At 70.6% G+C, this 41,819-nt stretch carries 40 protein-coding genes and 3 tRNA genes (1 of these 43 running past the window's edge); 32 read left to right on the top strand and 11 right to left on the bottom strand.

Annotated elements, in window-relative coordinates:
* From dnaJ to hrcA, 4 genes are all read right to left on the bottom strand, one after another.
* Window positions 1–273, bottom strand: the 5' portion of a protein-coding gene (gene dnaJ / locus AB7F93_RS06590; RefSeq protein WP_428302094.1) for a molecular chaperone DnaJ. 837 nt of this gene lie to the left of the window's left edge; 273 of the gene's 1,110 nt are visible here — the first part of the coding sequence; its start codon is at window positions 271–273; the stop codon falls past the left edge of the window.
* A 113-nt stretch (window positions 274–386) separates the two neighbouring features.
* Entirely contained in the window at window positions 387–2,300 is a 1,914-nt protein-coding gene (gene dnaK / locus AB7F93_RS06595) for a molecular chaperone DnaK (RefSeq protein ID WP_428302095.1), read from the bottom strand.
* Window positions 2,301–2,369: 69 nt separating this feature from the next.
* Window positions 2,370–2,927, bottom strand: a complete 558-nt coding sequence (gene grpE / locus AB7F93_RS06600) for a nucleotide exchange factor GrpE (RefSeq protein WP_428302096.1) — start codon at window positions 2,925–2,927, stop codon at window positions 2,370–2,372.
* A gap of 62 nt (window positions 2,928–2,989) precedes the next feature.
* On the bottom strand, window positions 2,990–4,066 hold the full coding sequence (gene hrcA, locus AB7F93_RS06605; protein ID WP_428302097.1) for a heat-inducible transcriptional repressor HrcA: 1,077 nt from the start codon (window positions 4,064–4,066) through the stop codon (window positions 2,990–2,992).
* Window positions 4,067–4,140: 74 nt separating this feature from the next.
* On the opposite strand from hrcA, the gene AB7F93_RS06610 reads away from it, so the two are divergent.
* Genes AB7F93_RS06610 through AB7F93_RS06620 form a run of 3 tightly spaced genes read left to right on the top strand, consistent with a single transcriptional unit; the run spans window position 4,141 to window position 7,256 of the window.
* Window positions 4,141–5,076 carry an NAD(+)/NADH kinase gene (locus tag AB7F93_RS06610; RefSeq protein ID WP_428302098.1) on the top strand — a complete coding sequence of 312 codons (936 nt, stop codon included), beginning with the start codon at window positions 4,141–4,143 and terminating at the stop codon, window positions 5,074–5,076.
* A 2-nt stretch (window positions 5,077–5,078) separates the two neighbouring features.
* Window positions 5,079–6,749 (top strand): DNA repair protein RecN, encoded by a 1,671-nt coding sequence (gene recN / locus AB7F93_RS06615; protein WP_428302099.1) that lies wholly within the window; start codon window positions 5,079–5,081, stop codon window positions 6,747–6,749.
* Window positions 6,750–6,752: 3 nt separating this feature from the next.
* Complete coding sequence (locus AB7F93_RS06620; RefSeq protein ID WP_428302100.1) at window positions 6,753–7,256, top strand: N-acetyltransferase; 504 nt, start codon at window positions 6,753–6,755, stop codon at window positions 7,254–7,256.
* 12 nt (window positions 7,257–7,268) lie between these two features.
* Here the strand turns inward: AB7F93_RS06620 and fur are convergent, their stop codons facing one another.
* Window positions 7,269–7,712 (bottom strand): ferric iron uptake transcriptional regulator, encoded by a 444-nt coding sequence (gene fur, locus AB7F93_RS06625; protein ID WP_428302101.1) that lies wholly within the window; start codon window positions 7,710–7,712, stop codon window positions 7,269–7,271.
* A 176-nt stretch (window positions 7,713–7,888) separates the two neighbouring features.
* Here fur and AB7F93_RS06630 point away from each other — a divergent pair, with 176 nt between their 5' ends.
* On the top strand, window positions 7,889–8,518 hold the full coding sequence (locus tag AB7F93_RS06630; RefSeq protein ID WP_428302135.1) for an outer membrane protein assembly factor BamE: 630 nt from the start codon (window positions 7,889–7,891) through the stop codon (window positions 8,516–8,518).
* Window positions 8,519–8,593: 75 nt separating this feature from the next.
* Here the strand turns inward: AB7F93_RS06630 and AB7F93_RS06635 are convergent, their stop codons facing one another.
* On the bottom strand, window positions 8,594–9,373 hold the full coding sequence (locus AB7F93_RS06635; protein WP_428302102.1) for a DNA-3-methyladenine glycosylase I: 780 nt from the start codon (window positions 9,371–9,373) through the stop codon (window positions 8,594–8,596).
* A 174-nt stretch (window positions 9,374–9,547) separates the two neighbouring features.
* Here AB7F93_RS06635 and glyA point away from each other — a divergent pair, with 174 nt between their 5' ends.
* From glyA to thpR, 10 genes are all read left to right on the top strand, one after another.
* Window positions 9,548–10,804, top strand: a complete 1,257-nt coding sequence (glyA, locus tag AB7F93_RS06640; protein ID WP_428302103.1) for a serine hydroxymethyltransferase — start codon at window positions 9,548–9,550, stop codon at window positions 10,802–10,804.
* A 140-nt stretch (window positions 10,805–10,944) separates the two neighbouring features.
* Window positions 10,945–11,415 carry a transcriptional regulator NrdR gene (gene nrdR / locus AB7F93_RS06645; protein ID WP_428302104.1) on the top strand — a complete coding sequence of 157 codons (471 nt, stop codon included), beginning with the start codon at window positions 10,945–10,947 and terminating at the stop codon, window positions 11,413–11,415.
* The gene (gene ribD, locus AB7F93_RS06650; protein WP_428302105.1) at window positions 11,415–12,503 is read left to right on the top strand and encodes a bifunctional diaminohydroxyphosphoribosylaminopyrimidine deaminase/5-amino-6-(5-phosphoribosylamino)uracil reductase RibD; all 1,089 of its coding nucleotides are present in this window, start codon (window positions 11,415–11,417) and stop codon (window positions 12,501–12,503) included. The genes nrdR and ribD overlap by 1 nt, the downstream gene beginning before the upstream one ends.
* A gap of 19 nt (window positions 12,504–12,522) precedes the next feature.
* Window positions 12,523–13,164, top strand: a complete 642-nt coding sequence (locus AB7F93_RS06655) for a riboflavin synthase (RefSeq protein WP_428302106.1) — start codon at window positions 12,523–12,525, stop codon at window positions 13,162–13,164.
* A 23-nt stretch (window positions 13,165–13,187) separates the two neighbouring features.
* Window positions 13,188–14,315, top strand: coding sequence for a bifunctional 3,4-dihydroxy-2-butanone-4-phosphate synthase/GTP cyclohydrolase II (gene ribBA / locus AB7F93_RS06660; RefSeq protein WP_428302107.1), 1,128 nt, complete (start codon window positions 13,188–13,190; stop codon window positions 14,313–14,315).
* Window positions 14,316–14,332: 17 nt separating this feature from the next.
* Window positions 14,333–14,809 carry a 6,7-dimethyl-8-ribityllumazine synthase gene (ribH, locus tag AB7F93_RS06665; protein ID WP_428302108.1) on the top strand — a complete coding sequence of 159 codons (477 nt, stop codon included), beginning with the start codon at window positions 14,333–14,335 and terminating at the stop codon, window positions 14,807–14,809.
* Window positions 14,810–14,825: 16 nt separating this feature from the next.
* Window positions 14,826–15,260: a transcription antitermination factor NusB gene (gene nusB / locus AB7F93_RS06670; RefSeq protein WP_428302109.1), complete on the top strand. Its 435-nt coding sequence runs from the start codon at window positions 14,826–14,828 to the stop codon at window positions 15,258–15,260.
* A 30-nt stretch (window positions 15,261–15,290) separates the two neighbouring features.
* Window positions 15,291–16,244, top strand: coding sequence for a thiamine-phosphate kinase (thiL, locus tag AB7F93_RS06675; protein ID WP_428302110.1), 954 nt, complete (start codon window positions 15,291–15,293; stop codon window positions 16,242–16,244).
* Window positions 16,228–16,734 carry a phosphatidylglycerophosphatase A family protein gene (locus tag AB7F93_RS06680; protein WP_428302111.1) on the top strand — a complete coding sequence of 169 codons (507 nt, stop codon included), beginning with the start codon at window positions 16,228–16,230 and terminating at the stop codon, window positions 16,732–16,734. Before thiL ends, AB7F93_RS06680 begins: the two co-directional genes overlap by 17 nt.
* Window positions 16,734–17,252 carry an RNA 2',3'-cyclic phosphodiesterase gene (gene thpR / locus AB7F93_RS06685; RefSeq protein ID WP_428302112.1) on the top strand — a complete coding sequence of 173 codons (519 nt, stop codon included), beginning with the start codon at window positions 16,734–16,736 and terminating at the stop codon, window positions 17,250–17,252. Before AB7F93_RS06680 ends, thpR begins: the two co-directional genes overlap by 1 nt.
* Here the strand turns inward: thpR and AB7F93_RS06690 are convergent.
* A complete protein-coding gene (locus AB7F93_RS06690) occupies window positions 17,219–19,006 on the bottom strand; it encodes a sigma 54-interacting transcriptional regulator (RefSeq protein ID WP_428302113.1) in 1,788 nt (595 codons plus the stop codon). The genes thpR and AB7F93_RS06690 overlap by 34 nt on opposite strands.
* A gap of 606 nt (window positions 19,007–19,612) precedes the next feature.
* Here AB7F93_RS06690 and recA point away from each other — a divergent pair.
* The 7 genes from recA (at window position 19,613) to AB7F93_RS06725 (ending at window position 25,580) form a co-directional block, all read left to right on the top strand.
* Window positions 19,613–20,635, top strand: coding sequence for a recombinase RecA (gene recA / locus AB7F93_RS06695; RefSeq protein WP_428302114.1), 1,023 nt, complete (start codon window positions 19,613–19,615; stop codon window positions 20,633–20,635).
* A 12-nt stretch (window positions 20,636–20,647) separates the two neighbouring features.
* Window positions 20,648–21,121 carry a regulatory protein RecX gene (locus tag AB7F93_RS06700; protein ID WP_428302115.1) on the top strand — a complete coding sequence of 158 codons (474 nt, stop codon included), beginning with the start codon at window positions 20,648–20,650 and terminating at the stop codon, window positions 21,119–21,121.
* Window positions 21,118–23,733, top strand: coding sequence for an alanine--tRNA ligase (alaS, locus tag AB7F93_RS06705; RefSeq protein WP_428302116.1), 2,616 nt, complete (start codon window positions 21,118–21,120; stop codon window positions 23,731–23,733). Before AB7F93_RS06700 ends, alaS begins: the two co-directional genes overlap by 4 nt.
* A gap of 42 nt (window positions 23,734–23,775) precedes the next feature.
* Window positions 23,776–24,999 (top strand): aspartate kinase, encoded by a 1,224-nt coding sequence (locus AB7F93_RS06710; RefSeq protein ID WP_428302117.1) that lies wholly within the window; start codon window positions 23,776–23,778, stop codon window positions 24,997–24,999.
* 111 nt (window positions 25,000–25,110) lie between these two features.
* Complete coding sequence (gene csrA / locus AB7F93_RS06715; RefSeq protein WP_428302118.1) at window positions 25,111–25,311, top strand: carbon storage regulator CsrA; 201 nt, start codon at window positions 25,111–25,113, stop codon at window positions 25,309–25,311.
* A 46-nt stretch (window positions 25,312–25,357) separates the two neighbouring features.
* A tRNA-Ser gene (locus AB7F93_RS06720) sits at window positions 25,358–25,451 on the top strand.
* A 52-nt stretch (window positions 25,452–25,503) separates the two neighbouring features.
* Window positions 25,504–25,580 (top strand) — tRNA-Arg (locus tag AB7F93_RS06725).
* Window positions 25,581–25,711: 131 nt separating this feature from the next.
* Here the strand turns inward: AB7F93_RS06725 and AB7F93_RS06730 are convergent.
* The gene (locus tag AB7F93_RS06730) at window positions 25,712–26,131 is read right to left on the bottom strand and encodes a c-type cytochrome (RefSeq protein WP_428302119.1); all 420 of its coding nucleotides are present in this window, start codon (window positions 26,129–26,131) and stop codon (window positions 25,712–25,714) included.
* 223 nt (window positions 26,132–26,354) lie between these two features.
* On the opposite strand from AB7F93_RS06730, the gene AB7F93_RS06735 reads away from it, so the two are divergent.
* The 7 genes from AB7F93_RS06735 to AB7F93_RS06765 all read left to right on the top strand — a co-directional run bounded on the left by AB7F93_RS06735 (window position 26,355) and on the right by AB7F93_RS06765 (window position 35,228).
* Window positions 26,355–27,488 carry an acyl-CoA dehydrogenase family protein gene (locus AB7F93_RS06735; protein ID WP_428302136.1) on the top strand — a complete coding sequence of 378 codons (1,134 nt, stop codon included), beginning with the start codon at window positions 26,355–26,357 and terminating at the stop codon, window positions 27,486–27,488.
* Between the two features lie 43 nt (window positions 27,489–27,531).
* Window positions 27,532–28,710 (top strand): acetyl-CoA C-acyltransferase, encoded by a 1,179-nt coding sequence (locus tag AB7F93_RS06740; protein ID WP_428302120.1) that lies wholly within the window; start codon window positions 27,532–27,534, stop codon window positions 28,708–28,710.
* Between the two features lie 83 nt (window positions 28,711–28,793).
* The gene (locus AB7F93_RS06745) at window positions 28,794–29,747 is read left to right on the top strand and encodes an NADP-dependent oxidoreductase (RefSeq protein ID WP_428302121.1); all 954 of its coding nucleotides are present in this window, start codon (window positions 28,794–28,796) and stop codon (window positions 29,745–29,747) included.
* Between the two features lie 169 nt (window positions 29,748–29,916).
* Window positions 29,917–31,524, top strand: a complete 1,608-nt coding sequence (locus AB7F93_RS06750) for a carboxyl transferase domain-containing protein (RefSeq protein ID WP_428302122.1) — start codon at window positions 29,917–29,919, stop codon at window positions 31,522–31,524.
* An 11-nt stretch (window positions 31,525–31,535) separates the two neighbouring features.
* Window positions 31,536–32,327: an enoyl-CoA hydratase/isomerase family protein gene (locus AB7F93_RS06755; RefSeq protein ID WP_428302123.1), complete on the top strand. Its 792-nt coding sequence runs from the start codon at window positions 31,536–31,538 to the stop codon at window positions 32,325–32,327.
* Complete coding sequence (locus AB7F93_RS06760) at window positions 32,327–34,315, top strand: acetyl/propionyl/methylcrotonyl-CoA carboxylase subunit alpha (protein WP_428302124.1); 1,989 nt, start codon at window positions 32,327–32,329, stop codon at window positions 34,313–34,315. Before AB7F93_RS06755 ends, AB7F93_RS06760 begins: the two co-directional genes overlap by 1 nt.
* Before the next feature lies 1 nt (window position 34,316).
* A complete protein-coding gene (locus AB7F93_RS06765; protein WP_428302125.1) occupies window positions 34,317–35,228 on the top strand; it encodes a hydroxymethylglutaryl-CoA lyase in 912 nt (303 codons plus the stop codon).
* A gap of 79 nt (window positions 35,229–35,307) precedes the next feature.
* On the opposite strand, the gene AB7F93_RS06770 is transcribed toward AB7F93_RS06765, so the two are convergent.
* From AB7F93_RS06770 to AB7F93_RS06780, 3 genes are all read right to left on the bottom strand, one after another.
* The gene (locus AB7F93_RS06770; protein ID WP_428302126.1) at window positions 35,308–36,243 is read right to left on the bottom strand and encodes a fatty acid desaturase; all 936 of its coding nucleotides are present in this window, start codon (window positions 36,241–36,243) and stop codon (window positions 35,308–35,310) included.
* A gap of 180 nt (window positions 36,244–36,423) precedes the next feature.
* Window positions 36,424–36,945, bottom strand: coding sequence for a nitroreductase family protein (locus tag AB7F93_RS06775; RefSeq protein ID WP_428302127.1), 522 nt, complete (start codon window positions 36,943–36,945; stop codon window positions 36,424–36,426).
* Window positions 36,946–36,976: 31 nt separating this feature from the next.
* A complete protein-coding gene (locus AB7F93_RS06780) occupies window positions 36,977–37,780 on the bottom strand; it encodes an outer membrane protein assembly factor BamD (protein WP_428302128.1) in 804 nt (267 codons plus the stop codon).
* A gap of 65 nt (window positions 37,781–37,845) precedes the next feature.
* On the opposite strand from AB7F93_RS06780, the gene rluD reads away from it, so the two are divergent.
* The 4 genes from rluD to AB7F93_RS06800 all read left to right on the top strand — a co-directional run bounded on the left by rluD (window position 37,846) and on the right by AB7F93_RS06800 (window position 41,721).
* The gene (gene rluD / locus AB7F93_RS06785; RefSeq protein WP_428302129.1) at window positions 37,846–38,802 is read left to right on the top strand and encodes a 23S rRNA pseudouridine(1911/1915/1917) synthase RluD; all 957 of its coding nucleotides are present in this window, start codon (window positions 37,846–37,848) and stop codon (window positions 38,800–38,802) included.
* Complete coding sequence (gene pgeF / locus AB7F93_RS06790) at window positions 38,795–39,532, top strand: peptidoglycan editing factor PgeF (RefSeq protein ID WP_428302130.1); 738 nt, start codon at window positions 38,795–38,797, stop codon at window positions 39,530–39,532. Before rluD ends, pgeF begins: the two co-directional genes overlap by 8 nt.
* A 12-nt stretch (window positions 39,533–39,544) precedes the next feature.
* On the top strand, window positions 39,545–41,557 hold the full coding sequence (locus AB7F93_RS06795; protein WP_428302131.1) for an AsmA family protein: 2,013 nt from the start codon (window positions 39,545–39,547) through the stop codon (window positions 41,555–41,557).
* A gap of 90 nt (window positions 41,558–41,647) precedes the next feature.
* Window positions 41,648–41,721: transfer RNA gene (locus tag AB7F93_RS06800), tRNA-Gly, on the top strand.
* Window positions 41,722–41,819 lie beyond the last annotated feature (98 nt).

Raw genomic sequence — 41,819 nt, forward strand, 5'->3', positions numbered from 1 at the left:
GATGTCGCCAAAGCCCGCGCCGCCCGGCCCACCCGGCCCGGCCTGCTGATTGAGCCCGGCGTGGCCGTAGCGGTCGTAAATGGCGCGCTTGTCGGCGTCCGACAGCACCTCGTAGGCGGCCTGGACTTCCTTGAAGCGCTCCTCGGCCTCGGCGTCACCCTGGTTGCGGTCCGGGTGGTACTTCATGGCCAGGCGCCGGTAGGCCTTCTTGATTTCGCTCTCGTCGGCCGTCTGTGGCACGCCGAGCACTTCGTACAGATCCTGCTGCGCCATGGTGTGGGTGGTCTGTGGGGCGGTTCAGTACACGAACCCCGGCGCGGTGCGACCCGGCCGGGGTTCGGTTTCCTACCTGCTCTGTGGCCTGTTCTCTGGCCTTCGCCTTGGCCTCAGTGGCCGTCGCGCACTTCCTTGAACTCGGCGTCGACCACGTCGTCACCGCTGCGGCCGCCGGGCGCGGCGTCGGCTGCGGGCTCGGCCTGCTCGCCGCCGCCATACATCTTCTCGGCGAGGCTGGCCGAGGCGGCCGACAGCGCTGCGGTGGCCGCCTCGATGGTGTCCTTGTCATCGCCGCGGGCGGCGTCCTCGGTGGCCTTGATGGCCTCCTCGACGCGGGTCTTCTCGGCGCCATCGAGCTTGTCGCCAAGGTCCGCCACCGTCTTTCGCACCTGGTGCACCAGGTTGTCGGCCTGATTGCGGGCGTGCACCAGCTGCGCCGCCTTGTGGTCTTCCTCGGCGTGCGCCTCGGCGTCGCGCACCATGCGCTGGACTTCCTCATCCGACAGGCCGCTGGAGGCCTTGATGACGATCTTCTGCTCTTTGCCGGTGGCCTTGTCCTTGGCCGACACGTGCAGGATGCCGTTGGCGTCGATGTCGAACGTGACCTCGATCTGCGGCATGCCGCGCGGCGCCGACGGGATGTCGGTCAAGTCGAACTTGCCGAGCGACTTGTTGCCGGCCGCCATCTCGCGCTCGCCCTGCAGCACGTGCACGGTCACCGCGGTCTGGTTGTCGTCGGCGGTGGAGAAGGTCTGCGCGGCGCGGGTCGGGATGGTGGTGTTCTTCTCGATCAGCTTGGTCATCACGCCGCCCAGCGTCTCGATGCCGAGCGACAGCGGCGTCACGTCCAGCAGCAGCACGTCCTTGACGTCGCCGGCCAGCACGGCGCCCTGGATGGCGGCACCGACGGCGACCGCCTCGTCGGGGTTCACGTCCTTGCGCGGCTCCTTGCCGAAGAAGTCCTTGACCGCGTCCTGCACCTTCGGCATGCGCGTCTGGCCGCCGACCAGGATCACCTCGTCGATCTGGCTGCCGGACAGGCCCGCATCCTTGAGCGCGGTGCGGCAGGGCTCCAGCGTGCGGGTGATCAGGTCCTCGACCAGCGATTCGAGCTTGGCGCGCGTCAGCTTGATGTTGAGGTGCTTCGGCCCGCTCGCGTCGGCCGTGATGTACGGCAGGTTGATCTCGGTCTGCTGCGTGGACGAGAGCTCGATCTTGGCCTTCTCGGCGCCTTCCTTCAGGCGCTGCAGCGCCAGCGGATCGTTGCGCAGATCCACGCCGGCGTCCTTCTTGAAGGTGTCGGCGAGGTAATTCATCAGGCGCACGTCGAAGTCTTCGCCACCCAGGAAGGTGTCGCCGTTGGTGGCCAGCACCTCGAACTGGTGCTCGCCGTCGACTTCCGCGATCTCGATGATCGAGATGTCGAACGTGCCGCCGCCGAGGTCGTACACGGCCACCTTCTGGTCGCCGCGCTTCTTGTCGAGGCCGTAGGCCAGCGCGGCCGCGGTCGGCTCGTTGATGATGCGCTTGACCTCGAGCCCGGCGATGCGCCCGGCGTCCTTGGTGGCCTGACGCTGGCTGTCGTTGAAGTAGGCCGGCACCGTGATCACGGCTTCCGTCACCGGCTCGCCGAGGTAGTCCTCGGCGGTCTTCTTCATTTTCTGGAGCACGCGGGCGGAGATTTCCGGCGGCGCCATCTTCTTGCCGTCCACTTCCACCCAGGCGTCGCCGTTGTCGGCCTTGACGATCTTGTACGGGACGATGTCGATGTCCTTCTTGACCACCGAGTCCTCGAAGCGGCGGCCGATCAGGCGCTTGACCGCGTACAGCGTGTTGTGCGGATTGGTCACCGCCTGGCGTTTGGCAGACTGGCCGACCAGCACCTCGCCGTCCTTGCTGAAGGCGACGATGGACGGGGTGGTGCGGTCGCCCTCGGCGTTTTCGATGACGCGCGGCTTGCCGCCTTCCATGATGGCGACGCACGAGTTGGTGGTGCCGAGGTCGATGCCGATGATCTTGGCCATGGGTGTTCTCCGTGAACGGGTGTGGTCTATGCCGCCAACATGGGTGCGGTGGGCGGCCGTTTCAAGCGCTTATTTCGAGACGATGACCATGGCCGGACGCACCAGCCGGTCGTGCAGGCGGTAGCCGGTCTGGACGACCTGCACCACGTGGTTGGCGGGCAGGTCGGCGGAATCCGCCAGCGCCATCGCCTGGTGCAGTTCCGGGTTGAAGGGCTCGCCGTGCGGGTGCACCTCGGTCAGACCCGTCTTGGCGAGCGCCTTGTCGAGGATGCCGAGCGTCATGCGCGTGCCTTCGACGATCTTGTCGAGCGCGGTCGCCGCGTCGAGGCTGTCGACATTGGCGGCGCTGGCGGCCTTCAGCGCCTCCTGCAGGCTGTCCTTGACCGGCAGCAGTTCGGTGACCAGCGCTTCCACGCCGTAGCGGGTGGCGTTCTGCAACTCGCGCTCGTAGCGGCGGCGCAGGTTGTCCATCTCGGCGTGGGCGCGCAGCATCTGGTCGCGCGCCTGCTCGGCGCGGGCCTGCGCCTGCTCCAGCGTCTCGGTGCTGACCGTCTCGGTCGGCGCCGCGTCGGCGGGTGTTTCCGGGGTCGGCTGCCCGTCGGCCGCCGGTTCGGTTTGATCGCTCATGGCTTGCTCTCGCAGAAAGATCGAACGAGCCGGCGCCGCGCGGGCATCCGGTGGTCGCCGGCTCAGGTGGGGTTCGGCAGGCGCCGATTCAAGGCCGCGCCGAGCAGGCGGGCGGTGACGTCCACCACCGACACCACGTGCTGGTATGGCATGCGCTGCGGGCCGATGACGCCGAGCACGCCGACCACCTGGCCGTCGATCTCGTAGGGCGCCGTCACCAGGCTGAAGTCGCCGAGGAACTGGTAGCCCGATTCGGCACCGAGAAAAATCTGCACGCCCTGCCCGTGCAGGCATTCGTCCAGCAGGCGCAGCAGCTCGCGCTTCTCGCCGAAGGCCTGGAACAGCGCCTGCAGCTTGCGAAGATCGGCCGCCGGATCGGCCTGCGCCAGCAGGTTCGACTCGCCGCGGATCAGATAGTCGCCGGGCGCGGTGTCGGGCGGCGGCGGCGCGAGCTGGTTGGCAAGATCGAGCATGGCCTGCATCAGCGCGCCGACTTCGGTCTGGGCGCGCGTGAGCTCGTCGAGCAGCGCGCCGCGCACCTGGGCGAGTGTCTTGCCGGCGTGGTGTTCGGTCAGGTAATTGGCGGCGCGGTTGAGCGCGGCCGGGTCCGCCTTGCTCGGCTGGCGCACCACCCAGTTGTGCACGTCGCCGTCGTCGGTGACCAGGATGACCAGCAGGCGTTCGTCGGACAGCGGCACGAAGTCGACATGCCGCAGTCGCGCCACGTCGCGCCGCGGCAGCAGCACCACGCCAGCCTGTTGGCTCAGGTCCGCCAGCAGGCGGCCGGCGGTTTCGACGAGATGGCCGGGCTCGCTCTGGCCGAGCCGGTCGCGCAGCGCGCCCTCGGCGGCGGCGTCCATGGGCTGCGCGCGCAGCAGGGCGTCCAGAAACACGCGCAGGCCCTTGGCGGTCGGCACGCGGCCGGCCGAGGTGTGCGGCGCGGCGATCAGGCCGAGCTGTTCGAGATCGGCCATCACGTTGCGCAGCGTGGCCGGGCTCACGCCCAGACCGAGATCGCGCGCCAGCGTCTTGCTGCCGACCGGCCGGCCGTCGGCCACGTAATGCTCGACCAGCCCGCGCAGCAGGCGCTGGGCGCGTTCGCCAAGGGCTTCGGGGCTGGAGTTGCGGGACGCGGGCACGGCGTTCGAATGAGGCGTCTTGAAGGGTGCTCTCGCCATACTATAGACAAATGACCGACCGTCCCCGCAGCCCCATGGCAGGTCCTGTCCCCGCGTCCGTGGGCGCGGCGGGCGCGGCTGTGCGCGCGGAAAACGCCGCCGAGACATTGGCTTTCGCGCGCCCCACGCTGATCTCGCAACGCGACGACGCGCTCGTGCGCCAGCTCGCCGCGCGCCTGCAGGACGACTTGCCGCGCCTCGGTTGCGCGGTCGGCGCGCTGCGCATCGACCCCGGCTGGGACGCGGCGCGGGACGACGCCGCGCGCGCGCAGCTCACCGCGGCCGGCACGGATCTGGGCATCGTGCTCGGCGGCGACGGGACGCTGCTGGCGGCGGCGCGTATTGCGGCGCCACTCGACATCCCACTGCTGTGCATCAACCTGGGTCGGCTCGGTTTTCTCGCCGACATTTCGCCGGGCGAGACCTTCGACACGCTGCCGGCCATCCTGCGCGGCGCGTTCCGGGCCGAAGAGCGCTTGCAGCTGCATGTGGAACTACACCGCGCCGGCCGCCTGCTGCACACGGCCAGCGCGCTCAATGAGCTCGTCCTGCACAAGTGGGACAGCCTCAAGATGATCGAATTCGAAACCCGCTCCGGCGGCCGGCTGCTGCACCGCCAGCGCGCCGACGGCGTGATCGTGGCGACGCCGACCGGCTCCACCGCGTACGCGCTGTCGTCCGGCGGGCCGATCGTCTACCCGGACCTGCGCGCCTTGGTGGTGGTGCCGATCTGCCAGCACACGCTCGCCATCCGGCCGATGGTGCTCGGCGCCGACCAGCCGCTCGAAATCGAACTCACCAGCGACAGCTGGTCCAAGGCGCGCGTGGTCTGCGACGGCCAGCAGAGCCTGCCGCTCGAAATCGGCGACCGGGTGCTGATCCGCGCCCGCGAGCGCTCGCTGCGCCTCGTCCACCCGGCGCACTACGATTACTTCGACCTGCTGCGCACCAAGCTGCACTGGGGGAGCTGACGGTGCTGGTGGCGCTGCGCATCGACAACTTCGCCATCGTCGAGACGGCCGAGCTCGAATTCGAGACGGGTCTGACCGCGCTCACCGGCGAGACCGGCGCCGGCAAGTCGCTGGTGGTGGACGCGCTGCTGCTGGCACTCGGTGAGCGGGCCGGGACTGATGCCATCCGCGCCGGTGCCGAGCAGGCGGAGGTGACGGCGGTATTCGACGTCGGCGCCGTGCCGGCGGCGCAGGCCTGGCTTGCCGACAACGAGCTCGATGCCGGCGACGAGTGCATTCTGCGGCGCACCGTGCGCGCGGACGGCCGCTCGCGCAGCTTCGTCAATGGCCGCCCGGTGGCGGCCGGCCTGCTGCGCGAACTCGGCCAGCGGCTGGTGGACATCCACGGCCAGCACGCCTACCAGGCGCTGCTGCGCCCGGCCGCGCAGCGCGCGCTGCTGGACCGCTACGCCGACGCCGGGCCGCTGCTGGCGCAGGTCGCGACCGCCTTCGACGCCTGGCAGGCCGCCGCGCGCGCCATCGAGGACGCCGACCGTAACGCCGCCGGCCGCGTCGAGCGCCTGCACCTGCTGCGTTTTCAGGCCGACGAGTTCGCCACGCTGGCGCTGGCCGCAGACGAGTGGCCGCAGCTCGATGCCGAACTGCGCCGCGCCGGCCATGCGCAGGCGCTGGCCGAGGGCGGCGCGGCGGCGCTGCAGGCGCTCGACGACGACAGCGCCGGCGCCTATCGCCTGCTGACGCAGGCGGCCGGGCAGTTGCAGCGGCTGGTGGGCTACGACGCGCGCCTTACAGAGCCGCTCGCGCTGCTCGACGGCACGCTCGCGCAGGTGGCCGAGGCCGGCTCGGCGCTGCGCCATTACCTCGATGCGCTCGATGTCGACCCCGCGCGCCTGCGGTGGCTGGAGGCGCGCGTGGCGGCGGTGATGGCGCAGGCGCGCAAGCATCAGGTAACGCCCGATGCGCTGGCCGGCGTGCAGGCTGCGGTGGAGGCGGAACTCGCCGCGCTCGACGACGCCGGCCCCGGCCGGGCGGCGCTCGATCAGGCGCTGCGCGCCGCCTGGCAGCGCTACGAGGCCGCCGCCGCGCGGCTGACAGCGGTGCGCGAGGGCGCCGCAACGCGGCTCGCCGAGATCGTCAGCGACACCATCGGCGGGCTCGGCATGCCGGGCGCGCGTTTTGCGGCGGCGCTCACCCCGCTCGCCGCCGGCGAAGCGAGCGCGCAGGGCGCCGAGCGGGTCGAGTTCCTGATCCGGGCCAACACCGGCGACAGTGCCCGGCCACTTGCGCAGGTGGCGTCGGGCGGCGAGCTGTCGCGCGTGAGTCTCGCCATCCAGGCCGCCACGCTGGCGCAGGGCGACATCCCGACCTTGATTTTCGATGAGGTGGACGTCGGCATCGGCGGCGCGGTGGCGGAGACCGTCGGCCGCCTGCTGCGCGGGCTCGGCGGCGAGCGGCAGGTGCTGTGCATCACGCACCTGCCGCAGGTGGCGGCGCAGGCGCACCAGCACCTTCGGGTCAGCAAGCAGTCCGACGCCACGCGCACCACCACGGCGGTGGAGCACCTGCCGGTGGCGGCGCGGGTGGATGAACTCGCGCGCATGCTGGGCGGCGTCAAGATCACCGAGCGCACCCGCGCCCACGCCGCCGAGATGCTGGCGGCAGCGCAGGTCTGAGCCATGGCCGACGCGATCATCACCCTGCGCCCGGCGCGTCTTGCCGACGTACCGGCCATCCACGCCCTGCTGCGCGAGCAGGCGGCGGCCGGCAACCTGCTGCCGCGCACGCAGGAGAATCTCGTGCGTCACGTGCGCGATTTCGTGGTCGCCGAGCGCGATGGCGCGGTGGCGGCGGTCGGCGCGCTCGAAATCATGGGGCCGGATCTGGGCGAAGTGCGCAGTCTCGCGGTGGCGCCGGCGTTTCACCGCCAGGGGCTCGGCGAGCGGCTGACGCGCGCGCTGCTCGACGCGGCGCGCGCGGTGGGTCTCAAGCGTGTGATGGCGCTGACCTACGTGCCGGGCTTTTTCGGTCGGCTGGGCTTCGAGGTGGTCAGCAAGGACGACCTGCCGGAGAAGGTCTGGCAGGTGTGCGTGAAGTGCTACAAGTTCAATCGCTGCGACGAGATCGCGGTGATGCTGCGCCTCGATGGCCCGGAGGCGACCGGCGCGTCTGCCGTCGCCTGACCGGAACCTGACTCAACGACCGCGCTCGGCCATCTCGCCCTGGCACTTGGCGCACACGCCGTGGATGTACAGGCTGTGGTCGGTTACGCGAAAGCCGCGTTCGGCCGCCACGCGCTGCTGGGCCGCCTCGATGGCGTCGTCGCGGAACTCCAGCACCGCCCCGCAGCGCTCGCACACCAGGTGATCGTGGTGGCAGGGCCCGAGCCCGGTGCCGAGCTCGAACACCGACCGTTCGCTCTCGAAGTGGTGCCGCTGCACCATGCCGGCCTGCTCGAACTGGGTGAGCACGCGGTAGATGGTGGCGAGGCCGACTTCCTCGTCCGAACCGAGCAGGGCGCGGTACACGTCCTCGGCGGTCACGTGACGCTGCGAGCTCGTCTCCAGGAACTCCAGGATCCGCAGACGTGGTGTGGTGACCTTCAGGCCGGCCTTGCGCAATACGTTGCCGTTGGCCATGGGCGTTCTCTCGGGGGAGGCAAGCAGCCGCGATGGCGTCGCCACGGGTGCGGCACCCGCGTGCCGGTCGCGCTGCGGGGGCATTGTAGACTAGCGGCCATCTGACTTCCCGGCCACCGGCCGGACTCCTTGCCCGGAACCCCTCGATGCACCGTGTACTGTCGGCTGTGGCCGTCATGCTTCTGCTCGGCGCCTGCGCCGGCCGTCAGCCGGTGGCGGAAGACCGCCCGTTGATTCCGGCGCTCGCCGCGTACCGCATGGACATCCGCCAGGGCAACGTGGTCGACGCCGCCATGCTGGCGCGCCTGCAACTGGGCATGGACCGCGAGCGCGTGCGCACGCTGATCGGCACCCCGCAGCTGATCGACCCGTTTCGGCCGGACCGCTGGGACTACACGTTCACCGAGCGCAAGGGTTACCAGGAGCGCACGCAGCGCAACGTGACGCTGGTGTTCGAGGGCGATGCGCTGGCCAGGGTCGAGGGCGACGTGGTGCCGGTGGCGGGCTCGCGCGAGAAGAACCTGCTGACCGCCAGCACGCGCACCACGGTGGATGTGCCGGCGGAAATCGAGAATCAGAGCCGGCTGGCGCGCCTGCTAGGGGGCGACGACGGCGGCAAGAAGAAGGCCGGTCGGCGCGACCTCACCCGCTTCGTCAAGACCGAAGAAGCGCGCCAGTACGAGACGGTCGAGGGTCCAGACGCCAAGGTGCCGGCTAGCGACGGCGGGACGGGCCAGGCCCAGCCTGCGCCGGACGACGAGGGCCAGGGCATCTTCGACGGCCTGCTCGGGCGCGGCGAGAGCTGATCGGCGGTTGAACAAGGGCTTCCCTGCCCTTGTTCAACTCGGCTCGTCGCGGCGCCGGTCCGCGACGTCCCATCCTCAGCCGCTCGCCGGCATCTGGTTGAAGTAATCGCAGTAATCCCACAGCGGGCACTTCGGGCAGCGCGGTGCGTCCTGACAGATGCCCTCGCGCAGGTGAAAGCCGCTCGCGAAGCGGAACATCTGCGCGCTGATCGCCCAGCGGCTGGCGCCGCTCGCCGCGTGCATGGCCTGCATCACGGCGTTGAAGTCGTCCGGCTTGGCGCGCGCCGGCAGCAGACCCAGGCGCTTCAACAACCGCTGCGCGTGGTCGGTCTTGAAGTAGTACGCAAAGCCCGAGGTCAGCAGGAACCACTCGCCGGCGCTCGGGCCGACGCTCGCAAAGCGGCGGGCGATTTCGGTGTGCAGACGGTGCAGTTCTGCGTCCGGAAAACTGCGCAGCCAGGCGTGGAACGAGCCGTGCTCGGCGGCGATCGCCTGCACCACGCGGGCGTTGCCGATCACCGACTCGATCTTGCGCCGGTTGCGGATCAGCGCCCGGTCGGTGACCAGCGGCGCGATGCGCGCCGCGTCCCAGGTGGCAAGTTCCGCGATGTCGAAGCCGGCAAACGCGGCGTGCGTGGCGGGCCACTTCTGGCGCACCACCTCGCGCGAGAAGCCGGCCGCGAACATGTGAAAGCACAGCTCCTCGAACAGCGACCGGTCGTCGTCGTGCTGCGGCAGGATGGCCCACTCGGCCGGGTCCGGCAGCCGCTCGGCGCCGTCCACGTCGAGCCGCTGGCAGGCGGCGTCGACGCGCGTGTGCAGGTCGGCCAGGTGTTTGGTGTCGATCAACTTCATTGCGGCGCGCGGGCGGTTGACGGCGGCGGCGATGGTAGCAGCGCCCCGTGCCGGCCCGCCGGGGGCAGGTCCGGACCGCCTGGGTCGGACTGATAGACTACGCACCCGCCCAGCCCCCCGTGCCGGCGACGCCACGGCGTCGTCAGCGTGATCTGCCTTTCCGGAGTGAAGCCCGTGTTCAGCCGCGCCCATACCCTCGCCGATTTCGACCCCGAACTGTGGCAGTCCATCGAGGACGAGGCGCGCCGGCAGGAAGAGCACGTCGAGTTGATCGCGTCGGAGAACTACGCGAGCCCCCGCGTGCTGGCGGCGCAGGGCTCGCAGCTCACCAACAAGTACGCCGAGGGCTACCCCGGCCGGCGTTACTACGGCGGCTGCGAGTACGTGGACGTGGCCGAGCGCCTGGCCATCGAGCGGGCGCGGCAACTGTTCGGCGCCGACTACGCCAACGTGCAGCCGCACTCGGGCTCGCAGGCCAACGCGGCGGTGTTCATGGCGCTGATGGAGCCGGGCGACACGCTGCTGGGCATGAGCCTCGCCCACGGCGGGCATCTGACGCACGGCGCGCCGGTCAGCTTCTCGGGCAAGATTTACCGCGGCGTGCAGTACGGCATCGACGTCACGACCGGCCTCATCGATTACGCGCAGGTCGAGCGCCTGGCGCACGAATGCCGGCCGAAGGTCATCGTGGCGGGCTTCAGCGCCTACTCGCGCGCCATGGATTGGCAGCGGTTCCGGGCCATCGCGGATGCCGTCGGCGCGTATCTGGTGGTCGACATGGCGCACGTGGCGGGTCTCGTGGCGGCGGGCTTGTACCCGAACCCGGTGGCGATCGCCGACGTCACCACGTCCACCACCCACAAGACCCTGCGCGGCCCGCGCGGTGGCCTGATCCTGGCGCGCGCCAACCCGGACATTGAAAAGAAACTCAACTCGGCGGTGTTCCCCGGTGGCCAGGGCGGGCCGCTGATGCACGTCATCGCCGCCAAGGCGGTGTCGTTCCTGGAGGCGCTGCAGCCGGGCTTCAAGGACTACCAGCGCGCCGTGATCGACAACGCGCGCGCCATGGCGGACGTGCTGATGCAGCGCGGCTACAAGGTGGTGTCGGGCGGCACCGACAACCACCTGTTCCTGGTGGACCTCATCGACAAGGGCCTGACCGGCAAGGCGGCCGAGGCGGCGCTCGGTGCCGCCAACATCACCGTCAACAAGAACGCCGTGCCCGGCGACCCGCAGAGCCCGTTCGTCACCAGCGGCATCCGCATCGGCACGCCGGCCTCGACCACGCGCGGCTTTGGCGTCGCGGAAGTGCGCGAGCTGGCCGGCTGGATCGGCGACCTGCTCGATGACCTCGACAACACCGCCGTGCAGCAGCGCGTCAAGGCGCAGGTGCTGGCGCTGTGCGAGCGGTTCCCGGTGTATGGCGACTGAGGGATTGCATCGCCGGTGCTGCGCCGCCGCGCCGCAAGCGACGCTGTGGGAGCGGCGCCCTCGCCGCGAATCGTGTGGGGAACATTCGGCCCGGGGACGGGCCTCCCACACCCCGTCCGCACCCGACAGGTAACCCGCCGGTGCGCTGCCCGTTCTGCGCCGCGCTCGACACCCGCGTGGTGGACTCGCGCCTGGCAGAGGAAGGCGACCGGGTGCGTCGGCGGCGCGAGTGCCTGAGCTGCCAGGCGCGTTTCACCACCTTCGAGCAGGCGGAGCTGACCTGGCCGCGCATCGTCAAGCGCGACGGCGGCCGCGTGCCCTTCGACGAGGCCAAGCTGCGCGCCGGCATGGAGCGCGCGCTCGAAAAACGCCCGGTGCGGGCGGACCAGGTGGACGACGTGCTGGCGCGCATCAAACGCAAGCTGCTGAGCCTTGGCGAGCGCGAGTGCAGCTCGCGCCAGCTCGGCGAGTGGATGATGGACGAGCTGCGCGTGCTGGACCCGGTGGCCTACGTGCGCTTCGCGTCCGTGTACCGCAGCTTCAAGGACCTGCGCGAGTTTCGCGACGAGGTGGAGCGCCTCGAACGCGCCACGCGGCCGAAAGGCGGCTGATGGACGACCTCGCCTGGATGCGCCGCGCGCTCGCACTGGCGGAGGGCGGGCGCTACACCGCGGCGCCGAACCCGCTGGTCGGCTGCGTGCTGGTGCGGGACGGTCAACCGGTTGGTCAGGGTTTTCATCGCCGCGCCGGTGAGGGTCACGCCGAAGTGCTGGCGCTCGCCGAGGCCGGCCCGCGCGCGGCGGGCGCGACGGCCTACGTGACGCTCGAACCGTGCGCCCACCACGGCCGCACGCCGCCGTGCGTGGAGGCGCTGATCGGCGCCGGTGTCGCCCGCGTGGTGGCGGCCATGGCGGACCCGAACCCGCGCGTGGCGGGGCAGGGCCTCGCACAACTGCGCGCGGCCGACATCGCAGTCGACTGCGGCGTGCTGGCGGACGAGGCCGCGGCGCTCAACCCCGGGTTCCTCAAGCGCATGGCGACCGGCCGGCCTTACGTGCGCGTCAAGATGGCGCAGAGCCTCGACGGGCACAGCGCGCTTGCCGACGGCGCCTCGCGCTGGATCACCGGCCCCGCGGCGCGCGCCGACGTGCAGCGCTGGCGGGCGCGTTCGCAGGCCATCGTCACCGGCGTCGGCACGGTGCTGGCGGACGACCCGCAGCTCACGGTGCGGGATGTGCCGGACGCGCCGCAGCCGCTGCGCGTGGTGCTGGACAGTCGCTTGTCGGCGCCGCCTGACGCGCGCCTGCTGCGCGAGCCGGGCGCGACGCTGATCGTCACGCGCAGTCCGGATGGCGGGCGTGGCGCCGACCTTGCTGCGGCGGGTGCTGAGATGTTCGCGCTGCCGGGCACCGCGCACGGCGTGGACCTGGGCGCGCTGCTCGACGAACTCGGCCGGCGCGAGTGCAACGAGGTGCTGGTCGAGGCCGGGCCGCGTGTGGCAGGCGCGTTTCTGGCCGCTGGCCTCACCGACGAGCTGATCGTCTACGTCGCCCCGCACCTGCTGGGGCAGGGCGCCCGGCCGGCGTTCGAGCTGCCGGCCGTCGCGCGCATGGCCGACCGGCTCGACCTCACCCCGCTCGACGTTCTATCGTTCGGCCCCGATCTTCGGCTGCGCCTGCGCCCGGCGGCGCGCGCCTGACCTTCCCGGAAGCCTCTGCATGTTCACCGGCATCATCCAGGCAGTCGGCCGCGTGGCCGCCATCGAGCGGCGCGGTGCCGACGCGCGCCTGCACATCGCGGGCCTGCCGCTGCCCGACGGCGCGCTCGGTGAAAGCATTGCCGTCAGTGGCGTGTGCCTGACGGCGGTGGCGTTCAGCGCCGATGGCTTCGCCGCCGACGTGTCCGGCGAGACGCTCGCCTGCACCACGCTCGGCGACTGGACGGTCGGCCAGGCGGTGAACCTCGAACGCGCGCTCGCGGTCGGCGACCGGCTCGGCGGGCACATCATGAGCGGCCACGTGGATGGCGTCGGCGAGGTGGTGTCGCGCCGCCCGGACGGGCGCTCGGAGCGCTTCGCGCTGAGCGCACCGGCGGCGCTGGCGCGCTACATTGCCGCCAAGGGCTCGATCACCGTGGACGGCGTGAGCCTCACGGTCAATACCGTCGCCGGCGCCGAGTTTGGCGTCAACATCGTGCCGCACACGCTCGCCCACACCAGCCTCGACGCGCTGCGCGCCGGCAGCCGAGTGAATCTTGAAGTCGACCTGCTGGCGCGGTATCTGGAGCGCCTGCTCGGCCGCGCCGACGGCGGCGGCATCGACATGAATCTGCTAGCGGAAAATGGCTTCCTGAAACAATGAACGCAATACCCGGGCCCGCCAGGATGCAGCTAAACAGCACCGAAGAGATCATCGCCGACATCAAGGCCGGCCGCATGGTCATCCTGATGGACGACGCCGACCGCGAGAACGAGGGCGACCTCATCCTCGCCGCCGAGTGCGTGACGCCGGAGGCGGTCAACTTCATGGCCCGCTACGGGCGCGGCCTGATTTGTCTGACGCTCACCGAAACGCGCTGTCGGCAGCTGAACCTGCCGCTGATGGTGACCGACAACAACGACAAGAACACCACCAATTTCACCGTCTCCATCGAGGCCGCGCAGGGCGTGACGACCGGCATTTCGGCCGCCGACCGGGCGGTGACGGTGCAGGCGGCGGTGCGGCCCGACGCCCGCCCGGCCGACATCGTGATGCCGGGCCATATCTTCCCGCTGCGCGCCCAGCCGGGCGGCGTGCTGACGCGCGCCGGGCACACCGAGGCCGGCTGCGATCTGGCGCGCCTGGCCGGCTTCGAGCCCGCGTCGGTGATCGTCGAGATCCTGAACGAAGACGGCACCATGGCGCGCTACCCGCAGCTGGCGGAATTCGCCCGCACGCACGGCCTCAAGATCGGCACCATCGCCGACCTTATCCGCTACCGCGTGGAGCAGGAGCGCTCGGTCGAGTGGGTGGCCGAGAGCCGTTTCGAGAGCGAGTTCGGCAGCTTCCGTCTGGTGGCGTTCCACGAGAACGACCACGGCGAGGTGCATCTCGCGCTGGTGATGGGCGACATCCGCCGCGACGAGCCGACTCTGGTGCGCGTGCAGCAGGCGAGCGTGCTGCGCGACATCCTGGGCGCACAGGCGCCCGGCCGCTGGAGCGTGCGCCGCGTGCTGTCGACCATCGCCGATGCCGGCTGCGGCGTGCTGGTGCTGCTGAGCCCGGACGACCTGCCGAAGACCCTGCTCGGCGAGGTGCAGGCGTACAAGCTGCGGCACCTCGGCGTGCCGGTGCCGGGCATCGAGCCGAACCCGGAGCTGCGCATGTACGGCGTCGGCGCGCAGATCCTGTCGCAGCTTGGCGTCGGGCGCATGCGCATCCTGGGCAAGCCGCGTAAACTGCACGGCCTTGCCGGTTTCGGTCTGGAACTGGTTGATTTTGTGCCGCCCGATGCGGGCCGCGAGGCACTTTGAAAGGACTGACCCGCGCCATGACCGCCCCCGTGCATCTTTCCGGCAACCTCGCCGCGCGTGCCGACAGCCGCTACGGCATCGTCGTCGGCCGCTTCAACGACTTCATCAGCGAGCGCCTGCTGGCCGCCGCCATCGACACGCTGTGCCGGCACGGCGTGGCTGAGTCCAACATCACCGTGGCCTGGGTGCCGGGCGCGTTCGAGATTCCGCTCGCTGTCAAGCGCCTGGCGGCGACCGGCCGCGTGGACGCGGTGATCGCGCTCGGCTGCGTCATCCGGGGTGCCACGCCGCACTTCGACTACGTGGCCGGCGAGTGTGCCAAGGGCCTGTCGGCGGTGGCGCTCGGCAGCGGGCTGCCGGTGTCGTTCGGGGTGCTGACGGTGGACAGCATCGAGCAGGCCATCGAGCGCGCCGGCACCAAGGCTGGCAACAAGGGCGCCGACGCGGCGCTGTCGGCGCTCGAAATGGTCAACCTGCTGGCCGCCATCGGCTGACGGAGCCAGTGAACCGATGTCCCGAGCCCGTTCCAAGGCGCGCCGCGGTGCGCTGCAGGCCCTCTATCAGTGGCAGTTGTCGGGCGGCGACGACAGCCTGAATACCATCGAGCGCCAGCTCATCGCGGAGCGGGATCTGGGCGAGCTCGATATCGAATACTTCCACGAACTGCTGACCGAGGTCGGCCGCCGCTGCGGCGATTTCGACCAGCGCATCGCGCCGCTGCTGGACCGGCCGCTCGAACAGCTCGACCCGGTCGAGCACGCGGTACTGTGGATCGGCTGCTACGAACTCGAAGCGCGCTGGGACATACCGTTCCGGGTGGTGATTGCCGAGGCGCTGGAGCTGACCAAGCAGTTCGGCGGCGAGAACGCGCACCGCTACGTGAACGCCATCCTGGACCGCCTGGCGCGCGACCTGCGCGCCGACGAACGCGCGCTGCCGACCTGATCGGCCGCGGCGCAGGCCGGCGGTGCTGCCATGCCCGGTGAGTTCGATCTGATCGCCCGCCACTTCGCCCGGCTCACGCCGCCGCGGGGGGATGTCGCGCTTGGCGTCGGCGACGATGCCGCGCTGCTCACGCCGGCGCCTGGTCATGAGCTCGTGGCCACGGTTGATACGCTCATCGAAGGCGTGCACTTCTTTGCCGATTGCCCGCCGGCCGCGCTCGGCCACAAGGCGCTCGCCGTCAACCTGTCCGATCTCGCCGCCATGGGTGCGCAGCCGGCCTGGGCGCTGCTGGCGCTCACCCTGCCGCGCGCGGACGACGACTGGCTAGCCGAGTTCGCGCGCGGGTTTGGGGATTTGGCGCGCGCGCACGGCGTGGCGCTGGTGGGTGGCGATACCTGCCGCGGGCCGCTTGCTGTCGGTGTCACCGCGCTGGGTCAGGTGCCGACCGGGCAGGCGCTGCGCCGCGCCGGTGCGCGGCCTGGCGACGGTGTGTACGTGAGTGGCGAACTCGGCGCCGCCGGGCTTGCCGTGCGCGCGCGGCGCGGCGAGTTGGCACTGTCTGCGGCGCTGGTGGCGCACGCCGCGCAGCGGCTCGACTGGCCGCAGCCGCGCGTGGCGCTCGGACTCGCGCTGCGAGGGATCGCTAGCGCGGCCATCGACGTGTCCGACGGATTGCTGGCCGACCTTGGCCACGTGTGCGCGGCCGGCGGCGTCGGCGCGCGGCTCGATCTGGGGGCGATGCCGCTGCCGGACGGCGCGCTCACGCTGACACCGTCCGACGAGCTGCTCGGTTCGGGCGACGACTACGAGCTGTGCTTCACGGTGCCGGCGCGCCACGAAGGCGCGGTTTCGACAGTGGCTGAGCAACTTCGACTCACGCTGACGCGCATCGGGCAGATCGAGGCCGAACCTGGCCTGCGGCTGGTCGCTGCTGCCGGTGAGGTGCGCGCCGTGGCGGCGCGGGGCCATGACCATTTCCGCTGAACGCCCGCGCCGGCCGTCCGCGGCGCTGCTGCGCGATCCGGCCTGCGCGCTCGCGCTTGGTTTCGGCGCCGGGCTCGCGCCGCGCGCCCCGGGCACCTGCGGCGCGCTGCTCGGCCTGCCTTTGGCGGCGGCGCTTTCCGTGTTGCCCGTGCCGGCGGCGGTGCTGGTGCTGGCGGCGCTCGGCGCGCTTGGCGTGTGGTGCTGCGGGCGCGCCGGGCGGCGGCTTGGCGTGTCCGACCACCCGGCCATCGTCTGGGACGAGGTCATCGGCATGGCGCTCACGCTGCTCGCGGTGCCGCTTGCCTGGTCGCCCTACCTGCTCGGCTTTGCGCTGTTCCGGCTGTTCGACATCGTCAAGCCCTGGCCGATCGGCGCGCTCGACCGGCACGTCGGTGGCGGGCTGGGCGCGATGTTGGACGACGTCGCTGCCGGCGTGCTTGCTGGCATCACGCTGCAACTGGTCGTGCTGGCGGGGCAACGGCTGGCCTGATGGCGGGCGACGAGCGCCTGTTCTTCGCGCTGTTGCCGCCGCCGGCGATTCAGGCCGAACTCGGGCGTCTTGGCGCCTGGGGCGAGCGCCGCTGCGGTGGCCATGCGGTGGCGCCCGACAACCTGCATCTGACGCTGCTGTTCCTTGGTGAGCTTGCGCCCGGCCCGGCCGCAGCCACGCGCGAGGCCGCGGCGGGTGTGCGCTTCTCGTTTTTCGAGGTGACGCTGGACCGCATCGAATACTGGCCGGGGCCGCGTCTTTACTGCGCGGTGCCCGCCACACCCGTGCCAAGCGCTGCGGCGCTCGCGGCATCCCTGCGCGCCGCATTGCGGGACGTGGTGGCGCTGCCGGAGCGGCCGTTTGCGGCCCACGTGACGCTGCTGCGCCGGCCGCGCCGTCTGCACGAGCTGCCCATGCTGCCGCTCGCCTGGATGGCGAGCGAGTTTTGCCTGATGAGTTCGCGCCGCGTCGGCGGTGAGCTGCGCTACGTGCCGATCGAGTCCTGGTCCTGCACCTGACCCGTGGCGCGCTTCTCCAGCCGGTAGGCGAGCTGACGCCGACTGATGCCGAGCTGGCGGGCGGCCTGGGCAAGGTTGCCGTCCGCCTGTTCGAGCGCCAGATCGATCAGCGTCTGTTCGGCGGCATCGAGCGGACCGAGCTCGGTGTCGAGCAGCGGCGCGAGGCGCTCGCGCAGGCCATTTTCCCCGGCAGGTTCCGGCGCCTTGTGGTGGCCCCGGCCGGCGAGCTGACCGCTGGCGTCGAGGCCGAACGTGCCCGCCGACACCACGCCCTGATCGGCCGTGAACAGGTGCGATACGCCGACCGGCTCGCCGTCGTCGGCCAGCAGCACGCCGCGCTCGATCATGTTTTCGAGCTCGCGGATGTTGCCGGGGAAGCCGTAGCTGAGCAGCGCTTCCACCGCCTGCGGCGCGAAGCCGCCGACGCGCTTGCCGTGGCGCTCGCTGAAGCGGTGCAGGAAATGGCGCATCAGGAGCGGGATGTCGTCGCGGCGCTCGCGCAGCGGCGGGATGCGCACCGGGAACGTGGTGAGGCGAAAGTACAGGTCCTCGCGGAACGTGCCGGCGCTGACGGCGGCCTTGAGGTCGACGTTGGTCGCCGCGAGCAGGCGCACGTCCACCGTGCGCGTCTGGCTGTCGCCGACGCGCTCGATCTCGCCCTCCTGCAGGGCGCGCAGCAGCTTGGCCTGCGCGCTCAAGGTCAGCGTGCCGATCTCGTCCAGGAACAGCGTGCCGCCCTGGGCGCGCTCGAAGCGGCCCGGGCGTGACTCGCTGGCGCCGGTGTAGGCGCCCTTCACGACACCGAACAGCTCGGCCTCGATGAGATTTTCCGGCAACGCCGCGCAGTTGACGGCCACGAAGGGTTGCTCCGCGCGCTTGCCCATGCGGTGCAGCATGCGCGCGAACACTTCCTTGCCGACGCCGGTCTCGCCGAGGAACAGCACCGTCACGTCGGTGGGTGCGGCCTTGCCGAGCAGGTGCACGGCGGCGCCGAAGCCGGCCGAGATGCCGACCACGTCGACCGCCGGGCCGGTGGCGGCGGACGGCGGGTCTTCGTCGTCGCTCGGTTTGCCGAAGCGGTTGACGAATTCCTGCGGACGAAAGTACGGCGCCTTGCGCTGCGTGCGATCCCACTCCTCGACCGTGCGGCCGACCAGCCGGCAGTGTTCGTGCCCCATGGCCCGGCATTCGACCTCGTCCACGATGATCGGCCGGCCGGCGAAGGCGCTGCTGTAACCGCTGCCGTAGCCGACCGCGGTCCAGCACACGGATTCGGCACTCATGCCGAGCGTGCCCAGATGCGCATCGGCCTCGATCGAGTCGTGCAGCAGAAACTCGCCGTAGAACTCGTTGGTGCCGGGATCGGTGCGCAGTTCGCGCACCTCCAGCCAGCCGAAGCCGCTCAGCGCGTGTACCTGCGGGCCCACCGCGAACGCATCGAACAGGTCCCCTTCCGGCCGCACGCGCCGCGCGAGTTCCGCATCGCGGGTGCCTTCGGCGTAGCCCACGAGCTTCAGCGCCGTGCGTGCGCGGGTGAAGCCGACCGCTTCGATCAGCTCGCGGCGCAGCGTGCCGAACGCACTGTTGCGCATGAGGATGGAGCGCCGGTCGTCCAGCCAGATGCGGCCCTCGGCAGGCGCAAAGCGAAGGCGACGAGCCAGATCTTCGATATCCGGAAAGTGTTTGCTGTCACCTTCCCACCGGTAGATCAGGTTGGGTGGATTGACGCCGGCGTTGCGCTTGGGTGAATTCATGGCCTTGACGTAATTGTCAACTCGCGGGATTCGAGTCTATGGGTGATAGACAATTTCGTCTATTGAGCTGCTCCGGTGGCCCCGGTCGATCAGCATGAAGCGGCACCAGTACGACGCTTTTCTGGTATTGGCATGGCATCTGCTGGCGGGTGCGTGCCTGAGTACTGCCGACCGTCGCCGGAGCGCGACGGTCCCGCGTTTCTGCCGCACGCCTCGGCGGGCGAGCGGCAGAGCCGGGCGGCCCGCCATGGATGGCAGGGCATCGACGGGCTCGATGGCGATTCGACCGCCCGCGTGGACCGGCTTCCCCCTTGCCCGGCCAAGCGATCCCGGTCGATTCGCTGCTTCGGCGTTGCCGGGTCGGGGTGTTCGCCCCGACCCGGTTTTTTCCGGCCGACGGTTCGCAAGTTCCTGCCCGCGCTACGGAGAGCCAGTGTCGCCATGGATGGCGACGCGGCGGGGCTTTCGACAAGCTCGCCGTCCGTCGAGATGGCTTTCCAGTGCGGCGCATGGGTGCCGGTTCTCTCGTTCCCGCCCGGCCGCGTCGCGCGCTGTGGAATAATGCGGACCGTTTTTTCGGCACCGGCCATCAGCGCGGGAATCAGCATGGACGACAACAAACTCAAGGCCTTGACGGCTGCGCTCGGGCAGATCGAGCGGCAGTTCGGCAAGGGCGCCGTCATGCGCCTGGGCGACCCCGGTGCCGTGCGCGACGTGGAGGCCATTTCCACGGGCTCGTTGAATCTCGACATCGCGCTCGGCATCGGCGGCCTGCCGCGCGGGCGCATCATCGAAATCTACGGCCCGGAGTCGTCCGGCAAGACCACCATCGCGCTGCAGACCATCGCCCAGGTGCAGCGCAATGGCGGCACGGCGGCCTTCGTGGACGCCGAGCACGCGCTCGACCCGACCTACGCCGAGAAGCTCGGCATCAACATCGCGGACCTGCTGGTCTCGCAGCCGGACACCGGCGAGCAGGCGCTCGAAATCGTCGACATGCTGGTGCGCTCGGGCGCCGTCGACCTGGTGGTGGTGGACTCGGTGGCGGCGCTGACGCCGCGCGCCGAAATCGAGGGCGAGATGGGCGACTCGCACGTCGGTCTTCAGGCGCGCCTGATGTCGCAGGCGCTGCGCAAGCTCACGGGCAGCATCAGCCGCTCGAACACCACCGTCATCTTCATCAACCAGATCCGCATGAAGATCGGCGTCATGTTCGGCAGCCCGGAGACCACCACCGGCGGCAACGCGCTGAAGTTCTACGCCTCGGTGCGCCTGGACATCCGCCGCGTCGGCGCCATCAAGAAAGGCGACGAGGTGGTCGGCAACGAGACGCGCGTGAAGGTGGTCAAGAACAAGGTCTCGCCGCCGTTCAAGACCGCCGATTTCGACATCCTGTACGGTGTCGGCGTGTCGCGCGAGGGCGAGATCATCGACCTTGGCGTGAACCTTGGCCTGGTCGAAAAGTCCGGCGCCTGGTACTCCTACAACGGCGAGCGCATCGGCCAGGGCCGCGACAACACGCGCGAGTTCCTGCGCGCCAATCCGGACATGGCGGATGCCATCGACGCGCAGATTCGCGCCAAGATGCTCCCCGCGCGGCGCCCAGCCGAGGCCCCGGCCTCCGCCTGACGTGGCTGCGCCGTGGATGATCCGGTCGAAGCGGCCTACGCGCAGGCGCTGAAATTGTTGGCCCGGCGCGAGCACGGCCGGGCGGAGTTGTCGCGCAAGCTCAGCCAGCGCGGTCATTCATCCGAGCACATTGCCCCGGCCCTGCAGCGGCTCGATGCCGCGGGTTACCTGTCCGAGGCCCGCTACGCGCAGGCGCGCGTCGCGGAACTGCGCCGGCGACGCTACGGCCCGCTGCGGGCGCAGGCAGAACTGCGCGCCCACGGCGTCGATGAAGCCGCCATTGCGGACGCGGTGCAGGTCGAGGACAGCGACTGGTATCGCGCTTGCGAAGAAGCCTGTGGGCGCACCGCCCGCACCGCGCCCGGCACGCCGGCCGAGCGGGCTCGCCTGCAACGCCAGCTCGCAATGCGGGGCTTCACCACCGCGCAGATCCGCGCCGCCCTCGGCAAGAATTCGTCTGAACGACTCGACAGCGACGACGCATGAACAGCACCGACATCCGCCGCAAGTTTCTCGACTTCTTCGCCGCCGAGGGCCACCAGGAGGTGGCGTCGAGCTCGCTCGTGCCGCACGGCGACGCGACGCTGCTGTTCACCAACGCCGGCATGGTGCAGTTCAAGGACGTGTTCCTGGGCCTGGAACAGCGCCCGTACCGGCGCGCCGCCACGGCGCAGCGCTGCGTGCGCGCCGGCGGCAAGCACAACGATCTCGACAACGTGGGCTACACCGCTCGCCACCACACGTTCTTCGAGATGCTGGGCAATTTCAGCTTCGGCGATTACTTCAAGCGCGACGCCATCCGCTTCGCCTGGCGCTTCCTGACCGAGGTGCTGCACCTGCCCGCCGAGCGGCTGTGGGTCACCGTGCACCCCGAGGACGACGAGGCAGCCGAGATCTGGCTGGGTGAAATCGGCGTGCCGGACAGCCGCTTGCGGCGCATCCCGGGCGACGACAACTTCTGGTCCATGGGCGACGTCGGCCCGTGCGGGCCGTGCACGGAGATTTTTTACGACCACGGCCCCGACGTGGCGGGTGGTCCCCCGGGTTCGCCGGACGCCGACGGCGACCGCTACATCGAGATCTGGAACCTCGTGTTCATGCAGTACGAGCGCCTGGCGGACGGTTCGCTGCGGCCGCTGCCGCGTCCCTCGGTGGACACCGGCATGGGCCTGGAGCGTCTGGCGGCTGTGCTACAGGGCGTGCACGACAACTACGACACGGATATCTTCCGCGGCCTGATCGACGCTGCCGCGCGGGTAATCGGCACCGACGATCTCGCCTCGCGCTCGCTGCGCGTGATCGCCGACCATATTCGTTCCAGCGCGTTCCTGATCGCCGACGGCGTGCTGCCGAGCAACGAGGGCCGCGGCTACGTGCTGCGGCGCATCATCCGCCGCGCGGCGCGGCACGGCGCGCGCCTCGGCGCGGTGGGGCCGTTCTTCCACCGTCTGGTCGCGCCGCTGGTGGCGGCCATGGGCGACGCCTATCCGGAACTCGCCGCCGCGCAGGCGGCGGTCGAAACCGCCCTGCGTGATGAAGAGGAACGTTTCGCGCAGACCCTCTCACACGGCCTCGCTATCCTGGAGCGCGACATGGCGCGCCTGGGCGGGCAATTGATCCCGGGCGAGACCATCTTTCGCCTGTACGACACGTACGGCTTTCCGGTGGACCTGACAGCCGACATCGCCCGCGAGCGCGGGCTCGCGCTCGATCTCGACGGCTTCGAGCAGGCGATGGCGCAGCAGCGCGAGCGGGCGCGGGCGGCGAGCCAGTTCCATGCCGACGAGGATCTGCGCCTGGGCGACGTGCTGGATGCCGCCACGCTCGCCGCGCACCGCTTCACCGGTTACGAGCAGGAGGAAGACCGCGCGCGCGTGGTGGCGCTGCTGCGCGATGGCGAGCCGGTCGAGCGCATAGAAGCCGGTCAGCCGGCTAGCGTAGTACTTGACCACACGCCCTTCTACGCGGAATCAGGCGGCCAGGTGGGTGACACCGGGGCGCTGCAAGGCCCGGCCAGTGCGTTTGCCGTCGCCGACACGCGCAAGGAAGGCGCCGTGCACGTACACGTGGGTACGCTCGAACGCGGCGCACTGTCGGTCGGCGACGAGGTCACCGCCCACGTCGACACCGCCCGGCGCACGCGCATCCGCGCCAATCATTCCGCGACGCACCTGCTGCATGCGGCGCTGCGCGAGGTGCTGGGGCCGCACGTGGCGCAGAAGGGCTCGCTGGTCAACGCCGAGCGCCTGCGCTTCGACTTCTCGCACGGCAAACCCGTGTCCGCCGACGAGCTTGCCCGCATCGAAACGCTGGTCAACGCGCAGATTCGCGGCAATGCCGCGGCCGAGGTGCGCGAGATGGCGCTCGCGGACGCGCAAGCCGCCGGCGCCATGGCGCTGTTTGGCGAGAAGTACGGCGAGCGCGTGCGAGTGCTGCGTCTGGGCGATTTTTCGATCGAACTGTGCGGCGGCACGCACGTGGCCCGCGCCGGTGACATCGGCCTGTTCAAGATCATGTCCGAGTCCGCCGTGGCGGCCGGTGTGCGGCGCATCGAGGCGGTGGCCGGCGAGGGCGCCATCGACTGGCTGCGCAGCGCCGACGAGCGCCTGCGGCGCATCGCCGCGACGCTGCAGGCCGGCGAGGCGGACGTGCTCGACAAGCTGGAGCAACTGCTGGCTCGCCAGCGTGATCAGGACAAGGAGCTCGAACGCCTGCGCGGCAAGCTGGCGAGCCAGGCCGGTGACGGCCTGCTCGATCAGGCGGTCGACGTGGCTGGCGCCAGGGTGCTGGCGGCGCAGCTCGACATCACCGACGCCAAGGCGCTGCGCGAGCAGGCCGATCGCCTGCGCGACAAGCTCGGCAGCGCGGTGCTGGTGCTGGCCGGCGTGGCCGGCGACAAGGTGAGCCTGGTGGCGGCCGTGAGCGCCGATCTCACCGACCGCGTGAAGGCGGGCGATCTGGCCGGTGCCGTCGCGCAGCAGGTGGGCGGCAAGGGCGGCGGCCGGCCCGACATGGCCATGGCCGGCGGCAACCAGCCGCAGGCGCTGCCGGCGGCACTCGCCGGCGTGGCCGACTGGGTGCGTCAGCGCCTCGCCTGACGCAACGCATTTTTCGCAATCAACGTTGGAGCAAGACAGGCAATGGCCCTGATCGTGCAGAAGTACGGCGGGACGTCGATGGGCAGTCCCGAGCGCATCGCCGCCGTGGCCGAGCGCGTCGAGCGCGCCCGCGCGGCGGGTGACGACGTGGTGGTGGTGGTGTCGGCCATGTCCGGCGAGACCGATCGCCTCATCAAGCTGGCGAAATCAGTCAACGCGCAGCCGCCGGCGCGCGAGATGGACGTGCTGCTCGCCACCGGCGAGCAGGCGTCGATCGCGCTGCTCGCCATGGCGCTGGCCGCCCGCGGCGTGCCGGCGCGTTCGTTCACCGGCGCGCAGGTGCACATCCTCACCGACAGCGCACACAGCAAGGCGCGCATTCTGGACATCGACAACGAGCGCCTGCGGGCGTGTCTCGCGGCCGGACAGGTGGCGGTGGTGGCGGGCTTTCAGGGCATCGACGCCGACGGCAGCATCACCACGCTCGGTCGCGGCGGTTCGGACACGACGGCCGTCGCGCTGGCGGCGGCGCTGAAGGCCGACGAGTGCCAGATCTACACCGACGTCGACGGCGTCTACACCACCGACCCGCGCGTCGAGCCGCGCGCGCGGCGCCTGGACCGCGTCACGTTCGAGGAAATGCTCGAAATGGCGAGTCTCGGCGCCAAGGTGCTGCAGATTCGGTCGGTCGAATTTGCCGGCAAATACAAGGTGCCGCTGCGCGTGCTGTCGAGCTTCCAGGACGGCCCCGGCACGCTCATCACTTTCGAGGACCAAGGCATGGAAGAGCCACTCATTTCCGGCATCGCCTTCAACCGCGACGAGGCGCAGATCACCGTGGCCGGCATTCCGGACCGCCCGGGCGTCGCATCCGCCATCTTCGGCCCGATCGCGAAGGCGAACGTCGAGATCGACGTCATCGTGCAGAGCATCGGGCAGGATGGCCTGACCACGATGAGCTTCACCGTGCACCGCAACGACTACGCGCAGGCCATGGCGCTGCTGGCCGGCGTGGTGGCCGATCTTGGCGCGCGCAGCGTCGGCGGCGACGACAAGATCACCAAGATTTCGCTGGTCGGCGTCGGCATGCGCTCGCACGCCGGCGTCGCGGCCACGATGTTCGAGGCGCTGTCCGCCGAGGGCATCAACATCCGCATGGTGTCGACCTCAGAGATCAAGATCTCGGTGATCATCGACGAGAAATACCTCGAACTTGCCGTGCGTACGTTGCACGAGGCGTTTGGCCTCGCCGACGCCAAGGTTTGACAAAACGATCGTTTGTGTTGGAATGCCCGCCGCTGGCGTTGTCCGCGCCGAAACGGACAGCAGGGTCGATTGAATGACGCGTGACCACCGAGCACCTGTGGGGGAAATTGCATGCTTATTCTGACGCGCCGCGCCGGCGAGACACTGGTCATCGGCGACGGTATCGAAATCACCGTGCTGGGCACCAAGGGCAACCAGGTGCGTCTGGGCGTGAAGGCGCCGCGCGACGTGCCGGTGCACCGGGCGGAGATTTACGAGCGCATCCAGCAGGAGCGCGCGGACGCCGTCGCGGTGGAACCGGAGCACGGCTAGCGGCTTTGCGCCCGGCGGGTGAAGCGGGGTATCCTGCGCGCCCTTCGGAGAGATGGCCGAGCCGGTCGAAGGCGCTCCCCTGCTAAGGGAGTATGGGGTCAAAAGCTCCATCGAGGGTTCGAATCCCTCTCTCTCCGCCACTCTTAAGGTTTGACAGCAGGGCCTGCGCATCCCGATAATTTGCGGCTTCGCGCGCCCGTAGCTCAGTTGGATAGAGTACCTGGCTACGAACCAGGCGGTCGGGAGTTCGAATCTCTCCGGGCGCGCCACTTCATAAAAAAAGCCCGGGCGGGGTAACCGCCCGGGCTTTTTTGTTGCCGCTCGACTGAAACCGCGCGGCGCTATGTCATTCAGCCAAACCGGCCCGCAGCGCGCCGTTTGCAGCGCCAGCAGTCCGCGTTCAGTCCTTCTTGTAGTTGTCGTGGCAGTCCTTGCAGGCCTGCCCGACCTTGCCGAACTGCGGCTTGAGCGCGTCGAGGGCGGTGGCCGTCCTGGCGGCATCGGCGAGCTTGCCCGCCTCGGTCTCGAAGGTCTGCATCTTGGACTTGAAGTCGTCCATGTTGTCCCAGATGTCGGGCTTGGCCTCTGAGTCGCCCACCAGGCTGTCGGGAATGAAGCCCTCCAGCGGCAACGCGCTGAGGTAGGCGACGCGCTCGGCCTTGAGCGCGAAGGCCTTCGCATCGAACGGCATCTCGCCCTTGACCATGCCGGCCATCGGGCCGAAGTTCCAGGCGATGGCGTGGTAGACGCCTTGCCGGTAGGCAACGGCGCGCTCGGCCGGGCTGGGGCCGGTGGCGTCGGCGAGGGCGACAGCGCTCATGGCCATGGCGGCGGCACAAAAGAGAGCGGTTTTGCGCTTCACGGGTAGCAAGCTCCTCGGTGGTGGTGGGTGACCGTGGCCGACTCTAGCACAGCGTTTTTGACCGTCCGGCGCGGCGTCGGAGGGCACTTGGCGGGTGCTACCATGCCGGCTTGACTGGTCGTTCAGTGCGCGCATCGACAGGAGGCAAACGGTGGTTTTCGACCTGCACATTTCCGAGGAAATGGACGCGTTGCGCGAGGTCATACGCCGCTTCGCGGAGGCCGAGATCGCCCCGCGGGCGCAGGAGATCGACGTCAGCAATACCTTCCCGCGCGAGATGTGGCCGCAGCTCGGCGAGCTTGGGCTGCTGGGTCTGACGGTGCCGGAGGAGTACGGCGGCACGGCGCTCGGTTATCTCGCGCAAACCCTCGCGGTGGAGGAGATCTCCCGCGCGTCCGGGTCCATCGGCATGTCGTACGGCGCGCACGCCAACCTGTGCGTGGACAACCTGTGCCGCAATGGCACCGACGCGCAGCGGCGCAAGTACCTGCCCAAGCTGCTGTCCGGCGAGCATCTCGGCGCGCTGGCCATGTCGGAGCCCGGCGCCGGGTCGGACGTGGTCGGCTCAATGCGTTGCCGGGCGGAGCTGCAGGACGGCGTGTGGGTGGCCAACGGCAACAAGTTCTGGATAACCAACGGCCCGCAGGCGGACGTTCTGGTCGTGTACATGCGCACGGCCGATCCGGCCACGACCGGCTCGCGCTCGATCACGGCGTTCATTGTCGAGCGCGGCATGAAAGGCTTTTCCACGGCGCAGAAGCTGGACAAGCTCGGCATGCGCGGCTCGGACACCGGCGAGCTGATTTTCCAGAACTGCGAGATTCCACCGGAGAATGTGCTCGGCGAAGTGAACCAGGGCGTCAAGGTGCTGATGAGCGGGCTCGACACGGAGCGCGTGACGCTGTCCGGCGGGCCGATCGGCATCATGCAGGCGGCGCTCGATCTGGTGCTGCCGTACGTGCACGAGCGCAAGCAGTTCGGTGCCGCCATCGGCACCTTCGAGCTCATGCAGGGCAAGCTCGCCGACATGTACACGCAGCTGGTCGCGGCGCGGGCTTTCTCGTACCGCACCGCCGCGGCGCTGGACGCGCGCAGGTCCACACGCAAGGACGCCGCCGCGTGCCTGATGTTCGCCTCCGAGGCATCGGTGCGGGTGGCGCTGGAAGCCATCCAGAGTCTGGGCGGCAACGGTTACATGAACGAGTTTCCCGCCGGGCGGCTGCTGCGCGACGCCAAGATTTACGACATCGGCGCCGGTACCAACGAAATTCGCCGCATGCTGATCGGGCGCGAGTTGTTCGAGCAGACCGGTTGATCCGGTCCGCGTTTTTTCGTCACTTCTTGAGGAGCACACCGCCATGAGCAACGGCGTTGTCATCGTTGCCGCCCGCCGCACGGCCATGGGCGGTTTTCAGGGCCAGTTCGCCAGTCTGTCGGCGAGTGACCTCGGCGCCGCCGCCATCGCCGCGGCGGTGGCCGACGCCGGCGTCGACGGCGCGCAGATCGAGGACGCGCACATCGGCTGTGTGCTGCCGGCGGGTCAAGGCCAGGCGCCCGGCCGCCAGGCGGTGCTGAAGGCGGGCTTGGCGCTCGGCGTGCCGGTGACCACCGTCAACAAGATGTGCGGCTCGGCCATGAAGGCCACGATGTACGCCGTGGACCAGATCCGCTGCGGCGACGTGAAGGTGGCGCTGGCCGGCGGCATGGAGTCCATGACCAACGCGCCGTACATCCTGCCGAAGGTGCGGGCGGGCCTGCGCATGGGCCACAGCGAGGTGCTGGACCACATGTTCTGCGATGGTCTCCAGGACGTGCGCGAGGGCCTGCTGATGGGCGCGTTCGCCGAGCGCTGCGCCGAGAAGCACGGCTTCTCCCGCGAGGCGCAGGACGCCTACGCCATCGAATCGCTCAAGCGCGCCCAGCGCGCCACGCTGGAGGGCGATTCGGCCACCGAGATCGTGCCGGTGACGGTCAAGACCAAGGCCGGCGAGGTGGTCTACGACAAGGACGAGCAGCCGCTGACCGCCAAGCTCGACAAGATTCCGACGCTCAAGCCCGCCTTCAAGAAGGACGGCACGGTCACCGCCGCCAACTCGTCGTCGATTTCCGACGGCGCCGCGGCGCTGGTGCTGATGAGCGAGGAGGAAGCCGCCCGCCGGAACCTGAAACCGCTCGCCCGCGTGCTCGGCCACGCCACCCACGCACAGGACCCGGCCTGGTTCACCACCGCGCCGGTCGGCGCCATCGAGGTGCTGCTGCGCAAGCTCGGCTGGAGCGCCGACAAGCCGGACCTGTACGAGGTGAACGAAGCCTTCGCCGTGGTGCCGATGACGGTGATGCAGGAACTGCGCATCCCGCACGAGAACATGAACGTGTTCGGCGGCGCCTGCGCGCTCGGCCATCCGGTCGGCGCCTCCGGTGCGCGCATCGTGGTGACGCTGCTGAACGCGCTGCGCCGGCGCGGCGGCAAGTACGGCGTGGCCGGCATCTGTCTTGCCGGCGGTGAGGCCACGGCGCTGGCGGTCGAGTTGCTGTAAGCGTCCATGCCATCCGCCCGGCGAGACGCCGGGCGGTTTCCCGCACACGCTCGCGCATCCCCACCCCCCGAAACGCCCCCCCTGTGAAAGCCATTGTCATCGACGACTTCGGCGGCCCCGAGCGGCTGCACCTGGCCGATCGCCCCACGCCGCCCATCGCCGACGATCAGGTGCTGGTCGCGGTGCGCGTGGCGGGCGTCAACCCCATCGACTGGCGCATCCGCAATGGCCAGCTCAAGCAGTTCGTGCCCTACGAGTTCCCGATCATCCTCGGCCGCGAGGTGTCGGGCGTAGTGGCCGCGGTCGGCGCCGCGGTGGCCGGCTTTCAGCCCGGCGATGCCGTGTTCGGCTTCCTGCAGCAGCGCCACATGCACTGGGGCAGTTACGCGCAGTTCGTGCCGACCGAGGCCGCCAAGCTCGCCCACAAGCCGCCGGAACTCGGCTTCGAGCAGGCCGCGGCGCTGCCCGTTGCCGGCCACACGGCATGGCAGGGCCTGTTCGAGGTGGCCGATCTGAAGCCCAGCGAAGTGGTGCTGATCACCGGCGCGGCCGGCGGCGTCGGCAGCATCGCGGTGCAGATGGCGCACAACGCTGGCGCGACGGTGATCGCCAGCGCCAGCGCCGCCAATCACGACTACGTGCGCCAGCTGGGCGCCGACTTGGCGGTGGACTACCACGCGCCCGATTTTGCGGCCGAGGTCGCCAAGCACTTTGCGCAAGTGGATGTCATCTTCGCCGCCTTCGCCGGGCCGTCGCTGCAGGGCTGCGCGCCGCTGGTGCACGCCGGCACGCGCATCGTGCTGCTGAGCCCGGAGGCGACCGAGGCGGACATGCGCGTCGGCGGCGTCGCGTCGCGCATTCTGATCGCCCGCGCCGACGGCGCGCAGCTCGAGAAAATCGCTGCACTCGCGGTGCAGGGGCGCATCCGGCCACACATCGCCGCCGTGCTGCCGCTGGAAGACGCCGCCCGTGCGCACGAGATGAGCGCGACCCAGCGCACCCGCGGCAAAATCCTGCTGCGCGTGGCGGCGGACTGACGCCGACCCTGCCGGGGCGGAGCCCGGGGCAGGATGCCCCGGCGTGAACCGAGGGCCACGCCCTTGGTTCACGGAGCCGCAGCGCGGGCCTGTACCGCGTTGCGGCGAGCAAGAAAATTCCATGGATGGAATTTTTTTGTCCAGTCGACAACGAGGAAGGAGTAACGGTGTGCCGGTACTGGACAGCAAGCTGAATTCCGCCACCGCCGAGTTCGCCGCCAACGCCGCGCACAACAGCGCGCTGGTGGCGGACCTGCGCGCCAAGCTCGCGCAGTACGCGCAGGGCGGCCCGCCGCAGGCCAAGGCCAAGCACAGCGCGCGCGGCAAGCTGCTGCCGCGCGAGCGGGTGGAAGCGCTGCTCGATCCGGGCACGCCGTTCCTGGAGCTGTCGCCGCTGGCAGCGTTCGGCCTCTACGACGACGAGGCGCCGTCGGCCGGCATCGTCACCGGCATCGGCCGGGTGTGTGGGCAGGAGGTGGTGATCGTCGCCAACGACGCCACCGTCAAGGGCGGCACCTACTACCCGCTGACGGTCAAGAAGCACCTGCGCGCGCAGCAGATCGCGCTCGAAAACCGCCTGCCGTGCATTTATCTGGTCGATTCCGGCGGCGGCTTCCTGCCGCTGCAGGACGAGGTGTTTCCGGACCAGCACCACTTCGGGCGCATCTTCTACAACCAGTCGGTGATGTCGGCGGCCGGCATCCCGCAGCTCGCGGTGGTGATGGGCTCGTGCACCGCCGGCGGCGCCTACGTGCCGGCGCTGTGCGACGAGACGGTCATCGTGAGAAATCAGGGCACGATCTTCCTCGGCGGCCCGCCACTGGTGAAGGCCGCCACCGGCGAGGTGGTGACGGCGGAGGAACTCGGCGGCGGCGACGTGCACAGCCGCACGTCGGGCGTCACCGATTACCTCGCGCGTAACGACCTGCACGCGCTCGGCATCTGCCGCGACATCGTGGCGACGCTGAACCGGCAAAAATCGGTCGAGATTCCGCTTCGCGAGTCGCAGCCGCCGCGCTACGACACGCAGGAGCTGTACGGCCTGGTGCCCGCCGACGCGCGCCAGCCGTTCGACGTGCGCGAGGTCATCGCGCGCCTGGTGGACGGCTCGGAATTCCAGGAGTTCAAGCAGCTCTACGGCAACACGCTGGTGTGCGGCTTCGCGCACCTGTGGGGCCATCCGGTCGGCATCATCGCCAACAACGGCATCCTGTTCTCGGAATCCGCGCTCAAGGGTGCGCACTTCATCGAGCTGTGCTGCCAGCGGCGCATCCCGCTGCTGTTTCTGCAGAACATCACGGGTTTCATGGTGGGCCGCGAGTACGAGAGCCGCGGCATCGCCAAGGACGGCGCCAAGCTGGTGCACGCCGTAGCCAACGCGCAGGTGCCGAAGTTCACGGTGATCATCGGCGGCTCGTTTGGCGCCGGCAATTACGGCATGTGCGGGCGCGCCTACGGGCCGCGATTCCTGTGGATGTGGCCGAACGCGCGCATCTCGGTGATGGGCGGCGAGCAGGCGGCGAGCGTGCTGGCCACGGTGCGGCGCGACAACATCGAGGCGCGCGGCGATGCCTGGTCCGCCGAGGCCGAAGACGCCTTCAAGGCGCCCATCCGCGAGCAGTACGAGCGCCAGGGCCACCCCTATTACGCCACCGCGCGCCTGTGGGACGACGGCGTCATCGACCCCGCAGACACGCGCACGGTGCTGGGTCTCGCGCTGTCAGCATCGCTGAATGCGCCTATCCCTGAGCCGCGCTTTGGCGTGTTCCGGATGTGACGGAGGCCCCCATGCAGCCGCTGCAAACCATCACCCATGCAACCGACCACCGCGGCGTCGCCACGCTGACGCTGAACCGCCCGCAGGTGCACAACGCCTTCAACGACGTGGTGATTGCGGAACTCACGCACGTGCTCGGCCTGCTGGGTGCCGATACCTCGGTGCGCGCCGTGGTGCTGACCGGCGCCGGCGAGACCTTCTCGGCCGGGGGCGATCTGAACTGGATGCGCTCGATGGTGGACTTCAGCGCCGTCGAGAACGAGGCCGACGCGCTCAAGCTCGCGCAGTTGCTGGAGACGCTCGACCGGCTGCCCAAGCCCACCGTGGCGCGCGTCAACGGCGGGGCATTCGGCGGTGGTGTGGGTTTGATCGCCTGTTGCGACATCGCGGTCGGCGTGGACACGGCGCGGTTTGGCCTGACGGAAGTCCGCCTCGGCCTCGCGCCGGCCACCATCGCGCCCTACGTGGTGCGCGCGATGGGTGCCCGTCAGGCGCGGCGGTATTTCCTCACCGGCGAGCGCTTCGACGCCCGCCACGCGCTGCGCATCGGCCTGCTGCATGAAGTGGTGGAGCCGGACGCGCTCGACGGCACCGTGCACACGCTCACCGACTATTTGCTGCACGGCGGCCCGCTGGCGCTGACCGCCTGCAAGCACCTGGTGGACGACGTGAGCGGGCAGACTGACCGCGACGCGCTCAAGCGCGACACCGCCGCGCTGATCGCGCGCCTTCGCGTGTCGGACGAAGGCCAGGAGGGCCTGCACGCCTTTTTCGCCCGCCGGGCACCCAACTGGATGCGCTGATGTTCGACACGCTTTTGATCGCCAACCGCGGCGAGATCGCCTGCCGCGTCATCGCCACCGCGCGCCGGCTCGGTGTCCGCACCGTGGCCGTGTACTCGGACGCGGACGCGCAGGCCCGCCACGTGCGCCTGGCCGATGTGGCCGTGCGCCTGGGTCCGGCGCCGGCGGCGCAGTCGTACCTCAACATGGACGCGCTGCTGGACGCCGCCCGGGCTAGCGGCGCGCGGGCCATCCACCCCGGCTACGGCTTTCTGGCCGAGAACGCCGCCTTCGCGCGCCGCTGCGCGCAGGCGGGCTTGATCTTCGTCGGCCCGCCGCCGGAGGCGATCGAGGCCATGGGCGCCAAGGACGCCGCCAAGCGTCTGGTGGTGCGGGCGGACGTGCCGGTGGTGCCGGGCTTCGACGCGCCGGGCGCGGACGACGCGCAGCTCATCGCGGCCGCGGCGAAGGTCGGCTACCCGCTGCTGGTGAAGGCGGCGGCGGGCGGCGGCGGTCGCGGCATGCGCCGCGTGGACGGCGCCGATGGCCTTGCCGACGCCATCGCCGGCGCGCGGCGCGAGGCGCTGGCCGCCTTCGGCGACGACGCGCTGCTGCTGGAGCGCTACGTCACCGCGGCCCGCCACGTCGAGGTGCAGGTGTTCGCCGACGCGCACGGCGCCGCGGTGCATCTTTTCGAGCGCGACTGCTCGGTACAGCGGCGGCATCAGAAGGTGGTCGAGGAAGCGCCGGCGCCGAACCTGCCGGATGCCACCCGCGCCGCCATGGGCGCGGCCGCGGTGCGCGCCGCGCAGGCGGTCGGCTACCGCGGCGCCGGCACGGTGGAATTCCTGCTGGCGCCGGATGGCGCGTTCTATTTCCTGGAAATGAACACGCGCCTGCAGGTGGAGCACCCGGTCACGGAGGCGATCACCGGGCTTGATCTTGTCGAATGGCAGCTGCGCGTGGCGGCCGGTGAGCCGCTGCCGCTGGCGCAGGCCGACATCCCGCGCCGCGGCCACGCCATCGAGGTGCGCCTGTGCGCGGAAGACCCGGCGCGCGGCTTTCTGCCCGGCGTCGGGCGGCTTGGCACGTTTGCGCTGCCGGCGCCCGGCCCCGGCCGGCGCGTCGACACCGGCTTCGACCCCGGCGACACCGTGTCGCCGCACTACGACTCGCTGCTCGCCAAGCTGATCGCGTATGGCGATGACCGCGAACAGGCGCGCGCGCGCCTGCTCGCCATGCTCGCCGAGACCGCCAGCGTGGGCGTGGCCACCAACGCGGCGCTGCTGGAGCGCATCCTCGCCGCCGACGATTTCGCGGCCGTGCGGCACCACACGGGCTGGCTGGAAGGCGTGCTGGACGAGCTCACCGCCCCTGCCGCGCCGGGCATCGACGCGCTGCTGGCGGCGACCGTGCGCCTGACGGACGACGAGCGCATCGCCGCCCGGTCGGGCGCGGACGACCGCTCGCCCTGGGCACTGGCGGGCGCGTTCCGCGTCGGCGTGCCGGCGGTGCGCCGCGTGCTGTGGCAATCGCCGGACGACGCGCAGCACACCGTCACCCTCACCGGTCGCAGTGACGGTGGCTACGACTGGCAGTGCGGTGACCTCGATGGTGGCCTCACCGGCACGGTGACCGGCGACGCGGTCAGCGTGGACGGCCCGACCGGCCGGCAGACCTGGCGCGTCTGGCGCGCCGGGCAGGACGTCGAACTCGCCGGCCCGCAGCGGCTTCGCTTGCAGTACATCGACCCGCTCGCCGCCGAGGCCGGCGAGGAAGAAGCCGAACTGCGCCTGACCGCGCCGCTGCCCGGCAAGCTGGTGCAGATGGCGGTGGCACCCGGCCAGACCGTGACCAAGGGCGACCTGCTGCTGGTGCTGGAGGCCATGAAGATGGAGCACCGCATCCACGCCCCGCACGACGGGGTGATCGAGACCGTCGGCGGCCAGGTGGGTGACTTCGTGCCGGCCGACTCGGTGCTGGTCAGCTTCGTCGCCGGGGACGCCTGACATGAGCCTTGCGGCATTGCCGGGCCGCATCCGCCTGTGCGAAATGGGGCCGCGGGATGGTCTTCAGAACATCCCGGACACGGTGCCGCTGGCGGTCAAGCTGGGTCTGATCGAGCGCCTGCAACAGGCCGGGCTGGGTTACATCGAGGTCGCGGCCTTCGTGAGCCCGAAGGCGGTGCCGCAGATGGCCGACAGCGAGGCGGTATGCGCCGGCCTCACGCGCCGGCCGGGCGTGACCTACGCCGCGCTCGCGCCGAACGTGCAGGGGCTCGAACGGGCCATGGCCGCCGGCATCGGCGAAGTCGGCCTGTTCACCGCCGCGTCGGAGGTCTTCTCGCAGCACAACACCCGGTGCAGCATCGAGGAATCGCTCGCCCGTGCCACGGCCATCGCGCAGCCGGCCCACGCCGCCGGCGTGCGCCTGCGCGGCTACGTGTCCTGCGTGCTCGGCTGCCCGTACGAGGGCGCCACCGACCCCGGCCGGGTGGCGGAACTCGCCGCGGCGCTGTTCGAGCTCGGCTGCTACGAGGTGTCGCTCGGCGACACCATCGGCGTCGGCACGCCGGGCAAGGCGCGGGCGATGGTGCAGCGGGTGCGCGAGTCGGTACCCACGCAGCCGCTGGCGCTGCATTTTCACGATACCTACGGCCAGGCGCTGGCCAACATCCTGGCCTGTCTTGATCTTGGCATCGCGAGCGTGGACGCCTCGGTGGCCGGCCTTGGCGGCTGCCCGTACGCGCCCGGCGCCAGCGGCAACGTGGCGAGCGAGGACGTGGTCTACATGCTGCACGGACTTGGCGTCGCGACCGGTGTCGATCTCGACGCCCTGTGCCGGGCCGGCGCCTACATCAGCGAGCAGCTCGGCCGGCCATCGGCCAGCCGCGCCGGGCGGGCACTCGCGGCGCGGCACTGATCATCCACGCAGCGTGTCGCCCTCAACGAGGGCGACACGTTTCCCATCCCTTGGCAGCGGCGAGTGCGGAATCGGCGCTTCAGGCGCCGGTCGGCGTCGCCAACGTGCCGCCGCCCTGCCCGGCAGGGGCGTGGAACCGGCGGTGCACCTCGATGTTGTCGGGCTCCAGCGCAAACGCCGTCTGGTAGCTCACGTTGTGTTTCACGTGCTCGTCGTAGCGCAGGAACCAGACCCTGTGCATTTTGTAGAACGGCACCGTCGGGTACAGGTGATGGATCAGGTGGTAGTTCTGGTACACCAGCAGCGGCGTCAGCAGCCACTCCCAGCCCATGCGCATGGTGGTGGCGAGGTACGGGTCCTCGTGGTGGCTGACCAGCGCCGGGTGGTGCGGCAGGATCACGAACACCACCGCGATCAGGAACAGCGAGATGCGGGTCGGGATGAACCACAGCATGAACAGCTCATAGGCGTATCCCATCGCGATCAGCGTGCCTACGACCGCCACCAGGCAGGTGTAGAACACGACCAGTTCCTTCTTGTGCTTCTTCACCAGGTGCTGGCCGCGGGTGAAGAAGTACCAGATGTACCAGCCGTCAAACAACGCCCAGCGCAGCGGCGCCTGCCAGCGCGGCGTGTCGTGCTCGAAGCGGTCCGGGTCTTCGGTGCCGTTGGCGTGGATGTGGTGCTGGTTGTGCAGCCAGCGCAGTGCCACCATCGGCGCGTACGGGAACAGGAACAGCAGCGATACGTCGGCGATGGTTTCGTTCAGCCAGCCGATGCGCGAGATGGCGCGGTGCGCGCCGTCGTGAATGGGGCTGAACAGGCCGTAGCTGAGCAGGCCGTTGATGACGGCGCCGGCCCAGTAGCTCATCTCGCCGGTCAGGCACAGGTACCACACCACGCCCATGCCGCCGAGCATGAGCACCGCCAGCAGCGCGGTCGGAATGGCCAGCACGGGCGCGCGCATGTAGTCGCGCAGGAGCTGTTCGCTGGGGGATTGCGTTTGGGTCGCCATCGGTTCTCATCTCCTTGAGAGCGTTTTGTCCATGCGGCGGGCTGCCGCGCTGCCGAGGCGCAGGGTGCTCGATGCTGCGGGGGAGGCAGTCGGGGAGATGATCCGGTGCGCGCCGGCAGGTGTCTTGACCGGCGTCAACGGCCGCGCGTGGGTGGCGCGGCCGCGCGCGGGTGGCGCCGGTCAGCGCCGGGAGACGACTTCGTCGAGGCGACGGCGCGGCGTAGGGGCGGGCAGTTCGGCCGGGTAACCGATGCTGATGATGGCGACCGGGTCCAGGTGCGCCGGCAGGTCGAGCTGGGCGCACACCTGCTCGCGGTCGTAACGGCCGACCCAGGCCGAGGCGAGGCCCGCCGCGACTGCGGCGAGCTGCGCGTAGGCCGCCGCGATGGTGGCGTCCTGGGTGGCGAACAGCGCGCTGCCGCGGTCGCCGAAACGCTCGTGCGGGCGCACCCGGTCGGCGCAGAACACGAGCGCCAGCGGCGCCTCGGTGATGAAGGTCTGGTCCGGGGCCGCTTCCTGCAGGCGCGCCCGGTCGGCCGGCGAGGTCAGCACGTGGATGTGGTAGGACTGCAAGTCGCCGGCCGACGGGGCGGTCGACACCGCCTCCAGGATGGCGTGGAGTTTTTCCGGCTCGACCGGCATGTCCGGCTGGTACCGGCGCACCGAGTGGCGGTGGCGCACGGTCTGGAAGAAGTCCCACATGGCGGCTCGCTCCTCGCCGCGCCGGGCGGCGTCAGTTGGCGCTGGCGAGTTTGCCGGCGCGCTCGGTGGCCGGATGGCTCGGGTAATTGAGGTTCAGCACCCGCAGCGCGTCGCTGGCCTGGGCGTCGTGGCCGAGGGTACGGTAGGCGCTGACCATCAGTTCCAGCGCGTCCGGCGTAAACGCGCTGCGCGGGTAGGTTTCGACCACGTGCCGGGCGCGCGCGGCGGCGGCGACGTAGGCACCGCGCTTCACGTAATAGCGGGCCACCAGGATGTCGTGCTCGGCGAGCTGGTTGCGCAGATAGACCATGCGTTGACGGGCGTCCGGGGCGTAGCGGCTGTCCGGGAAGCTGCGCAGCAGCTGCGCGAACTCGTCGAACGCCTGGCGGGCGTTGTTCATGTCGCGCGCGGACAGATTTTGCGGCAGCCACTTCTCCAGAATCGACACCTCGCGCTTGAAGTGCACAAGGCCCTTCAGGTAGTACGCGTATTCGACGTTCGGGTGCAGCGGGTACAGGCGCGCGAAGCGGTCGGCGGACTCGATGGCGAGTTCGGCGTCGCCGTTCTTGTAGTAGGCGAAGGCGATGTCGATCAGCGACTGCTGCGAGTAGACGCCGTACGGGTAGCGGGCTTCGAGCTTGCCGTAGAGGTCAATGGCTTCCTGGTAGCCGTTGTCGAGCAGGGCCTTGCGCGCCTCCGTGTACAGCTTCTCGACCGACCAGCCCTCGGTGCGGTCTTCGGTGGGCTTGCTGTTGGGTTCCCCGCCGCAGGCCGTGAGCAAGGCCAGCAGGGCAAGACAACACAGACGCAGGCCGGCACGGGGCGACAGGGACACGGGTGCTTCTCGAAGGGCGGGTTCCGCGCGGCGTTTAGAATGCGCCGCATCGCGGAATGGACATCATGGCAGCGCCCGAACTATATCAAACGCCCCCCGAGCTGGCCGGGCAGCGGCTCGACCAGGTGCTGGCCGTGCTGCTGCCGGATTACTCGCGAAGTCGCCTGCAGGCGTGGATCCGCGAAGGCCGGGTGGCGGTGGACGGCGCCGTAATGGCCGCCAGCGGCCGTCTGCGCGGTGGCGAGCAGATCAGCGTCGAGCTGCCGCGCCAGACGGTGCAGGCACACCCGACCGCCGAGGCGATCGCGCTTCACATCGTGCACGAGGATGCCGAGCTGCTGGTGGTGAACAAACCGGCGGGTCTGGTGGTGCACCCGGGCGCGGGCAATCCGGCCGGCACGCTCATGAACGCGCTGCTGCATCACGACCCCGGTCTCGCCGACGTGCCGCGCGCCGGCATCGTGCACCGCCTCGACAAGGACACCACGGGCCTGCTGCTGGTGGCGCGCACGCTGCCGGCGCACAAGCGTCTGGTGGAGCTGCTCGCCGAGCGCGAGGTGCACCGCGAGTACCTCGCCCTGGTGCAGGGGCAGATCATCGCCGGCGGCACGGTGGATGCGCCCATCGGCCGCCACCGCACCGACCGCACGCGCATGGCCGTGAGCGACGGCGGGCGCGATGCGGTCACGCACTACCGCGTGGCGCAGCGCTTTACCCACCACACGCTGCTGCGCGTGATGCTCGAAACCGGCCGCACGCACCAGATTCGCGTGCACCTGGCGAGCATCGGGCACGCGGTGGTGGGCGATGCCACCTACGCGCGCCTGCGCCTGCCGCCGGGGGCGAGCGTTGAATGCCGGGAGGCGATCGGCGCGTTTCGCCGTCAGGCGCTGCACGCCGCGCACCTGGAGCTGACGCACCCGGTGAGCGGCGCCCCGCTGGCGTTCGACGCGCCGCTGCCGGCCGACATGGCCGCGTTGCTCGCCGTGCTTGCGCACGAGGTGGAGGCCGCCGGTGCCTGAGGTCGGCGTGTTCACCCCCGATTGGCCGCTGCCGCCGGGCGTGCGCGCGGCCAGCACCACGCGTCTGGGGGGTGCGAGTGGCGGCCCGTTTGCGGGTTTCAATCTGGGAGATCACGTGGGCGACGATCCGCGCGCCGTCGCCGCCAACCGCGCGGCGCTCGGTGCGGCGCTCGGTCTGCCGGCGCCGCCGGGGTGGCTGTCGCAGGTGCACGGCCGCGCGGTGGCCGGCCCCGACGACCCAGCCGGCAGCGCCGCGGACGCCCGCTACGCCGACCGGCCGGGCGTGGTGTGCGCGGTGCTGACGGCCGACTGCCTGCCGCTGTTGCTGTGCAGCGACGACGGGCGCGAGATCGCCGCCGTGCACTGCGGCTGGCGGGGCCTCGCGGCCGGCATCGTCGGCCGGGCCATCGGGCGCTTCGCGACGCCGGCGCGGGCGGTCAGTGCCTGGCTGGGTCCGGCCATCGGCCCGGCCGCGTTCGAGGTCGGGCCCGAGGTGCGGGAGGCCTTTGTGCGCGCGGATGCCGGCGCGGGGGCGTGTTTCCGGGCGGGCCGCGGCACGCGCTGGCTGGCCGATCTGTGCGGCCTTGCGCGCCGCGCCCTGCTGGCCGGCGGTGTGCAGCGCATTGCCGGCGGTGGCGTGTGCACGGTGGCCGATGCGGCGCGGTTTTATTCGTACCGCCGCGACGGCGTGACCGGTCGCATGGCCAGCCTCATCTGGCGCGATGACTGAGCGTTCAGGCTCGTGAGGTCGCTGCGCCGTTGGCTGGCCGGCTTGCTTTTCCTGCTGGTGGCGATGTTCGGCGCGGCCATGCTCGTGCCGCGCCTGGTGGACCCGGACACGCTGCGCACGCTGCTGATCGTGTTCGTGCGCAATCACACCGGACGCGAGCTCGACGTGGACGGCGAGGTGCGCATCGCCCTGCTGCCGCGCCCGGCGATCGTGCTGCCGCGGGTGGCGCTCGCGGACGGACCGGGTTTCGGCCCGGAGCCGTTTGCCCGCCTGGACGGCGCGCGCGCCAACCTGCGCGTGTGGCCGTTGCTGTGGCGGCGTCTGGAGGTGGCCAGCATCGACATCGAGCGCCCGCAGCTGCGCCTGATCGTGAATGCGCGCGGTCGCGGCAACTGGACCGACCTGTTGCCGAGCCGTGGGCCAACCGGGCGAGCCGGCGCCAGCCGAAGCCCGGACGACCCGCTCGGCCGCATCGCCGTGGACCGGCTGACGGTACGCGGCGCCGACGTGCTGTGGAACGATCGGCGCAGCGGCCGCTGGGCGCGTCTGCACGACTTTGGCGTGGCGGTGAACGGGTTTGACGCCGGCCACGCGGTGCCGGTGCAGGCAGGCGGCATGCTGGATGTCGGTGACCCGCCCCGCAGCGCGCGGTTCGACCTGTCCGGCACCGTGCAGCGCCGGGACGACGGCGCCTGGCGTGCGCCGGACCTGCGCCTTGGCGCTGCGCTGGCCGGCGCCGGGTTGGCCGAGCCGCTGGCACTGCGCCTGGCCGCCGATGCCAGGCTTGATCCTGAGCGCGGCCGGCTGCGCCTGCGAACGCTGGTGCTGGAGGGCGACCCGCTGCGCGTGCGCGGCGAACTGACCGCGGTGCGCAGTGCCGACAAGCCGTGGCAGATCGGCGCGCAGCTCGACATCGACCGGCTCGACCTGCTCGCGCTGCTGCGGCACCTGGGGCTCAGGCACGCGCCGGCCGATCCGGCGGCGCTGACCGACCTTGCCGGCCGCGTCGAACTTGCCGTGGGCCCCGCTGGCCTCAACCTCGCGCGGATCGACCTGCGCGTCGACGGTGCCCACTGGCGGGGCGCCGCGCGTCTTGGCAAGCCGAGCGCGCCCGAGCTGCGCTTCGCCCTGGAGGCCGACCGGCTCGACCTCGACCGCTATCTGCCGGCCGCCAGCGGCGATGACGCGGTGCTGGCCGGGACGGCGCTCGCGCAATCGGTGCGGTCGGCGCGCTCGCCGGTCGATGTGCTGCGCCGTCTGGCGCGCCTTGACGTGGACGGTACGCTCGACGTGGCGGCGTTCAGTGGCCGCGGCCTGGCGGGACAACAGGCCGCCGTCGGCTATCGTTCGGACGGCGGACGCATCGCCTTGAACCCGCTGCGCTTTGCGCTGTACGGCGGCACGGCCGAGGCGGAGGTGGCCATCGCGGCCCGGGCGGGCGATCCGGACCTGCGGGTCAAGTTCGCCGTCCGCGACGTGGCGGCGGGGCCGTTGCTCAGCGCGACCACCGGCTCCGACGCGCTGCACGGCCGGTTGAGCGCGGACGGGGAACTCGCCGGCGCCGCCGTGGCTGGTGACGCGCTGCTGCGCAGCCTGCGCGGCACGCTACAGGCGTCCGTCGGCGACGGGACGCTCAAGGGAGTCAATGTCGATCGCGGCGTGTGCCTCGCGCAGCGGGGGGCGTCACAGGGGGCGGCGACAACCGCTGACGCCTGCGATGAGGGCGCCGACACCCGCTGGTCGATGCTGCGCCTGGGCGGCGCGGTGACCCGCGGCGTGTGGCGCAGTGGCGATGTGTCGCTCGAAACGGTGACCGGCCAGGGGCGGGCCCACCGGTTGACCGGCGCCGGCACGCTGGACCTGCCCACCGGCGCGATCGATTACCGCCTGCGCAGCGCCGAAACCCGAGGACGGGCGCCGGTTTCGGTGCAGGTGCAGGGCGTGCCGGGCGACTGGTCGGTGCGTTCTGCGCCGCCCGCCGTCGGGGCGCAAAAACCGACGCCCAGACGCGCGCGATCACCCTGATGCCGCGGACTCGATCGTGCGGCCAGCGCCGGGCAACACCGGTCCGCGTCTTGCCGGCAACGAAACGCGCTGGCTAGAATCCCGCCTAGCGCGGGTGTAGTTCAATGGTAGAACGGGAGCTTCCCAAGCTCTCAGCGAGGGTTCGATTCCCTTCACCCGCTCCACTGCATCATTCTGCGGACTTCCGCAGAAGTCCAAGAGAGTCTGCAAGTCGTTGCCACACAAGGACTTTTCCTCTCTTTGACGTTCTGCCGCGGTCCAC

Source organism: Immundisolibacter sp. (assembly GCF_050250495.1).
Classification (GTDB): domain Bacteria; phylum Pseudomonadota; class Gammaproteobacteria; order Immundisolibacterales; family Immundisolibacteraceae; genus Immundisolibacter.

Bases quoted from the DNA above. Each gene is read 5' to 3' on its own strand.
- dnaK (WP_428302095.1), bottom strand. From the start codon at position 2,300: ATGGCCAAGATCATCGGCATCGACCTCGGCACCACCAACTCGTGCGTC.
- grpE (WP_428302096.1), bottom strand. From the start codon at position 2,927: ATGAGCGATCAAACCGAACCGGCGGCCGACGGGCAGCCGACCCCGGAA.
- AB7F93_RS06610 (WP_428302098.1), top strand. From the start codon at position 4,141: ATGGCAGGTCCTGTCCCCGCGTCCGTGGGCGCGGCGGGCGCGGCTGTG.
- AB7F93_RS06620 (WP_428302100.1), top strand. From the start codon at position 6,753: ATGGCCGACGCGATCATCACCCTGCGCCCGGCGCGTCTTGCCGACGTA.
- fur (WP_428302101.1), bottom strand. From the start codon at position 7,712: ATGGCCAACGGCAACGTATTGCGCAAGGCCGGCCTGAAGGTCACCACA.
- AB7F93_RS06630 (WP_428302135.1), top strand. From the start codon at position 7,889: ATGCTTCTGCTCGGCGCCTGCGCCGGCCGTCAGCCGGTGGCGGAAGAC.
- AB7F93_RS06635 (WP_428302102.1), bottom strand. From the start codon at position 9,373: ATGAAGTTGATCGACACCAAACACCTGGCCGACCTGCACACGCGCGTC.
- ribD (WP_428302105.1), top strand. From the start codon at position 11,415: ATGGACGACCTCGCCTGGATGCGCCGCGCGCTCGCACTGGCGGAGGGC.
- AB7F93_RS06655 (WP_428302106.1), top strand. From the start codon at position 12,523: ATGTTCACCGGCATCATCCAGGCAGTCGGCCGCGTGGCCGCCATCGAG.
- ribBA (WP_428302107.1), top strand. From the start codon at position 13,188: ATGCAGCTAAACAGCACCGAAGAGATCATCGCCGACATCAAGGCCGGC.
- ribH (WP_428302108.1), top strand. From the start codon at position 14,333: ATGACCGCCCCCGTGCATCTTTCCGGCAACCTCGCCGCGCGTGCCGAC.
- nusB (WP_428302109.1), top strand. From the start codon at position 14,826: ATGTCCCGAGCCCGTTCCAAGGCGCGCCGCGGTGCGCTGCAGGCCCTC.
- thiL (WP_428302110.1), top strand. From the start codon at position 15,291: ATGCCCGGTGAGTTCGATCTGATCGCCCGCCACTTCGCCCGGCTCACG.
- AB7F93_RS06680 (WP_428302111.1), top strand. From the start codon at position 16,228: ATGACCATTTCCGCTGAACGCCCGCGCCGGCCGTCCGCGGCGCTGCTG.
- thpR (WP_428302112.1), top strand. From the start codon at position 16,734: ATGGCGGGCGACGAGCGCCTGTTCTTCGCGCTGTTGCCGCCGCCGGCG.
- AB7F93_RS06690 (WP_428302113.1), bottom strand. From the start codon at position 19,006: ATGAATTCACCCAAGCGCAACGCCGGCGTCAATCCACCCAACCTGATC.
- recA (WP_428302114.1), top strand. From the start codon at position 19,613: ATGGACGACAACAAACTCAAGGCCTTGACGGCTGCGCTCGGGCAGATC.
- alaS (WP_428302116.1), top strand. From the start codon at position 21,118: ATGAACAGCACCGACATCCGCCGCAAGTTTCTCGACTTCTTCGCCGCC.
- AB7F93_RS06710 (WP_428302117.1), top strand. From the start codon at position 23,776: ATGGCCCTGATCGTGCAGAAGTACGGCGGGACGTCGATGGGCAGTCCC.
- csrA (WP_428302118.1), top strand. From the start codon at position 25,111: ATGCTTATTCTGACGCGCCGCGCCGGCGAGACACTGGTCATCGGCGAC.
- AB7F93_RS06730 (WP_428302119.1), bottom strand. From the start codon at position 26,131: ATGAGCGCTGTCGCCCTCGCCGACGCCACCGGCCCCAGCCCGGCCGAG.
- AB7F93_RS06735 (WP_428302136.1), top strand. From the start codon at position 26,355: ATGGACGCGTTGCGCGAGGTCATACGCCGCTTCGCGGAGGCCGAGATC.
- AB7F93_RS06740 (WP_428302120.1), top strand. From the start codon at position 27,532: ATGAGCAACGGCGTTGTCATCGTTGCCGCCCGCCGCACGGCCATGGGC.
- AB7F93_RS06755 (WP_428302123.1), top strand. From the start codon at position 31,536: ATGCAGCCGCTGCAAACCATCACCCATGCAACCGACCACCGCGGCGTC.
- AB7F93_RS06760 (WP_428302124.1), top strand. From the start codon at position 32,327: ATGTTCGACACGCTTTTGATCGCCAACCGCGGCGAGATCGCCTGCCGC.
- AB7F93_RS06765 (WP_428302125.1), top strand. From the start codon at position 34,317: ATGAGCCTTGCGGCATTGCCGGGCCGCATCCGCCTGTGCGAAATGGGG.
- AB7F93_RS06770 (WP_428302126.1), bottom strand. From the start codon at position 36,243: ATGGCGACCCAAACGCAATCCCCCAGCGAACAGCTCCTGCGCGACTAC.
- AB7F93_RS06775 (WP_428302127.1), bottom strand. From the start codon at position 36,945: ATGTGGGACTTCTTCCAGACCGTGCGCCACCGCCACTCGGTGCGCCGG.
- rluD (WP_428302129.1), top strand. From the start codon at position 37,846: ATGGCAGCGCCCGAACTATATCAAACGCCCCCCGAGCTGGCCGGGCAG.